This is a genomic window from Rhodococcus sp. NPDC057014, assembly GCF_042673295.1.
In the GTDB taxonomy this organism is placed as follows: Bacteria; Actinomycetota; Actinomycetes; order Mycobacteriales; family Mycobacteriaceae; genus Rhodococcus_F.
This window is the reverse complement of the sequence record NZ_JBHUSF010000036.1, coordinates 1-42,738: the sequence shown is the minus strand read 5'-3', so window position 1 is coordinate 42,738 and position 42,738 is coordinate 1. Positions and strand designations below refer to the sequence as shown.

Genomic DNA, 42,738 nt, shown 5'->3' with positions numbered 1-42,738 from the left:
CCGACCCGCTGACCGCCGATCTGTCCGGCGTGATCGGCGGTCCGGTCGGACGGCACGCGGTCGTCGGACGCAGTCGGTTCTTCACGCCGATGCGCGCCATCCTGTTGCTGGCGATCGTGTTTCTCGCGCTCGGCTGGTTCGCGAAGGCGCCGTGCATCCAGCAGGCTCCCGTCGGTGAGAACGGTGCGCTCGGGCTCGACTGGAGCGGCAGCAGGCAGTACGTCGCGATGTGTTACTCGGACACGGTGCCGCTGTACGGGGCGGAACGGTTGAACGAGGGCGCGTTCCCCTACAAGAAGTGGTGGGAAGAGACCGCAGGCAACGGCCAGATCCAGCGCCGCTACATGGAATACCCGGTGATCTCCGGGCTCTACCAGTACGGCGCGATGACGATCGCGAAGTCGTGGGATGCGGTGCACTGGCTGCCCGGTGCCTTGCAGGTCGCGATCTATTTCAACGTCGTCGCACTCGGTCTGGCGCTGGCCTGGCTGGTCACCGTCTGGGCGAGTGCGCTGCTGGCCGGACGCCGGATCTGGGACGCCGCGCTGATCGCCGCGTCCCCACTCGTGATCGTGCACGCGTTCACGAATTTCGATCCCCTCGCAACGGCTTTCGCCGCGGGCGGGCTGCTGGCGTGGTCACGGAAACGGCCGGTGCTCGCCGGGATCCTGCTCGGTCTCGGCGGTGCCGCCAAGCTGTATCCGCTGCTGCTCCTCGGACCCCTGCTGGTGCTGTGCCTGCGCACGGGCCGGGTGCGGGACTGGTCGGTGACGGCACTGACCGGGGTCGGAGCGTGGATCGCGGTGAATCTGCCGATCGCCGTGCTGTTCCCGCGCGGCTGGGCCGAGTTCTTCCGGCTCAATTCCGAACGCGGCGCCGACCCCGACTCCGTCTACAACGTCATCTCCTCGTTCACGGGCTGGACCGGATTCGACGGCATCCTGGCGGCCGGTCAGGCGCCCACCGTGCTCAATGCGGTGTCGTTCCTGCTGTTCGCGCTCGTGTGCGTCGGGATCGGGTACGTCGCGCTGACGGCGCCGAGACGGCCGCGGCTCACCCAACTGTGCTTCCTGCTGGTCGCGGGTTTCCTCCTCACCAACAAGGTGTGGAGCCCGCAGTATTCGCTGTGGCTCGTACCGCTGGCCGTGCTCGCGTTCCCGCACCGGCGGATCCTGCTGGCGTGGATGACGATCGACGCACTCGTGTGGGTGCCGCGCATGTTCTACTACCTCGGCGTGGCCGACAAGGGGCTCCCCGAGCAGTGGTTCACCGCCGCGGTGGTGGTCCGCGACGTCGCGGTCGTGATCATCTGCGCCCTGATCCTCCGCCAGATCTACCGGCCCGGCAAGGACCTCGTGCGGTACGGCTTCATCGACGATCCGGCGGGCGGGGTGCTCGACCAGGCGCCCGATGCGCAGCCGCGGTGGCTGCCTGCCTGGCTGTGCCCGCGGCCACCGGTAGAAGCGGCTCCCGCGCACGGTGTTTCGCCAGGCTAGGGCTTGGACAACACCACCGCCGCCCCGACCGCGAACACGGCGATCGAGGCGCCGAGGGCGATCGCGCGGATCGACCACTGGCGGGCGTCGGCGGCGGCGCGCACCGACAGGTCGTACTCGCCGCGCTCCCACAGCCGGTGGACGGTGAGCGCACGCAGAAGAGCGACGATGCCGAACGGCACGAAAACGACAATCGCAAGAACGGCGAGCGGCAGACTGCTGGCCGGCGGCGGTGCCAGCGGCCCGCGGTAGTCCGCCCCGGTGTCCTGCTGCTGCGACGTCATGCGTTGCCTCCCCGTGGTGGTGCCCACGCACCGTGGGCGACGACGTGGAGTATAGACCGTCGAGATCCCCGACTGTGCAGTACCTTTCGCGTGGCCGGCGGTTACGGTCCGGCTACCGGCCGGTCTCCACGGCGGGCGGATGTGCGCGGGCCGCGACCCACGCCGCCACCTGGGTGCGGGAGCTGACGGCCAGCTTGTCGAAGATGTGCTCGACGTGCCCGTCGACGGTGCGCCGCGAGATCACCAGCCCCTCGGCTATCTGCCGATTACTGAGCCCCTGCGCGAGCAGTTCGGCGATCTCCTGTTCCCGTTTCGTCAGCGGCGACGCCTCGGCGACGGGCGCCGCCGCGTCCTCGGTCCGGGTGCCGAGCGCGAGATCGACCGCCTGCTCGATGGTGAGCCGGACCGCGGGCGTTGCGAGTTGGGCGAATGCGCCGGGCCCCACCATGCGGGCGGCGTCCCGCTCGGACGACTGCGAGTCGTCGGTGATCTGCGGGCCGAACGCCGAGACGGACGTGCCGAGCCGATGCCACACCCCCTTCGCGGCGCCGCACAGTGTCGCCGCCGCGTTCGCGTCGCCGCTCGACGTCGCCACCCAGGACAGCACCTCGATCGACAGGGCCGTGCAGATCTTGTCCTTGAAGTCGCGTTGGATCCGCAGCGCCTGGCGGGCGGCGTCGACGGCGTCGTCGGCACGGCCCAGGTGGAAGTAGGCGACGCTCGAAACCCAGAGGGCGTACGCCTTGTTCCACTTCTCGCCGTGCCGGTCCGCCACCGCGATCACGTCGCGGCACGTCTCCAGCGCGTCGTCGAGGCGGCCGTCGTAGGTCTGCGCCATGCCCAGTTCGAATGACGCCGTCAGAGCCGAGGCCGTGTCGCCGACGGCGCGGTGCACGACGATCGCGTCGCGGAACAACACGATCGCGTCGGCGGGGCGGCCGGAGAACACCGCGTGGATCCCCGCCCAGTGATCGGCGTGCGCGCGCAGTCGCTCGTCGCCGAGCGCCGTCGCGATCGCGATGCATTCGTCGAGGTGTTCCCGCGCGGCGTCGCGGTCGCCCTGGATCAGCGCGGTCCACGCGGTCACCCACAGCACGTCGCCCCGCTCCCGGGTCGGTTCGGTGAGCCGCTGCAGGATCCGTTCGAGCCGGATCCGCCCGTCGGACAGGTTGCCGCCGGCGATCCAGTGATACCGCAGGGCGACGGCCAGTTCGGCGGCCGCGGCTCGCTGCGAGTCGTCCTGCAGGGCCCAATCCAGGGCGGCGACGAGGTTGGGGTGGTCGATCCGCAGTTCCGCGAGTGTCTCGGATTGTCCTGGCCCGCACCAGTCGAGCGACGACCGGCGGGCGCGTTCCGAATAGTGCTCGAGATGTCGCCGGTACAGCTCGTCGCGTTCCCCGCCGAGGTCGAGAAGCTCGTGCCCGTACTCGCGGACCGTCATCAGCTGCGAATAGCGGAGCCTCTCGGTCGAACGGTCCACGGTGACAAGGCATTTTCCGACCAGCCGGTCGAGGACGTCGATGACCGGCGAGTCCGACAGCTCACCGAACCCGGTGATCGCTTCCGCGGCTTCGAGATCGAAGCTGCCGGGGAACACGGCGAGGCGCGACCACAGTCGCCGCTCGGTGTCGGAGCACAGTTCGTAACTCCAGTCGATGAGGGCGCGCAGCGTCTGCTGGCGGGGCATCGCCGCACGGTCGCCCCCGGTGAGGAGCGCGAATCGCTGGTCGAGACGTTCGACGAGTTGCGATGCGGACAGCGACCGCAGCCGGGCGGCGGCGAGTTCGATGGCGAGCGGAATCCCGTCGAGCTGGTTGCACAACTGGGCGACGGCGGGCGCGTTCGCATCGGTGAGGCGGAAGTCGGCGACGACGCCCTGCGCCCGCTCGACGAGCAGCGACACCGATTCGAACGGGGCGATGTCCGCGGCGCGGCAGTCCTCGACGTCACCCGGGGTGCTCAGCGGCGGAAGCACGTACGTGAATTCACCGGCGATCCCGAGCGGTTCGCGACTCGTGGTGAGCACCCGGACCTCCGGCGCGGCGGCCAGGACGGTGCCGGCGAATTCGCCGGCGGCGGACAGCAGATGCTCGCAGTTGTCGAGGACGATCAGCAGGTGCCGCGACTGCAGGTGGTCGGTCACCTTGTCCATCACCGCGCGGCTGGACTGATCGGTGACGCCGAGAGCGGCCGCGGCGGCGGAAGGCAGCGCGCCGGGGTCGCGGACCGGGGCGAGGTCGATCCACCGGACGGAGTCGCGGAAGGCACGCGCGGAGCGGACCGCGAGTTCCTCGGCCAGTCGTGTCTTGCCCACACCGCCCGCACCGAGCAGCGACACGAGGCGGGACTGCTGCAGGCGGGCGCGGGCTTCCTCGATCTCGCGGCGCCGGCCGATGAAGCTGGTCATCGACCTGGTGAGTTCTCTCGAGCGAGTCAGTGGATGTCTCCCGTGTCCGGTCGGCCAGGTGTGGCACGAACCTACCTCCACCTGCTGTGACGGACAACACAGGTAATCAAGGGGGTGTTTCACCCCGCGTGGGGGTGATGTGACGTGGGTCATCGTCGTTGGCATACCCGGTTGCCTGCTCGACTCCAGCCGGAACCCACCGTTCACGAGGAGCTCACCGCCATGTCAAAGACCAATTCTTCCGCCGACGTCGATGTCGTCGTCGTGGGTGCCGGGTTCGCCGGCCTCTACGCGCTCCGCAAGCTGCGCGACACGATGAAGCTGTCGACGCGGGTGTTCGAGGCCGGCTCGGACGTGGGCGGCACCTGGTTCTGGAATCGGTACCCCGGCGCCCGCTGCGACATCGAGAGCGTCCACTACTCGTACTCGTTCGACGAGGACCTGCAGCAGGACTGGCAGTGGAGTGAGAAGTTCGCCGGGCAACCGGAGATCCTCCGCTACCTCGAACACGTCGCCGACCGCTTCGACCTGCGCAAGGACATCACGTTCGGCACCCGGGTGATCGGCGTGCACTGGGACGACGAGGACTCGGTGTGGACGGTCCGCACCGACGACGGCGCCGTCGTCCGCAGCCGGTACTTCATCTCCGGGGCGGGCAACCTGTCGGTGCCGAAGACGCCGGAGTTCGGCGGCATCGAGAACTTCCGCGGGGAGGTGCTGCTCACCGGCAACTGGCCGCGCGAAGGCGCCGACTTCACCGGCAAGCGGGTCGCCGTGATCGGGACCGGGGCCAGCGCGATCCAGGCCATCCCGTTCATCGCCGAGGACGCCGCCGAACTGGTCGTCTTCCAGCGCACCCCCAACTTCGCGACCCCCCTCGGCAACGGTCCGATCGACCCGGACGAGGTGGCCGAGATCAAGGGCAACTACGCCGAGGTGCGGACCGCCGCCCGCAACCACTTCCTCGGCGTCCCGTTCGATCAGGTGCAGCCGTCCGCGCTCGCCGTCGACGCCGACGAGCGTCGCCGCACGTTCGACGAACGCTGGAACGCCGGCGGGTTCCGGTTGTTCATCGACTCCTATCAGGACATCCTGTTCGACAAGGCGGCCAACGACACCATCGCCGACTACATCCGGGAGCGGATCCACGAGCGGGTCCAGGACCCGGCGAAAGCGGCGGCGCTGGCCCCGACGGGTTACGCGTACGGCACCAAGCGGCCACCGCTCGAGACCAACTACTACGAGGCGTTCAACCGCGACTCGGTGAGCGTCGTCGACGTGAAATCCACCCCGATCGACGAGATCACGGCGACGGGAGTCCGGGTCGGCGACCGCGTGTACGACGTCGACACCATCGTGCTCGCAACCGGATTCGACGCCATGACCGGACCGCTGATGGCGATGGACATCCGCGGTCGGGGCGGGCTGCCGCTGGCCGAGAAGTGGGAGCACGGACCCAGGACGTACCTCGGCATCATGGTCAACGAATTCCCGAACCTGTTCGTCATCACCGGGCCGCAGTCGCCGTCGGTGCTCTACAACATGCCACTCGCCATCGAGGACCACGTCGACTTCGCCACCGATGCGATCGACTACCTGGACCGCCGCGGCCTCGACGTCATCGAGCCCACGGCGCAGGCCGAAAGCGATTGGGGCGCACTGACCAACGACATCGCGAACCAGACCCTGCTGCCGGGGACGAACTCCTGGTACATGGGCGCGAACATCCCCGGCAAGCCCCGCGCCTGCATGGTCTATCTCGGCGGCGCCCCCACCTACCGGGCCACCTGCGAGGACGTCGTCGCGGGCGGTTACTCCGGCTTCGCGCTCACCCGGGCGGGGGCCCGTACCGCCTCCGCTGCCGGGCAGCGTGTCCGCCGGGCTTCCACAGTGTCCTGACAACCATCCCGACGACAGAGGAGACCGACATGGCACTCGATTCACACGCAGCCGACCTGATCGCCGGACTACAGGAGCAGGGGCTGAAGGCTTTCGAGCACAGCACCGTGGACGAGGTGCGGGCGGTGGTGGCGACGTTCACCGGACTGCAGGCGCCGCCCGAACCCGTCGCCCGCGCGGTGGACGCGCACTACGAGAGCGGCGGAGCGCAGATCCCGCTGCGGGTCTACGTGCCCGAGGGGCCGGCGCCGCACCCGGTGGTCCTGTACTTCCACGGCGGCGGATTCGTTGCGGGCGACCTCGACGTCGTCGACGAACCCGCACGCGCGGTCGCGAACGGCGCAGGCGCGATCGTCGTCGCCGCGACGTACCGCCGCGCCCCGGAACACCGGTTCCCGGCCGCCGCCGACGACGCGTCGGCCGCACTGCGGTGGGTGGCGGCCAACATCGCGACCTACGGTGGTGATCCGGGCAACGTCGTCGTCATGGGTGACAGCGCCGGCGGCAACCTGGCGGCGGTCACGGCGTTGCGGGCCCGTGACGAGGACGGACCCCGGCTGCGGGGACAGGTGCTGATCTATCCCGTGATCGATCCGAATGCGGAGTTCCCCTCCCGGCGGCAGTTCGCCGAGGGATACGTGATCGGCGCCGGCGACCTCGACTGGTTCTGGGGCAACTACCTGCGCTCGCCCGAGGACGCGACCCATCCGTACGCCGTCCCGAGCCGCGCCGCGAGCCTCGAAGGGCTTCCGCCCGCGCTCGTGCTCACCACCGAGAACGAGGTGGCCCGCGACGAGGCCGAGGCGTACGCCGGGGCGCTGCGGCAGGCGGGCGTCGACACGGAGGCGATCCGCTTCGACGGACTCCTCCACGGCGCGTTCTGGATGTCCGGTGCCATTCCGCGCAGCAGCGAAATGCGTTCGGCCGTCGTCGAGTTCGTGAAGCGGGTGACGGTCACCGCGCCCGTGCTGTGACGTGACCCGGCCGCGTCAGCCCTCGACTCGCGCCTCGAGTCGGGGGCAGATGCGCGGCCATTCCTCGTCGACCATCGAGAACAGGGCGGTGTTGCGCCACGATCCGTCGCGTCGGCGCCGGTGCTTGCGCAGGATGCCCTCGAACTCGGCCCCCAGCTTGGCGATGGCGCCGCGGGAGTGGGCGTTGCGCTCGTCGGTGTGCCATTCGACGCGGACCGCGCCGAGGTCCTCGAACGCCCGCCGCAGCAGCAGCAGTTTCGACTCCGGATTGATCAGCGTTCCTTGTGCGGAACGCGACAACCAGGTGTGCCCGATCGCGAGACTGCGGTTCCTCGGGTCGATCAGATACAGCGACGTCGAACCGACGACCCGCCCGGCGGCGACGTCGATCTGCGCGTACGCCAACCGGGTCGGATCCTCGTCGGCGTTGCGGACGAACGCCGCGGCGTCGTCCCGGTCGGCGATGGCGACGGACGTCCAGTGGAAGATGCGGGGGTTGTCGACCGCGTCCAGCAGTCCGTCGACGTGGTGCTCGCCCAGCGGCTCGAGGTGCACGTGCCGCCCGGTGAGAGTGGGATGCGCGTACCAGGATTCGCTCATCGAACCGGCTCGGGAGACTTCAGCATCGGCCGCCGGCCGGACCCCGGACCGGTGCGCCCGCGGACGGGCGGATGCCGGAGAGTCGCGCGCAGGAACACGAAGAACAGCACCACCAGCAGTCCCGCCCGGCCCCACACCCCGAACTTCACCAGCACCTCGAACGTCGACGCGTCCGTCTGGGCGGCGAGGGCGCCGAAGTACTTGAATACGCCGATCCCCATCGACAGGTCGGCCACGAGATATGCGGCGACGAGCCCCCACGGGACGCGCAGCAGCACGAAGAACGGGATCAGCCACAGCGTGTACTGCGGCGAATGCACCTTGTGCAGCAGCAGGAATCCGCACAGCATGGCGGCGCTGACGGCGATCCACGGGTACACGCCGTCGCGGTGGAACCGCAACCAGCCGAGCCGCAGGGCGATCGCGAACGCGGCGCACACGAGGAGCGGCGACAGCAGGCTCACCGTCTGGTCGTACGCGGGCAGCGGGACGTCGTCGGCGACCGGCCCGAACAGCGGGCGCAGCCCCCAGTACCAGATGGAGTTGGTGGTGAGATCGGCCTGACGGTTCTCCTGGAACGTGAACGACGCCCGCCATCCGCTGTAGGAGATGAGGGCGAACGGCAGGTTGACCGCCACCACGGTGGTGATCGCGGCAACCGCGACCAGCACCGCGCCGCGCACGTCGTAGCGGCGTTCCGCGGTGCCGTTCGTGAGGACGTACGCGATCAGCGGCAGCACGAACGCACCCGGATACAGCTTCAGGCAGAACCCGACGGCGAGGAGCACCGCCGCGAGGACAGCGCGGGTGCGGAGCGGGATGCGTTCGAGTGTCATGACGAAGATCGCGGCCACCGACGTCGCGACCACCGGCAGTTCCCAATTGTGGAACGCATACAGCACCAGCGGCGGCGTCGCCGACCACAACAGCGCCCACCAGCCCGCCAGCCGCCCCAGCATCCACGCCGTGAGCAGTCCGAACGGGGCGAGGATCAGCGCCGAGTGCAGCAGGAAGTCGGCGTCGGTGTGCGAACCGATGCCGCCGAGCCACATCAGCACACCACTCAGTACCGGGTACTCGACGGTGCCGCCGGTGAGGACGCCGTCGGCGTTGATCCCCCCGGTGACGTACGGGAAGACGTGCAGGTTGACGTCGCGTCCGAGCCACAGGAACTGGATGTCGGAATAGCAGACCTGCGTGTCCTTGAGGCGGTCGAAGATCAGGCTGCGCCCCACGCCGTCGAACGGCGCCCCGGCGCACCGCGCCTTCTGCAGGTAGCCGGCGAGCATGGCGAGGCCCGCCAACCCGACGACGACCGCCGTGATCGGCGACCGCTGCCGAGCTCCGATATGCATGAATCCACACTAGGGTGCGCGGGCCCCGGCGTGTGAAGCGGAAACGCCGCGCACCGGGGCGGTCAGTCGCTCGTGCGTCGCAGGACGTCGGGTTTGTGGACGGCGTCCTTCCCGCTCTCGTCGCTGACGACGCGGTACTGCGGGTCGTCCTCGGAGGCCCGCACGGTGCGGGCCTCCGCCTCGGTGTCCTCGGTGATCTTCTCCTCCACCTCACCGGACGTGGTGGTGCCGTGGGTCTTCCACTCCACCTTGTCGCCGCGGTGGAACTTCTCGTCTGCTGCCATCGTGTCGGCGTACCCATCCGTACCCCCGATCACACCGGCAGGGCTGATTTCGCTGGTCAGGGGCTCGTCGTGTACCCTGCAAAGGTTGCTGACGCAACGACCCTCCTGCCACGGACAGTCCGTGGCCGTTTTCACTAGTCCATAGGAGGTGATGAGGTCTTATGCGTCATTACGAATTGATGGTCATCCTTGACCCCAGCCTGGACGAGCGCACTGTTGCTCCTTCGCTGGATACGTTCCTCAATGTTGTTCGCCAGGACGGCGGCAAGATCGACAAGGTCGATGTCTGGGGTAAGCGTCGTCTCGCCTACGAGATCCTGAAGCACAGCGAAGGCATCTACGCGGTGATCGACATCAGCGCTACGCCCGCCACCGTCGCGGAGCTCGATCGTCAGCTCGGTCTGAACGAGTCGGTGCTGCGTACGAAGGTTCTGCGCCACAACAAGTGATTTCTGTCGGTCACCAGCCCTAGGCTCGTGCCCAACCGAACTCCACATTCTGCAGGAGGAACCATATGGCAGGCGACACCGTCATCACCGTCATCGGAAACTTGACGGCTGATCCGGAGCTTCGATTCACCCCCGCGGGTGCCGCGGTCGCGAACTTCACGGTCGCGTCCACGCCCCGCACCTTCGACCGTCAGACCAATGAATGGAAAGACGGCGAAGCACTGTTTCTGCGTTGCAACATCTGGCGCGAGGCAGCCGAGAACGTCGCGGAGAGTTTGACCCGTGGCTCGCGAGTGATCGTGAGCGGCCGGCTCAAGCAGCGCTCCTACGAAACTCGTGAAGGTGAAAAGCGCACTGTCGTCGAGCTCGAGGTCGACGAGATCGGCCCCTCGCTGAGGTACGCCACGGCCAAGGTCAACAAGGCCAACCGTGGTGGCGGCGGCGGTGGAGGCTTCGGTTCCTCCGGCGGATCGGGCGGCGGACGTCCGCAATCCAACACCGGCGGAGATGATCCGTGGGGCAGCGCGCCGCAGGCGTCCGGCTCCTTCGGAGGCTCTGGTGGTGGGAGCGACGAACCCCCGTTCTGATCCGTACCTGATCGGAACATCCAGAAAAGAGCAAACAAATGCCGAAGCCGCCCTTGCGCGACAAGGTAATGAAGAAGAAGATCTGCATCTTCTGCAAAGAGAAGAACACGCAGATCAACTACAAGGACACGACGCTGCTGCGTAAGTACGTCAGCGACCGCGGCAAGATCCGTGCGCGCCGTGTCACCGGCAACTGCGTCCAGCACCAGCGCGACGTTGCCATTGCCGTCAAGAACTCACGTGAGGTGGCGTTGCTGCCTTACGCCACCGTGGCTCGCTAAGGAAAGGGAGGAAAGACATGAAGCTCATCCTCACCGCTGACGTGGACAACCTCGGTGCGCCTGGCGACACCGTCGAGGTCAAGGACGGCTACGGCCGCAACTACCTGCTGCCCCGCGGCCTGGCCATCGTCGCCACCCGTGGCGCCGAGAAGCAGGTCGAGGGCATCCGTCGTGCGCAGGAAGCTCGCGCCGTGCGCGGACTCGACCACGCCAAGGAGCTCAAGGACGCCATCGAGGGCCTCGAGAACATCTCGCTGACGGTCAAGACCGCCGGTGACTCGGGCAAGCTCTTCGGTTCGGTTACCGCCGCCGACGTCGCCGCTGCCATCAAGGCTGCCGGCGGACCCGTCGTCGACAAGCGCAGCCTGGAGCTGCCGAAGGCTCACATCAAGGCGACCGGCAAGCACGCCATCGTCGTGAACCTGCACCCCGACGTGGTTGCGAAGTTCCACCTGAACGTCGTCGGCGCCTAGTCGACCCCGTTCACACACAGGCCCCCCGGACGCCTCGGCGTGCGGGGGGCTTGCGCTTGTCGATTCCGGCTCTCAGCCGCCCTCTCCGGTCCGTTTTCGCGGGTGTGAAGCATGCAGAGGGGCGGCTTCCAGGTGTGCCTGGAAGTTAGCCGCCCGCGCCGGAGATCTGTGAGGTGAATCATATTGCCACGGAGGGGCGATCAACTCAACACGCCCGAGTCGTCAACGCGAAAGACACGCCGAACGGGTTTTCATCCACAGTTGTGAGAATCCAAAAAACGGCTCTGAACTGGGTGCTTGGGATTGTGAGATGCACTTATCCTCAGGTTATCCCCATGGGGTTAACAAACGTACCCAGCGGTTTACACAATTTGTCCCCAACTGTGTACACAGGCTGGTTTGAACACCGGGTAGCTAATCCCTAACGTCGTCCCGGCGTGTCTCGCGATCACGACACCGGCCGCCGCGAAGAGCCTGCGAAGGTTGTCGGTGGGGGCGAGTACAAAGAGTCCGTAGCACCAACTCCGGGAAGCTTTTCCCGGGGCGGCGCAACAGTGATGGGGAAGGTCGGTCGAGTGGCTGTAGTAGACGATCGGGGCCATTCCGAATACCCGGGTCCGCCCGACGCGGAGCCCGGTGAGGAGTTCGGTCGGCAGCCCCCTCAGGACATGGCGGCGGAGCAGTCGGTGCTCGGCGGCATGCTCCTCAGCAAGGACGCCATCGCGGACGTGCTCGAGGTGCTCCGACCCGGCGACTTCTACCGTCCCGCGCATCAGTCGGTGTACGACGTGATCCTGGACCTCTACAGCCGCGGTGAGCCGGCCGACCCGGTGACGGTGTCCGCGGAACTCGATCGTCGCGGCGAACTCCGCCGCATCGGTGGCGCGCCCTACCTGGTGACGCTCACCCAGACGGTGCCCACCGCCGCCAACGCCGGCTACTACGCCGAGATCGTGGCGGAGAAGGCCATCCTGCGTCGCCTCGTCGACGCCGGCACCCGCATCGTGCAGTACGGCTACACCGGCGCCGACGGCCAGGACGTCGCCGAGGTCGTCGACCGCGCGCAGGCCGAGATCTTCGAGGTCACCGAACGCCGCACCACCGAAGACTTCGTCCCCCTCGAGGAGCTCCTGCAGCCCACGATGGACGAGATCGACTCCATCGCCAGCCGCGGCGGCATCTCCCTCGGCGTGCCCACCGGCTTCGTCGAACTCGACGAGATCACCAACGGCCTCCACCCCGGCCAGATGATCATCGTCGCGGCACGACCCGGTGTGGGTAAGGCGCTCGCCCTCGACACTCCCCTCGCCACGCCCACCGGCTGGACCACCATGGGCGACGTCCAGGTCGGCGACCACCTCATCGACGCCGACGGCAAACCCACCCGCGTCGTCGCCGCCACCGACGTCATGGTCGGCCGGCCCTGCTACGAGGTGGAGTTCTCCGACGGCACCGTACTCGTCGCCGACGAGCAGCATCAGTGGTTGACGGGCGTCGACGGACGGGGCACCGTGCGCACCACGGCTCAGATCGCCGGATCGATCGAGCTCGGGCACGAGGTCGCACATACCCGCGCACTGCAGTTGCCGACGTCGACCGTGCACGTCGACCCGTACGCTCTGGGGGCTTCGCTCACTGCCGGGAGCAAGCGAATCCCGGTTGAGCTACTGCGTGGTGCGGAATCGGAGCGTCGCGAGTTGCTGGCCGGCCTGCTCGATGCGGCAGGATCGGTCGCCGAGGACGGCGCGGTGCGGTTCCAGACCGGGAATCCCCCGCTGTCGGAGGATCTCGCCGAACTCGTCGTCAGTCTTGGATACGACTGCCGTCCGGTCGACGGCGGGGTCACGTTCCACGCCGACGACGAGGTGTTCCAGCTTCATCGGAAGGCCATCCGGCACAAGGAACTTCGCGGCGAGGTGAGTGGCTCGCGCCGCATCGTCGCGGTACGTCCGATCGACAGTGTCCCGGTGCGGTGCGTCGAGGTCGACAACGCCGACCACCTGTACCTTGCAGGTCGCTCGATGGTGCCCACCCACAACTCCACCCTCGGCATGGACTTCCTGCGTTCCTGCTCGGTGAAGCACGGCATGGCCAGCGTCATGTTCTCGCTCGAGATGAGCAAGACCGAGATCGTCATGCGTCTGCTGTCGGCGGAGGCGAAGATCAAACTCGGCGACATGCGCTCCGGCAAGATGACCGACGACGACTGGACGAAACTCGCTCGCCGTATGAGTGAGATCAGTGAGGCGCCGCTGTTCATCGACGACTCCCCCAACCTGACCATGATGGAGATCCGCGCCAAAGCGCGGCGGCTCAAGCAGAAGCACGACATCAAACTGATCGTCATCGACTACCTGCAGCTGATGAGCTCGGGTAAGAAGGTCGAGTCGCGTCAGCAGGAAGTCTCCGAATTCTCCCGTAGCCTCAAGCTCTTGGCGAAGGAACTCGAAGTTCCCGTGGTCGCGATCTGCCAGCTGAACCGTGGTCCAGAACAGCGGCAAGATAAGCGCCCGCAGGTCGCTGACCTGCGCGAATCGGGATCGCTGGAACAGGATGCCGACATGGTGATCCTGCTTTACCGCCCCGATGCGACCGAACGCGACGACCCCCGCGGCGGCGAGGCCGACCTCATCCTCGGCAAGCACCGTAACGGTCCGACAGCGACAATTACCGTGGCGCATCAGCTTCACCTGTCCAAGTTCGTGGACATGGCGAGAGGTTAGGCAGCAGCAGCGTCGGTTGTCGGACCTGCGAGATGGCCGGCTTCTCGTCCCACCGGACGTTTCGGCGACCGGCCTGTCGGCCCGACGACACGCTTCCATATGATGTGTGCGTCGGGCGCGCCGGTGTCCGCGAGTCGCGAAACCGGATCGAGTGATCCAGGTCACCGCTGGTGGGGCGGTTGCGCTTGCCGGCATCCGACGCAAGGACACACCACATGAGCCGGGAAGGCAGACAAGCGCAGTGAGCACAGTGGAACTGGCCCAGTGGAACTCCGAGGAAGCTCTCGCGGAGGCAATGATCCCGATCATCGGCGGCCTGCACCGCAGACACGCGGTGACCATTTTGCTTCACAGTCGCTCCCTGGTGAACAAGTCGGTCATCAGTATTCTGCGAACCCATCGTTTCGCCCGGCAGATCAGCGGCGACGAGCTGTCGGTCGAGGAGACGTTCCCCTTCCTCGAAGCGCTCACCCACCTCGATCTGCGGCCCTCGAAGATCGACCTCGGCTTGCTGGTGATGGCCTATCGCGCCAACGGTGACGGAGCATCCGTCCCGGAGTTCGTTGCGCGGAGCCTCGCCGACCTGGTCGGCGGCGCCGAGACGAGCCCCGCGCAGCCGCAGGACGTGGTCCTGTACGGATTCGGGCGTATCGGTCGCCTCGTCGCTCGACTGCTCATCGAGAAGGCCGGCTCGGGCAACGGGCTGAACCTGCGTGCCGTGGTGGTCCGCAAGGGTGGCAGCGACGATCTGACCAAGCGTGCATCGTTGCTGCGCCGTGACTCCGTCCACGGGCAGTTCAACGGCACGATCAAGGTCGACACCGACAACAACACGCTGATCGCCAACGGCAACGTCATCAAGTTCATTTACAGCAACGACCCGGAGAGCCTCGACTACACCGAGCACGGCATCGACAACGCCATCCTGATCGACAACACCGGGATCTGGCGCGACCGCGACGGACTGTCGAAGCACCTCCGCCCCGGTGTCGCGAAGGTGGTGCTCACCGCGCCCGGCAAGGGCGACGTCCCGAACATCGTGCACGGCGTCAATCACCGCGACCTCGATCCGAACGAGCAGATCGTGTCGTGCGCGTCCTGCACCACCAATGCCATCGTCCCGCCGCTGAAGACCATGGACGACGAGTTCGGTGTGTCGCGTGGCCACGTCGAGACCGTGCACTCGTTCACCAACGACCAGAACCTCTTGGACAACTACCACAAGGCCGACCGTCGTGGTCGTTCGGCGCCGTTCAACCTCGTGCTCACCGAGACCGGCGCCGCGTCGGCGGTGGCCAAGGCGCTCCCCGGGCTGAAGGCCAAGATCACCGGTAACTCGATCCGCGTTCCCACTCCGGACGTGTCCGTCGCCATCCTCCACCTTCAGTTGGGTCGTGAGACCACTCGGGAGGAGGTGCTCGAGCACCTCAGCCAGGAGTCGCTGACCGGAGCGCTGAGCCGGAACCTCGACTACACCGCTGCAACCGATGCAGTGTCCAGTGACTTCATCGGTTCGCGGGCCGCGTGCATCGTCGACGCGAATGCGACGATCGTCGACGGCGACACCGCCATCCTCTACGTCTGGTATGACAACGAGTTCGGATACTCGTGCCAGGTGGTGCGCACTGTCCAGTACCTGTCCGGTGTGGAGTACCCGATCTACCCCGCGGTCGACGCCGCTGATGCGATGCCCGTGGGCTGACCGGCGGCACCGTAGGTTCGCGACGCCCGGGAGAGCAGTGGCTGCTCCCCCGGGCGTCGTCGTGTATTCGGTGGATCTCGCCGCTGAAAGCTCATAGCGGAAGCGGTAGTTCGAGCGGCGGCACCATTCCTCTGGAGGTGGTGCCGCCGCGGTGATTGTGGCTGAGGGTGAGCACTTTGGCACGTGGCCGGTGACTCACGAAAGATATTGTAGCCATGGGTAATAGATGATTATCGATGTCGATCTACCGCTCGATCTACCAAAACACGTTGCGCCACAACAATTATAGATACACTTGCTCGGGGGGAGGAACCGGCAACAGGGGGAGTGGTCATGGGTGGGGAAACGGGATCGACTGCAGGCGGCGCATCCGAAGCCAATCTGGATTGTCTAACCTCTTCGAGGTTGGCTTCAGGCATACCTTCGTCAGCACGCGTATTGCGCGCAGACACTGGAGCGCCTGCCGAAATGGGTGAAATCGCGTGTTCGGCTGAACCGCGATGCGTGTGGTCACTGGGTGAAGATCTACGAATGATCGCCAGTCCCCTGGGCAAGGTTGTTCCTGTTGGAATGGTCGACGTTTTCCGGGTGTATCTCGCGTCGGGTCGTCAGATCGAATTGTCGCGCGATCAGGAGTTCAGAACTGTGACAGGCTGGATTCCGCTGAGAGAATTGGAGATCGGTCAACGACTTGCCATTCCGCGATACATCCCCGAGTCGATTCATGGGACACGACTTGCCGATGCTGAAATCATTCTGCTGGCGCACATGATCGGGGACGGATCCTGCGTTAAGCGCCAGCCGATCCGCTACGCGTCGATCGATGAAGAGAATCTCGCGGCTGTGGCAACGGCGGCCACCCATTTCGGTGTCACCGCGATTCGTGACGAGTACGCTGCTGCGCGCTGCATCACGCTCCGATTGCCGGCGCCCTACAGGCTCGGGCACGGCAAGCGCAATCCCATTGCGGCCTGGCTTGATGAACTTGGACTGTTCGGGTTGCGCAGCTATGAGAAGTTCGTTCCCAAAGTGATATTCGATGCTGGGAACGATCAGGTTGCTCTATTTCTGAGACACCTGTGGGCTACGGACGGCTCGGTTCGGTGGGACGAGAAGGGAAATCAGGGCCGCGTGTATTACGGCTCGACGAGCCGTCGCCTGGTCGACGATGTTGCGATACTCTTGCTGCGGATCGGCGTTCACGGCCGGATCAAACGGGTCCGTAAGAAGGGCTACCGGGATTGCTGGCATCTGACCATCGCCGGCTCCCAGAATCAGACGCAGTTTCTCTCCGTGGCGGGTGTGCATGGCGCGAGGGGGGAAGCTGCGCGAAGGGTGCTGGCTGAGCTTCTGTCGTTGGCTCCCAACGTGAACGTCGATACCATTCCGAAAGAGATCTGGGTCAGAGTTCGCGAGATCTTGGCGTCGGATGGCGTCTCGCATCGTGCCTTCGCGGCAGCGATGAATATCAAATTCTGCGGATCGACCCTGTGGAAGCATGCCGCGAGCCGCTCGCGCCTCGCGAAGGTAGCCGAGTTTCTCGACGACGACGGCATCAGGGTCCTCGCCACGAGCGACGTGTTCTGGGACAGGGTCGTGGACATCGTCAGCGCGGGTACCCGAGAGGTGTTCACCTGCCCAATGCTCGGCGCAAACAACCTGGTCGTTGACGGCGTAGTTGTGCGACAAGGTCGGCACCAGGGTGCCGTTCCACAGGCCCGAAACCGGGCCAAGTGTCCAGGCTGGCCGGAGTGATCCACTCATGACAGGACCATTGGCACGTATTTTCTGCTGGCGTTCGCTATCCCGGTAATCGTTTGGCTACGGTTTGTGGCCAGTGATGTGAGTCACTCCCATTGAACTTATCGTGGTCGGCGCACAGCCCAGCCGACGCGCAGGAGGCGAACGTGAAGATCAAAGACGCGGTGCACGGCGCGCAGTCGGCAGATGCGCGCCCGGTGCCCTCGGAACGAGCGAAGATACTGTCCATTCCCTGGCCTTGGTACCTCGTTCTGGTCACGGTAGGTCTGGGTGCCGTCTACACCGGAACACTCCCGGAGAACATCTTCGGTGGTCTGGCCATCGCCATGATCATCGGCTGCGGCCTGTTCTGGATCGGAGACCGCACACCGGCGCTGTCCGCGATCGGCGGCGGCCCGCTGCTGTGCGTGTTCGTGCCGGCTCTGTCGGTGTACTTCGGTCTGGTCCCGGACAGTTTCACCGCGATCGTCAAGGATTGGTTCACCGGATACGGTTTCGTCGAGATCCTCGTGGCGTCGATCATCGCCGGCAGCATCCTCGGCATGGATCGCCGGTTCCTGATCAAGGCCGGTGGCCGATTCTGTGCGGTGATCGTGGTCGCGTTCGCCGTGGTGGTCAGCATCATCGGCGCTCTCGCGGCGGTCACCGGTTTCGGATTCAGGAACGCCGTCCTCGATGTCACCATCCCGATCATGGCCGGTGGCATCTCCGGCGGCGCGATCCCGCTGTCGCAGATGTACGCCGACACCATCGGCGGCGACGCCCAGCAGTACATGTCCGGAATCGTGCCGCCGATCATCTGCGCGAACCTACTGTGCATCGTGCTGGCATCGGTGTACGCGAACCTCACACGCCGCCGCACCAAGTTGTTCGTCGGGTTCAACGGGCACGGTGAGATGCTCCGGATCAAGGCCACCCCTGAACAGGTCGCCGCGGTGACCGAGAAGCGGCCGCTGACGATCAGCGGCCTCGGTACCGGTCTGCTGATGACCGGGGCGATCTACCTCGTCGGGGCGATGCTGCAGGCCGCGGTTCCGCCGGTGCACCTGTACGCCTGGGTCATCCTGCTCACGGCCGCGATCAAGTTGTCGGGTGTGCTGCCGCAGGAGGTCGAGGAGTCGACCACCGAGTGGTACCAGTTCGTGGTCAAGCTGTGGGTGCCGGCCGCGCTGGTCGGTATCGGCGTGTCCCTCATCGACATCGAACAGATCGCCGAACTTGCCTCCCGGCCTGCGTATCTGGCATTCACGGTGGCCACGGTGCTGATCACCGCGCTGACCGCCGGATTCGTCGGGTGGCTGCTGAAGTTGTACTTCGTCGAGTCCTCGATCACGGCCGGGTTGTGTATGACCGACCTCGGCGGATCGGGTGACATCGCCACCCTCGGCACCACCCGGCGCATGCACCTGCTGCCGTTCGCGCAGATCACCTCGCGGCTCGGTGGCGGCCTGGTGCTGCTGTCGGCATCCGGTTTCCTGGCCTACTTCTACGGCTGATTTCGACGGTCGGCCGCCACTCGGCACACACGTATTCGACGAGGAGAAAGAAACACATGGGTAAGACACTGGCCGAAAAGGTTTGGGACGCGCACATAGTTCGCCGAGAGGAAGGTGAACCGGACCTGCTCTACATCGACATGCACCTGCTGCACGAGGTGAACACCCCGCAGGCATTCGACGGTCTCCGGGCCAGCGGTCGCACGGTGCGCCGACCCGACCTGACGCTGGGCACCGAGGACCACAACACCCCCACGGTGGCGGTGGACAAGGAGATCACCGACCCGGCGGCCCGCGAGCAGGTCTCGCTGATGCGCAAGAACTGCGCCGAGTTCGGAATCGAGCTGTTCCGCCTCGGCGAGGAACATCAGGGCATCGTGCACGTCATCGGTCCGGAGCTGGGCCTGTCGCACCCGGGTTCGACCATCGTGTGCTGCGACTCGCATACCGCCACCCAGGGGGCATTCGGGGCATTGGCGTTCGGGATCGGCACCAGTCAGGTCGAGCACGTACTGGCGACGCAGACGCTGCCGATGGGGCGGCTGAAGAACATGGCCGTCACCGTGAACGGATCCCTGCCAGCCGGGGTGACGGCGAAGGATCTGATCCTGGCGATCATCGCCCGCGTCGGGACCGCAGGTGGGCAGGGGCACGTCATCGAATACCGCGGCCGGGCAATCGAAGAGTTGTCCATGGAGGGCCGGATGACGGTGTGCAACATGTCCGTCGAAGCCGGCTCGCGCGCCGGAATGATCGCCCCGGACGAGAAGACATTCGAGTATCTGCGCGGCCGCCCGGCCGCCCCCACCGGGGACGTGTGGGATGCGGAGGTGGCGTACTGGCGCACGCTGTTCACCGATGACGACGCCGTCTTCGACAAGGAAGTCGTCATCGACGCCTCCACGCTGACCCCGTTCGTGTCCTGGGGCACCACACCCGCGCAGAGTGCGCCGTTGGGGGATCCGGTTCCGCACCCGGACCAGTTCACCGACCCGGTCGAGCGGGCCGCCGTCGAGCGCGCCCAGGCGTACATGGACATCACGCCCGGACGCCCGGTCCGCGGCCTCCCGGTCGATGTCGTCTTCATCGGATCGTGCACCAACAGCCGAATCGAGGATCTGCGGGAAGTGGCGCGTGTCCTCGACGGCCGCACGGTCGCCCCCGGTGTCGAGTTGATGATCGTGCCCGGGTCGATGAAGGTGCGTCAGCAGGCGATAGACGAAGGGCTGAACGAGGTGTTCGAGGCCGCAGGCGCGGGACTGCGGTTCGCCGGGTGCTCGATGTGCGCCGCGCTGAACGAGGACCGCCTCACACCCGGCCAACGTGCCGCGTCGACGAACAACCGCAACTTCGAGGGCCGCCAGGGCAAGGGCTCGCGCACCCACATCGTCTCCCCCGCCGTGGCAGCCGCGACCGCGGTGGCCGGCCACCTCGCCGCGCCCGCCGACCTGAACTGACTCCCCCACCGATCGCGAATCGAGGACCTCGTGCAACCGTTCACAGTGCACACCGGCGTCGCCGCCCCGCTGCGCCGCACCGACGTCGACACCGACCAGATCATCCCCGTCCGCTTCCTCACACACAGTTCCCGGACCGGGTTCTCCGACAAACTCTTTCACGACTGGCGTGAAGAACCCGACTTCGTCCTCAACGACCCCGCCTACGCCGGATCGACGATCCTGGTCGCCGGCCGGGATTTCGGTACAGGCTCGTCCAGGGAGTACGCGGTTTGGGCGCTGCAGAACTACGGCTTCCGGGCGGTGATCGCACCCCGGTTCGGGGACATCTTCCGCGGCAACGCCCTCACCAATGGTCTGCTCACCGTGACCCTGCCCACCGAGACCGTCGAACAGATCTGGTCGGTGCTCGAAGCCGAGCCCGGGCGGCAGATCACCATCGACCTGGTCGAACGGCAGGTGCGCGCCGGCGCGATCATCGCGCCGTTCGAACTCGACGACAACACCCGCTGGCGGCTGCTCGAAGGACTCGATCACATCGACCTGACCTTGACCCACGCGGAGACGATCGCCGGCTACGAACATCGGCGGCGCGCCGCGCTGCCGGCCACCACGCAACTCGTACTCTGACGATCACGCCGCGGGCCGAGACCGCCTCAGGGTGTCTCGGCCCGCTTCTTTTCCAGCAACGGCACGATGCGCGGGGCGATGCGGCGACTGAGCACCAGTTCGGACTTCGTGCGCAGCACCCCTTCGGTCGCGATCATCTCCTGCAACACGCGCTCGAAGTCCTCGTGATCGATGGCCACCACCCGGCACAGCAGGTCACCTTGACCGGCAACGGAATTGACCTCGAGGACCTCGGGGATGGTGGCGAGATGCTCACAGGTGACGTTCATCATCGCCTGGGCGATGTCGAGATGCACGAACGCCAGGATCGAGTATCCCAGGGCGGTCGGTTGCATCTGCGGGCGGTAGCTGGTGATGACTCCGTCTCGGGAGAACTTGTCGAGCCGCGACTGCACGGTGCCCCGGGCAACGTTGAGGCGCCGGGCGTACTCCCGGACCCCGGCCTTGGGTTCCTCGACGATCAACTTCAACAAATCGAGATCCAGCTTGTCCAAATTCGCCGACATCGGTGACCCTCTCCAGCGCTCGGGTGTGGCCACCAGATGCTAGCGATCGCTGACCACAACAGAAACATCCTCGCAAAAACCAATACCAAAGACCCTCGACACGGACGAGAAATGCATCCACCTCACCGAACGAACGGACATCACATGCACCATGCGGCACTACCCGGCCCATCCGTCGACGCCGATCGTCGAGCCCTGCTCGGCGCCCTGTCCGCGGTCGCGGACGTGTCCTCGGCGGTCGCCGACGCCCTCGACCACCTCGGCGGCGGTGCGGTCATCGGCGCCGACATTCTGCCCCCGCTGCGACGCGGGCAGCGGATCTGCGGACCGGCCGTGACCCTGCGCTACCGGCGCCTGCCCGGCGACGTGGCCGGAAACCGAGACGCGAACGTCGGCGCCCGCCTGGGGGACCGTGACCTGTACGCGACCGCGCAGGAGGGAGATGTGGCGGTGTTCGACTGCCCAGATCCCGCCGACGCCGCGGTGATGGGCGCCATCTCCGCCCGGTGGGCGCAACTCGCGGGCCTCGCCGGATGCATCGTGGGAGGGGCGGTGCGAGATTCGGTGTCCATCGCCGACAGCGGACTGCCCGTCTGGTCGAGCGCCCGGGTACCCCGGGCGGCACGCTTCCGGTTCGTCACCGAATCGATCGGCGAACCGGTTCGGCTCGCGGGGAATCTGGTGCACCCCGGTGACGTCGTCGTCGCCGACGACGACGGGATCTGCATCGTGCCGTCCGGCGCGTTTCTCGATGTGGTGAAGATCTGCGTGGAGGCAGATCGGATCGAACACGAATTGCTGGGCATCCTGACGGGCAGTGACTCGATCGACGACCTGATGGGCAAGCTGCGCCAGCGCCCCCTGACAGAGTTCGACCGCTGATCCGACGAGCCCCGTGTACCGGCAGACCCTCGTCAGTGCGCGGATCAAATCCGGTTATCACTGTGTTTCGTGGTGCTTCGGTCCTGTAAAACATCCACTCCCAGGGCGGATTGGGCTGGACAGGACTACCGGATCCACTGTATACAGTGAATATGTCGCCTACGTCACACGAGTTCGGGTCTCCGGAAGGGGACCTGACGTCCCGGCTCCGAACCTCCATCGTCGAGGGCATCTATCCCCCTGGCCACCGCTTGGTGCAGGAGGAACTCGCCGACCGGTTCGGGGTGTCGCGGATTCCGCTGCGCGAAGCCATGCGGACCCTCGCGGGGGAGGGCCTGCTGCGCACGGTCCCCGGCCGCGGCACGTTCGTCACCGCGCTCGACCTCGACGAGATCGACGAGATCTACGACCTGCGCCGCCTGGTCGAGCCGAGTTTCGCCGAGCACGTCACCGAGCGAGTCTCGCGGCGCGACATCAGCCGCTTCGAGGCGATGGCCGAGCAGATGGATCAGGTGGCCGACACCGGCGCCGGCGCGTGGTCGCGGACCAACCTGGCGTTCCATCTCGACATGTACCGGCTCTCGCGCCTGCCGATGCGCTACGAAATCATCGCCCAGATGTATCACCGGCTCGAGCCCTACTCCCGGTTCTACGTGCACGGGACATGTGCGTACGACCGGGTCCAGGACGAGCACAAGGCGATGGTTCAGGCGCTCGCCGACGGCAATTCCGAGGAGTTGGCCCGGCAGATCATCCTGCACATCGACGGTGGGCAGACCGGTCTGCACCGCGCCTGGGAGAACTCGGCCGAGGACATGCGCACGTACTGGGCCGAGCGCAGCTGATGGGCACTCGAACGGTCTCGATCAACACCGACATCGGTGAGGGGTTCGGCGTCTGGGGTGTCGGTGACGAGGCGCCACTGATGGATCAGGTCACCGCCGCGAACATCGCCTGCGGCTTCCACGCCGGTGATCCCGACATCCTGCGCCGCACCTGTGAGATGGCCGCCGCCCGTGGGGTTTCGGTGGGCGCGCAGGTGTCGTACCGCGACTTGGCCGGCTTCGGTCGCCGATTCATCGACGTGCCCACCCCGACGCTCGTCAACGACATCGTGTATCAGATCGGCGCCCTGCAGGCCTTCGCGCGGATCGCTGGGACGGTCGTGTCCTACGTCAAGGCGCACGGGGCGTTGTACAACACGGCCGCACGGCATCCGGGCCAGGCGCACGCCATCGCCGAAGCGATCGGGCTGGTCGACCCGGACCTGCCCGTGCTCTGCCAGTACGACACGGTGCTGTGGCACACGGCCCTCGCCGCCGGACTGACCCCTCAGGCGGAGGTGTTCATCGATCGGTCGTACACGGACGAGGGGCTGCTGGTGCCGCGTTCGCACCCGGACGCACTGGTCGTCGACCCGTCCGCGGCCGCGAAGCGGGCCGTCCACATGGTCGTGACCGGGTCGGTCGACGCGGTGGACGGCGGGACGGCCACGGTGCTGCCGGACGGCGCGGCGGCGATCGCGATGTGCGTGCACAGCGACACCCCCGGTGCGGTCGACATCGCCCGGCAGACCCGGGAACTGCTCGGGCGCAACGACGTAGACCTGGCCGGGATCGGGGGTGGACGTCATGACTGAATCCGGCAACCTCCTCCGCGCGGGCGATCGTGCCTGGATCCTCGACGTCGCACCCGATCGGATCGCCGGTGTCGTGGCCGCGGCGCGTGCCCAGAGCTGGTCGGCTCTGCTGGAAGACGTCGTCCCTGCCGCGCGTTCGATCATGTTCCGCGCCAACACCTCATCCGACATGCGGCTGCTCGCCGACCGTGTTCGTCACCTCGTGGACACTGCAGGCGCAGACGCGTCGGCGGCATTCCTCGAACGCGAACCGGTAGTCATCCCGGTGCGCTACGACGGCGAGGACCTCGAGGAGGTGGCACGGAGACTGGACCTGACCACGGCGGAGGTTGTCGCCGCACACACCTCCGCCGAGCATCGCGTGGGATTCTTCGGTTTCGCCCCCGGTTTCGCCTACATCGACGGCCTGCCCGACGCGCTCGAGTTGCCTCGCCGCACGTCGCCGCGCCGACGCGTCGGTGCCGGACTCGTCGCCATCGCCGGCACTCAGACCGTCGTCTATCCCGGCGGCACACCGGGTGGCTGGCACCTGATCGGCTCGACGTCGGAGGTCCTGTGGGACATCGACGCGGCGAATCCCAGCCGGCTGTCCGTGGGTGACCGCGTCGTCTTCGAGGCGGTGGAGTAGATGACCTCGATGCTGACCAGGCCCGTTCGACTACCTTCCGGCACCACGGTGCGCGCGCAGGTGTCGGTGATCGACGCCGGGCTGAGCACGACGCTCCAGGATCTCGGCCGGCCCGGGTTCGCGCACCTCGGGGTCACCACATCCGGTGCCGCCGACCGAGCCGGCCTGACGTTGGCGAACCGCCTCGTCGGCAACGCGGACGGCACCACCGCGCTCGAGAACACCTTCGGCGGGCTCGCGATCGCCGTGTCCGCCGATCGGTACGTGGCGATCACCGGTGCCACCGTCGAGATCCGTGTCGACGGCCGCGCGCCGGCGGAGGGCCGGCGAATCCTGCTGCGGGCCGGGCAGATTCTCTCGCTGGGCCGTCCCGTCACGGGACTGCGCACTTACGTCGCGGTCGAAGGGGGAATCGACACCGATCGGGTCTTCGGTTCCGCCGCCACCGATTGCCTGTCCGGGGTCGGTCCGGTGCAGGTCCGGTCCGGCACGACCTTCGCGCTCGGGGCGGGTCATCCGGTACCCCACGGCATTCCACTCGAGCTGACTGCGCCCCGGCTTCCGGCCGGGGCGGCAGAGGTGCGATTCCGGTGGGGTCCCCGGGACGGCCTGTTCGCGCCACAGGATCGGGCCGCGCTGACCGCCACGACGTGGACGGTGAGTGCGGACTGCGACCGCGTCGGCGCCCGGCTGACCGGACCGCCGCTGACCGTCGGTTCGGTGGATCTGCCGAGCGAAGGCATGGCTCTCGGGGCGATCCAGATCCCACCGTCCGGGGAACCGATCGTGTTCCTCGCCGACCATCCGGTGACCGGGGGCTACCCGGTGATCGGGGTGGTGATCGAACGGGACGTCGACCTCGTGGCGCAGGCAGCACCGGGCACCCGGATCCGACTCGCAGCGCTCCCGAGGGGAGACGACTGACCCGAACCCCGCACGTCCCGTCCATCTCCGATTGCACGAATCACAGAAGAGGAAAAGTATGACCGCCCAACTGACGAACCTCGTTCCTTTCCACCTCGCCATTCCCGTCGACGACATCGACGCCGCCCGCAACTTCTACGGCGGTGTACTCGGATTCACCGAAGGACGGTCCGACACCAAGTGGATCGACTGGAATTTCGGCGGACACCAGGTTGTCACCCATCAGGTCGGTGACGGTCCCAGCGCGACGCCCCGCGACGGAGTGGCCGGGACGAACCCGGTCGACGGACACAATGTTCCCGTTCCTCACTTCGGGCTGGTTCTGCCGGTCGACGAGTTCAAAGTTCTCGCAGAGAAACTCACGTCCATCGGGACGGAGTTCGTGATCGAACCCTACGTGCGATTCGAGGGCGAGCCGGGCGAACAGTGGACGATGTTCTTCCTCGACCCCGCCGGAAATGCAATGGAATTCAAGGCTTTCGCTGACCTGAACCAACTGTTCGCCGTCTGAGTCCGCGGACACAGGTCATCGGCAGGACTGCCATCCTGCCGATGACCACTCGGGCACCCCAGCGCCGCGGTGCCACGTTTTCCGACCCCGAGATCGGGATCTCCTCGCAGCACCTCCGCCACTTCTTCGTTGGAGTTCGCCATGACCACCGTACCTGCCTCAGTGCCCCACACGGGCGATCACCTGCCCGCCCCGCCTCCCATGCAACCCCGTCGCGCCGCCGTTGCGGCCGCGGCCGGTACCGCCGTCGAGTATTACGAGTTCGGCGTGTACGGCTACCTCGCCGTCATCATCGGCCCCCTCTTCTTCCCCAACGACAACCCGACCGCGTCGCTCCTGGCCACGTTGGCGGTCTTCGGCAGCGCCTTCGTCATGCGCCCCCTGGGCGGAATCGTCCTGGGCCGCCTCGGCGACCGGATCGGACGCAAGCCGGTGCTCATCACGACCATCGTGGGCATGGGAACGGCGACCGCCGCCGTCGGGCTGCTTCCCACCGCCGGATCGATCGGTATCGCCGCCCCCATCGCGCTGCTGCTCGTGCGGTTGGCCCAAGGCTTCTTCGCCGGCGGCGAGGTCACCGGATCGGCGACGTATCTGTCCGAATCCGCACCCGCCGGCCGCCGCGGATTCTTCGGCGCCTTCACCCCGGTCGGTGTCGCCCTCGGCGGTGGTACGGCCGCCGTCGTGGCCGGCATCACCACCACGGCACTGACCGACGATCAACTCCGCGACTTCGGTTGGCGCATACCATTTCTGCTGGCCCTGCCGCTGATCGCGATCACGTTGATCGCTCGCAGCAAACTCGAAGACTCGCACGCCTTCGTCGCCGAAACCCAGCAGCACGCACCCGCGAAGTCTCCGCTCATGGAGGTGCTCACCGAGCACACCGCGGCGGTCTTCAAGGTCATCTTCCTGTCGATCGGATCCAACACCGGATACTGGGTCGGCCTGATCTTCATGAACATCTACCTGACCACCTACCTCGGGTACCCGAAGTCGAACACCTTCTGGATCATGGGCGCCATCAGTTTCTTCGTCGCGATCCTGATGCCGTTCTTCGGGGGACTGTCCGACCGGGTCGGCCGCAAGAAGGTCATCACGATCGGTTTCCTCGGCTACGCGATCCTGGTCCTGCCGGCCATGGTCGTGATGGATCAGGGCAGCTTCGCCCTCGCCGTGGGTGCCATGGTGGTGCTCGCGCTGCCGATGCCGATCGTGCAGTCGGTGACCTACCCGACGTATGCCGAACAGTTCCCCACCCGCGTGCGGTACACCGGCCTGTCGATCGCCTTCAACATCGGCACCATCATCGGCGGTGGGCTCACGCCGTACCTGGCCACCTATCTCATCTCCCGCACCGACAACCTCCTGGCCCCCGGGTTCCTGCTGATGGGCGCGGTGGTGCTCGCCCTGATCACCCTGCACACCGTGCGCGAATCAGCCAAGGAGACACTGCAATGATGCTGCCGTCGCCGACGCACCCGGAGGATCTGCGCCGATTGGTCGCGGCGGGGCAGTGGACCGCACCGACCACCGGGATCCTCGACGACTACCAGCAGGCCAACCTCGTCGTCGTGCCGTCCGCCGCCGCCGACGACTTCGCGGAGTACTGCCGCCGCAACCCCGAGGTGTGTCCTCTGCTCGCCAGGACGAATCCCGGCGACCCGCGGATGACCTACGACCACTGCACGGTCGACGTGCGCACGATGCTCCCGCGCTACCGGGTCTGGGAACGCAACACCCTGGTGGCCGAACCCACCGACCTCACCGAACACTGGCGCGACGACGCGGTCGCCTTCGCTCTCGGATGCAGCCACACCTTCGACGCCCCGCTCCGCCGAGCCGGGATCCCCGTCAGCCATGCCGCACCCCCGGTGTACGTCACCGATCGCGGGACCGTGCCTGCCGGGATCTTCGCCGGACCCCTCGCCGTCAGCATGCGCCCCGTGCCCACGTCGCTGGTCGACACGGCAATCGAGGTCACCGGACGGTATCCGACCGGCCACGGCGTCCCCGTGCACGTCGGCGATCCCTCGGCACTGGGAATCGCCGACGTCTCTCGACCCGACTTCGGGGTCTACCCCGGCGTCGGCGAGCACACGGTCCCGGTGTTCTGGGCCTGCGGAGTGACACCGCAACTCGCCATACCCGAGGCGCACCTCGACTACGCGATCACCCATTTCGCCGGTCACATGCTCGTCTTCGACACACTGCTCGACGCATCCGAATCCCTCACCCGAGGTCGTTGAGGACGTCGCCGGACCGGCGGCGCCGGCGATGATCAGCCGCGGCACCCGGCCCGAACTATTCGGTGCGGAGACCGGTCCCCGGCAACACGGCTGAGATCGGCGGCTCGTCCGCGTGTCGCGCCGAAGTTAAGTATCTTGAGATACCTCAGTATGTTTAACCGAAGGGACACCATGACCCGCACCATCGCAGTGGTCAACCACAAGGGCGGCTCGACCAAGACCACGAGCGCGGTCAACCTCGCCCAGGCCCTCGTCGAAGCCGGCTACACCGTCCGGGTCGTCGACCTCGACCCGCAGTGCAACGCCACCACCTGGCTCGGTGCCACGCCGGAAGCGGTCGACAACGATGTCCTGTCGGTACTCATGCTGGTGGCGAGCATCGAGGAAGCGACCACCATCACCGCGTCCGGGATTCACCTCATTCCTGCCACCAAGGAACTCGATTCCGTCGGGCCCTACTTCCTCAAGAAGCCCGGTGCGCACGGCATCCTCCGCAAGGCCCTCGCGAACGCCCCCGATGTCGACTTCAATCTCCTCGACTGCCCTGGAGACTTCGACCACCTGACCATCAGCGCACTCGTCGCCTGCACCGAGGTGCTCGCCGCTGTCATGACCGGAGCGATGGAACTCGAAGCGCTCATGCGCATCGAGAACTACATCACCCAGCAGGTCGAGCTGCTCAATCCCACCGCGCGGCTCAATCACATTCTGTGTGGCCGCGTCGAACTCGGCCAGGTCATCGACCAGCAGGTCCTCGCCGCGCTCCGTGAGACCTACCCCGATCAGACGATGCGCACCATCATCCCGAAGTCCGTCCGTGTCAGTGAGAGCTACAGCGCCGAAGAACCCGTCGTCAGGTGGGCACCGTCCTCCTCCGCATCACGCGCCTACCGCGACGCCGCCCAGGAACTCGTCGAAAGGATGCCCTGATGACCGCGACACGTAAGCCCGGCCTCGCCAGCAACCCCCTCGAACGCCGCGAACAGGCCCGCGCAGGCGCGCACCCCGACGGGACGTACTCGAGAACTCGTCGAAAGGACCTCCTGGTGGGCGTGACACGTGAGCCCGCACCCGCGAGCAACCCCCTCGAACGCCGTAAGCGGCGGCTGCCGAACCTCGTCGAACAGTGCGTGGACGTCGCACAGGTGGGAGCCCTCGGCGAAGACAAGATGACCGCGAAACGGGCCCCCGCAGGCAAGAAGCAGGTATCCGTCTCGATCGAGACCGCGAGGGTCGAGCACGGCAAGGACGCCGTCGCCGCCCTCGGCCACATCGCCGGCGCCCCCCACAGTTGGTCCGCCCTCGTCGACGAAGCCGTCGCCCACTACCTCGCCGTTCTCGAACGCAGGTACAACAACTGCGAACCCTTCCCCCAGCGCAACGCCGAAGTCGTCCGGAGACCACGCCGCTGAGCCGTCCCGCCGGATCGCCCGGTCGCTGATGACGCCTGCGCCCGAAGCGCCGGTGTCGGAAGAATTCTTCGAAAAATTCCGGGGCCGCGGTGTCCGATCGGGGTGGTGGCGTTCGTGGACGAGGTGAGGCCGCCCACGAGGGGCGGCGCCGAGGTAAAGGAACCGCGACCATGAAGCTCACCACCATGACCCAGGTCACCCTCGACGGAGTGATGCAGGGCAACGGCGGCGCGTCGGACGAGGACCGCAGAAACGGATTCGAGCGCGGCGGATGGGCCAGGGGCAAGGGCGACAACGAGACCCACGCGTTCATCAACCAGACCTACCAGCGCGCCGACGCGTTCCTGCTCGGTCGCCGGACCTACGAGCTGTTCGCCGGCTCCTGGGGGTCCTTGACGGAGCAGGACGTCCCCGGCTGGGAGCCCGTCATGCGGGCATTGAACGCACAGCCCAAGTACGTGGCTTCGACCACGCTCGCCGATCCCGAGTGGTCGGGTACCACCGTCCTGTCCGACGACCTCGCCACCTCCATCGCGGACCTGAAGGCCACACCGGGCGGTGAGCTGCAGGTGCACGGCAGCGGCGCCCTGACCCGGTGGTTGCTGCAGAACGATCTGGTCGACGAGATGACGCTGATCGTCGTGCCCGTGGTCCTCGGCCAGGGCGCGCGGTTGTTCCCGCAGGCCGGACCGGACCTTGCACTCGAGCTGGTGGAGTCGCGAGTCGACTCGAAGGGCGTGACGATCCAGGTCTTCCGGCCCGCCGGGCGCCCCCGGTACGCGACGGCGTGACGTCCCGGGCTCGCAGACACCGCCACGGCCACGGTCATCGACAACCGGGGTGAGCAACCGGTATTCAGCGACGGGCCGTTCGTGGAGTCGAAGGAGTACCTTGCCGGCGTCTGGGTGTGGGAGGCCCCCGATCTGGATGTGGCGCTCGGGCTCGCCACCGAGGCGTCGAAGATCTGCGATCGCAAGATCGAGGTGCGGCCGTTTCACTGAGCGACGCCCGCGAGGCGATCACCCGGGCTCACCACGAGGAGTGGGCCCGGGTAGTAGCCGCCCTGACCAGGCGGTTCGGCGACCTCGACATCGCCGAGGACGCGGCCGCCGAGGCGTTCGCGATCGCCGTCGAGCGGTGGCCGGCCGACGGTGTACCCCCAACCCCGGCGCCTGGCTCACCACCACCGCCAACCACAAGGCCATCGACCGGATCCGGCGCGAGAACAAGCGCGACGACAAGCACAGGGAGGCTCAGGTGGTGCACGACGACGACCCGCCCGAGCCGCTCGGCGCCATCGACGACGACCGGCTCCGGCTGATCTTCACCTGCTGTCACCCGGCGCTGGCGATGGAAACCCGCGCGGCGCTGACGTTGCGGATGGTCGGCGGTCTGACCGTGCCCGAAATCGCCCGCGCGTTCCTGGTGACCGAGGGTGCGATGGGGCGGCGGATCACCCGCGCGAAGGACAAGATCAAGGCGGCGCGAATCCCCTATCGAGTGCCGTCCGCCGACGATCTCCCCGTGCGGGTGTCCGGCGTTCTCGCTGTGCCGTTCCTCGTGTTCAACGAGGGCTACCTGGCCACCGGCCCCGACGCCGATCCGATCCGTGACGACCTGACCGCCGAGGCGATCCGGCTCACCCGCCTGATCCGGGACATGCTCCCCGACGATGGGGAGGTGGCCGGGTTGCTGGCGCTGATGCTCCTCACCGAGGCCCGTCGCACCGCGCGGGTGTCGGCGAGCGGCGAACTGGTCGCTCTCGACGAGCAGGACCGCGGGGCCTGGGACGCGGCGCTGATCGCCGAGGGGCACCGGCTGGTGCGCGAGCGCCTGGCCGCTGCCGCCGCCGGGGTGGCTCCGGGTCGCTACCAGATCCTCGCCGCGATCAACGCCGTCCACACCTCGGCCCGCGACATGCGCGACACCGACTGGTCGCAGATCCTCGCCCTCTACGACCAACTGGTCCGCATCGACCCCTCGCCGATCATCGCCCTCAACCGGGCCGTCGCGGTCGCCGAACTCGACGGCCCGGAGGTGGCATTGGCAACCGTCGACCGTCTCGAGGACACGTTGGCCGGCTATCACGCCTACCACGCCACCCGCGCCGACCTGCTCCGCCGGCTGGGTCGTGGTGAGCAGTCACGCGCCGCCTACGACAAAGCCATCGTTCTGGCGGGCAACACCGCGGAGACTGCCTACCTGACCCGGCGCCGCGACCAACTGCGGTAGCGCCCACCGATCCTGGCGATCGTGTTCACGATTGCGCCAGCATGGGGAAGAGGGCGATCGCGGAGACGGTGATGCCCGCTGCCCCGGCGACGACGCCCAACAGGGCCCGCAACGATGCTGCCTCGTCGTCGGCATCCGCGGACCGCGACGTTGCGAAAGCGCCGCAGACGACCGCGGCTGTTCCCAGGACGAAGCCGAGTCCGACCACCCAGAACGACGCAACGGAGACGGCCCCCAGGGCGATCGAGACGGCGGCCAACCGTGAACCGTGCTGTTGCCCTGTCTCGTTGGTGTCGAGGGAGGACGGCATGTAGTTGTCGGCACGGGGGCAGTGAGGGACGGCGGCGGTCATGATCCTCCTTCGTACGGTTGGCGCATCGGGTCTGCGGGCTCGGTCTGTGACGTATACCCCACCAAGAAATTAGCACTCATGCCGCGTGAGTGCTAGCTCTTTTTGCTAAGTAACATGCCTCGGCTGTGTGTCGGTCTCATCAGTGGTGTGCGAGATCCGGTCCATCGACGAAGATGTCGACGGTCAGTGGGTGCTCACCGCCGTATTTCGCGAAGTCGGATACCCCGGCCTCGGCGAGGACCTCGACGTCGAGGAGGGTCCTGCCGTTGTCGGTGCCGGCGGGGCGGCTGAGGAGTTCGATGGCCGCGTCGGCCATGATCTCGGGTGAACGCGAGTGGTGCAGGCTCTGCCTGCCGCCGAGCAGATTGCCGACAGCCGCGGTGGCGATCGTGGTCTGCGGCCACAGGCAGTTACTGGACAGGTTCGTGTTCCGGTATTCGGCTGCGATGCCCAACGCTGCCAACGTCATTCCGTACTTCGCCAGCATGTAGCCCGGGTGCGCGCCCAGCCACTGCTGTGACAGGTTCAGGGGCGGTGACAACGTCATCACGTGCGGGTTGGCGGACTTCTGAAGATACGGCAGGCAGGCGCGAGTCAACGCGAAGGTCCCCCGAACGTTGACCTGCTGCATCAGATCGAAACGTTTGAGTGTGAGGTCTTCGGTCGGTGACAGGTCGAGCACGCTCGCGTTGTTGATCACGATGTCGATGCCGCCGAAGCGGTCGACGGCGAGATCGACGGCCCGCGCGATGTCGTCGTCATTGCGGACGTCTCCCACCGCGGGCAGGGCGTGTCCGCCGAGTTCGGTCAACTCGGCGACCGCGGTGTGGATGGTTCCCGGCAGTCGGGGATCGGGGGTGTCGGTCTTCGCCAGCAGGACGAGGTTCCCGCCCCGTTCGGCGAGTGCGCGCGCGATCGCGAGGCCGATGCCGCGGCTCCCTCCGGACATGACCGTGGTTGTTCCTCGGAAGCTGTTGGGGTCGTTCAAGGTTGAATTCCTTCGTCTGTGACGGTCTGTGAGGAGTGGGGGTGACCGAACGACTCCACGATAGGGAACTCCTGCACCTGTGACGACGTCCCGGAGGAATCAAGAATGCCCGCCTATTTGTCCGGAGGGGACAAATCGTGGCGAAGGCGGGCGTCGAGGAAAATCGGTCCCCGATTCGCAAATATCCAGGTAGGAAACGCCTGAGATGAGGGTTGGGGGATTCGTCGTCCATCGGTGCCGAAGATGGTTATTGTCTTCCTATGGCATCGAACGAGGAACGAGTGTCACTGCTCGTTGCCGGGATCGCGCGTTCGCTCAACCAGCGGCTGGTGTCTCTGACCGCCGACATCACCGGCGTGCTCTACGCGGAGATCCCGGATCTGCGGGCAGATCGACAGTTGTTCGATCTGCTGGGAGCGAGCGTGGAGGGCAACCTCGACACCATCTTCCACACCCTGCAGCACAACATCGCTCCCGAGGATCTGGACGCGCCGGCCGCGGCCGTGGAGTACGCGAGAAGGCTCGCCCAGCACGGTGTCCCCGTCAACGCGCTGGTTCGCGCATACCGGCTGGGGCAAACCAATCTGCTCGGACTGGTCTTCGAAGAGTTGCGTGCAGCGTCGGTGCAGCCGGAACTCAGCATGCCGGTGCTCGAACGCATCATCACGGTGATGTCGGTCTACATCGACAGAGTGTCACAGCAGGTCGTGGCCGTGTACGAGCGCGAAAGGGAACGGTGGCTCGCTCATCGGAGCAGCGTCCGGGCCGTGCGTGTTCAGGAGATTCTGGCGGGCAACGCACCTCCCGATGCAGGCGCCGCCCTGGGTTATGTGCTGCAGCAGAGTCACCTGGCCGCGATCTTCTGGAGCTCGGACTCTGACTCGGGCGACATGCTGTCCCGAATCGAATCTGCTGCACACGATTTCGCGAGCCAAGTGGGCGCGGTAGCCGACCCGCTGTTCGTGGCCGCTGACCGAGTGACCGGCTGGGTGTGGATTCCACTCGGCTCACGATCCCGCGTCGAGCGGGCGCGGGAGGACATGTGCGACTTCCTCGAGCGGCGGCATCCCGGGCTGGTCGTGGCGCTCGGTGCCGCGGCCGGAGGAATCGACGGTTTCCGGCAGTCCCACGGTCAAGCACAACGTGCGCGAGCCGTGGCCATTGCGGCGGGGCAGAGCGCACCGCTCGTGACCGCATACGACGAACCCGGAGTACCGACGGTTGCCCTGCTGATCGAGGATCTGGGCGCCACCCGCGCCTGGGTGCGCGGTGTTCTGCACGGACTCGCCGCCGACAACGAGAACTCGGCCAGGTTGCGCGAGACCCTGCGGGTCTATCTCGCCCACAACCTGAGCAACGTCGCTGCAGGGAAAGAGCTTGATCTGCACCACAACTCGGTGAAGTACCGCGTGAAGCGGGCAGCCGAAGTGCGGGGCAAGGACTTCTCCGGAGATCGCCTGGACGTCGAACTCGCACTGCTCGTGTGCCAATGGCTGGGACCCGCGGTCCTGATCCCGGACTGAGCCGCCCGGCACCGCGGCGGGTGACTCGCGTCTTGACACGGCGTCAGCCGCGACGTTTGACTGATCATGAGTTATCTCGCCGGATGGAGTTCTGGGAGGTTGACGTATGCGCGGCACAGGTTCGGCGGAACATCGACGCGGAGCAACCCCCCACCGCCGGATGTTCTCGGTACTGGCACTGGTGGGGGTGTGCCTTCTCTCCCTGGCAACGGCCCGGACGGCAGGCGGTGACCCGGCCGTGGACACCGGGTTCGCGGTTCCCTTTTCCGGGGCACCCGGCTACGAGCACCTGGCGCCGACGCAGGTGACCGGCGCGGGTCAGCTCAACGCGCCGCTCGGTCAGCAGGTGGCGGACGAGATCGCCGGTCGGATCGGGCTCGACCGGTCCGACGCGCTGTCCGAGCAGCAGTATCGCGACCTCATCACCGGCGGCGGAGTCGGCGGCAGCAGCGACGCCGCCGAGGTGATCGATGCGTGCGCCCGGATCCTCACCAACACGAACGACCGGCCCCTCTATTCCGACGTCGACGGCCGCACCACACCGTCGGTTCTGGCCAGCTACGGGCTCTACGTGAACCCCGGTGGACTGCTGGAAAGTCCGGCCAACGCGGACGCGCCTACGCGGCAGGTGAACTCGTTGATCGCTCCCGGCGGTTTCGTCGGCACCTGGCTGAGGAACAACGGTGCGACACACACTCTGATAGCGCTGTACGAGTCGGCGTACACCGTGCAAGTGGCCTATGGCTTTGCAGCGCAACAGATTTCAGGTGCGGCTCAACTGGTGACCAACACCAAGGGCGGTGTGAGCGCGGAGGTCGGCATGTCGATGGCGCCGCCGCTGTGGATAGTGAACTTCGCGCTGCTCTACATCTTGCAGCCTTCTCTGGCGGCCGCGATGCCCGCCTACTGGGCTCCCATTCCTGCGGCGGTTGCCGACGCCGTCCGGGCGAGCCCCACCGGTCAGGTTCCGTTCAGCGACTATGCGTCCTACTTTCAGTGATGTCGGCGGGCCGCGACCCATCGCGCCGCTGCGAAACCGGATTTTGTGGAGGTACCTTGGTCGGAGGCGCGCGTGAGATGAAAGTGACGGCTTCATGGCTCCCGGTGACAGGACGAATGCGGGAAACCTTCCGCACGAGCTGACGAGTTTCGTCGGCCGTCGCCGTGAGGTCGGCGAGGTTCGCCGTCTGCTGTCGGTGTCGAGGCTCGTGACGTTGACCGGCATCGGGGGTGTCGGGAAGACCAGGCTCGCGCTCCGCGTCGCCGCCGATTCTTCGCGCGCGTTCGAGGACGGTGTGTGGCTGGTCGAGTTGGGGGAGGTGTACGAACCGGGTGCGGTCGTCGACGCGGCGCTGTCGGCGTTGGGGCTGCGCGAGGGGGCGAGCGCCGCACCCGAGGCACTGCTCGCCGAGTACCTCGAACCGCGGAAGCTGCTGCTCGTGCTGGACAACTGTGAGCATCTCGTCGAACCGGCCGCCGACCTGGCCCGCCCACTCCTCCGCGCGTGCCCGGAACTTCGGGTGCTCGCGACCAGCCGGGAACCTCTCGGCATCGGGGGAGAAGCGGTGTTCCGGGTGCCACCCCTGACCATGCCGGACCCCCACCGCGAGGCCCGGGCCGGTGGCGATTTCGACCACTACGAGTCGATGAACCTGTTCGCCGAACGCGCGGCGATGGCGGTCCCGGGCTTCGCCATCACCGAGAGCAACGAGGATGTGGTGGCGAGGATCTGCCGTCGCCTGGACGGTCTGCCCCTCGCGATCGAACTGGCGGCGGTCCGGCTGCGAGCGATGTCGGAGGATCAGATCCTGCGCCGGCTGACGGACCGGTACGGTCTGCTGACCACGGGCAGTCGTGGCGCGCCGGTCCGGCAGCAGACCCTGGCCTGGTGTATCGACTGGAGTCACGAGTTGTGCTCGCCCGCCGAGCGGGAGTTGTGGGGCCGGCTGGCGGTCTTCTTCGGCAGTTTCGCGCTCGACGCCGTCGAAGGCATCTGCGCCCACACCTCGGCGGCGGACCAGGTGGTCGATGTGGTGGGGTCGTTGATCGACAAATCGATTCTTATTCGGGAAGAGGCCGGTGGAGCGGTGCGGTACCGGCTGCTCGAGACGTTGCGTGATTACGGTACGGAACGGTTGCAGGAGACCGGGGAGTTCGCATCGCTGCTGCGACGGCACCGGGACTGGTACGAACACCTGGTGCTGCGGGCGGAGGCCGAATGGATCAGCTCGCGGCAGGTGGGCTGGCTGGTGCGTCTGGACGCGGAACTGCCGAATGTCCGTGCGGCACTGCAGTTCTGCCTGACCGGACCGACCGAGGCGGGTGCGGGGCTGCGGATGGCGGCGGCGTTGTACCCGTATTGGCGGGTGCGGGGCCGGCTGCGGGAAGGCATGCGGTGGCTCGCGCAGCTTCTGGCGGTTCGGGGCGGCACGGCCGATGTGGAGCGGATCAAGGCGTTGTACGTGCTCAGCGCGCTGTCCGGGCTCAACGGCGATCCGGACGCGTCGGCGCTGTATGCCGAGCGTGGGGCCGCGATGGCGGAGGAGCTCGGTGATCGTCTCGGCGGGGCGCTGATGGCCGATGCCGCGGGTTGGCATGCTCTGTTCACCGGCCAGTCCGCGGCAGCGTGCGAGTATTTCGAATCCTCGCTCCCGGTGTTCCGGGAGGACGGCAACCCGCTGTATCTGATGTGGTCGCTGCTCGGGCTCGCGCTGGCCGGTGACGCCGCCGGAGACCGTGCTCGGAGTGAGGAGTGTCAGCGGGAGATCCTGGCGGTCACCGAGTCGCGGGGCGAATCCGTGTACCGGGGGTGGTCGCTGTGGGGTGCGGCGATGGGGGCGTGGCGGCGGGGCGAGGGGCCCCGTGCGAAGGATCTGGTGACGCGGGGGTTGCAGCTCGCGCGGCTGGTGGACGACCGCATCAGTGCGATGGGGTGCCTGGAACTTCTGTCGTGGATCGCGGTGGACGACGGGGCGCCGCGACGCGCGGCCAGGTTGATGGGAGCCACCGAGGCCCTTGCCCGCACGGTGGGGAGTCAGAGCACGATTTTCCCGAACGCACACCTCGAGCACGCCCGGTTCGAGCAGGAGGCGAGGAAAGCGATCGGTGACCGCGGGTTCGAGGCGGAGTTCCGCCAGGGCCTCGGAACGCGGTTCGACGATGCCGCGGCGTATGCGCTCGAGGAGGCGGGACCTTCCGACAGCTCGGCCGCGCCGGGGTCCACCAGTCTCACCCGCCGCGAGCACGAGGTCGCCGAACTCGTCGCCGAAGGCCTGACGAACAAGGCGATCGCGGCCAGGCTGGTCATCTCGCAACGCACCGCGCAGGGGCATGTGGAACACATCCTGTCCAAACTGGGCTTCAACTCCCGTGCGCAGATCGCGGCGTGGAGCATCGAGCAGAAGCGCGGCGAGTAACGCTGGTCGCACGCCTACACCCTGCCGAAGGGTCTGTCGGCACCCCCTACGATTCTCCGGGTGACCGATTACGACGATCTCGACATGTTCGGTGGCCTCGACGCCTCCACCCTGCCATCGCGCCAGCAGCTGATTCTGGCCACGATCCGGGACTGGGTGGCGGCACACGGCTGCTCGCCGAGCACCCGGCAGATCGGGGATGCGGTGGGCCTGCGGTCGACGTCGTCGGTGTCCAAGCACCTGAAGAGTCTCGAGGAGAAGGGTTTTCTCCAGCGGGGCGCGGCCATGGCTCGGCAATTGGACGTGCGCCCGTTCCTGTCCGATTCGAAGCAGGGACGCTCGTCCGACAACAACGTGACGGTGCCGGTGGTCGGCGATATCGCCGCCGGCGCGCCGATCCTCGCGGAGGAGCACGCCGACGAGATGCTGACGCTCCCTCGTGAACTCGTCGGCTCCGGCACGGTGTTCGGGCTACGGGTGCGCGGCGAGTCGATGATCGACGCCGCGATCTGCGACGGCGACGTCGTCGTGGTGCGCCGCCAGGACGAGGCCCATTCCGGTGAGATCGTCGCCGCGATGATCGAGGGCGAGGCCACGGTGAAGGTGCTCCGGCGCCGCGACGGCCACGTCTTCCTCGAGCCCCGCAACCCTGCCTACACCGTCATCGACGGCGACGAAGCAGTCGTCCTGGGCAAGGTGGTCTCCGTGATGCGGCGGATCTGAGAACGCTCTCAGCGGCGACGATCCGTCGGCCACGGCCCGCCCCGGAGCGGCCGGTCGGCGAGGACACGCGACTCGTTGTCACGAAACCGTGGTTCGTAGTGGTGGAAGAACACCGTGCCGACCAGGTCTCGTCGGCTGTGCACACCGGTCTTGTCGAAGATGCTCTTGAGGTGTTGCTGGACGGTGTGCGCGGACACGGAAAGTTCGGTCGAGATCTGCGACGTCGACGCCCCCTGCAGCACGAGGGTGGTGACCTCCTTCTCCCGCTCGGTCAGCCCGTACGCGGACATCAACAGGGGATGGAGCCGACTCGGATGCGCGGGTTCGACGATCACGGCGATCCGCCGTCGCCCCGTGGAGGAGAGGCACGCACCGTGAAGCACCACCCAGGATCCCGAGCGTGAGAGCACCCGGGAGAGCGCGACCTCGCCGAGGTGATCGCGGTCTTCTGCCGAGCGCAGCGCACGGGCGGCGAGGGTGATCACCGCGGGCGGCAGCTCGCCGCGGTCCCAGTTTCCGCCGGGGAGGTCCGCCATCCACCGGTCGACACCCGGGGTGGCCGATTCGACGTCCCACTGGTCGTCGAGCACGATCAGTCCCGGCGAATCGGAGTACTCCGGTTCCGCGGCCTGCCCGCACAGCAGTGCGCGGCGGGCGCCGCCGGCCAGAACCGGCGAAATCTCTGCGAGAAAGGACTTCTCGGATTCGGTGAACATCGGCATGCCTTCGGCGCGGTAGAGGGACAGCGCTCCCCAGGTCTCGCCCGAGCGGGTGCGGAGGCGGGCGATCAACTCCTGATCTCCGCCGAGCGTGCGGTTCCGGCGCCAGCGCGGGCTGTGCGACGGATCACCGCCGGCGGCATCGTGCAGGGTGGAAAGTCCAGTGGCCGAACGCATCACGCCGGGTACGGACTGGACGTCGTCCTCGTAGTACTCGGCGGCCAGCCATTCGCCGGGGAACTCGTCCATGCCGAGGTGGTAATGGCTGGTCATCAGCAACGACACCGGATCGAGTGTGAACCAGCAGGGGGTCCAGAAGTAGGGAACCACCCCGGCAACGACTTCGGACGCGTCCTGCCACAACGCGATCAGGCCGCGCGGTGCGGCGCACAACTGTGCGATCTTGTCCGCCGCGCACCGCACCGAATCCACGCTCACCCGTCAATGGTACGAGTCCGGATCGGTCGCCGGAAATACCACATTTGTGGAATGGTGCCCCTGCCGTGCCGCGCATAGCGTCGGTGACATGTCCACATCCGAAACCGCGACCGTCCGTCTGAGCCCGCCGCCGCCCGCACTGATGCGGCTCGTGAATCCGGTGGTGCGGCGTGTGCTCACGACCCGGTGGGCGGGCCGGCGAATCCGACGCCAGGGATTGATCGAGTTCACCGGGCGCCGCACCGGCCGCACCCTGCGTGTGCCGGTGTGCCTTCACGACGTCGACGGTGAGACGCTGATCTTCACCGAGCGGCCGTGGCGGTTCAACTTCGACGGTGGTGCAGCCGTGACGGTGACCCGACACGGCCGCGTCCGACGGGGCCGTGCCCTGCTGCTCGACGTCACGCCCGCCGAAGCCGGCGCAGCGTTCCGGGCGGCTCTCGACGACGGGGCCTCGCCGTTCGAACTGGGTCTGAAGGTTTCCCGTGGATACGTCCCCTCCGCAGCCGACCTGGCCGGGATCGCCAGGTCGTTGATCCGCGTCGACTACGATCAGTGAGGAGAAATCTCATGCGTATCAACAGAATACGGAACGACATCGCGGTTCTCGGCGATGCACTGGAAGTGCCCGGAATAGGGCATCTGCCGGTGAACGCCTACGTTCTGCTGGCCGCTGAGCCCGTCGTCATCGACACCGGACTGAGTCTGCCCGGCCGGGGGTTCATGGACGCACTCGGAACCGTGCTCGACCCTGCCGACGTCGAATGGGTGTGGTTGACCCACCCGGACCGCGATCACACCGGCGCACTGTTCGACTTGCTCGATCAGGCGCCGCACGCGCGCCTGATCACCACGTTCGCCGCGATGGGCATCATGTCGTGCGAACGGCCCGTCCCGTTGGACCGGGTGTACCTGCTCAACCCGGGACAATCCCTCGACGTCGGCGATCGCCGGCTGACCGCGCTGCGCCCGCCGCTGTTCGACAATCCGAGCACGGTCGGCTGCTACGACGACCGCAGCGGGTCCTACTTCTCGTCCGATTGCTTCGGGGCGCCGATGGAGACCGCCGAACTCGCCACCGCCGACGACGTCGGCTACTGCGTTCCGGGCGTGGTCCGCGCCGCCCAGCACCTGTGGGCCACCGTGGACAGTCCCTGGGTGCACTCGGTGGACGAAGCGAAATTCTCGGCCACCGTGGCGACGTTGCGGGATCTGAACCCCCGGCGAATACTCGGCACTCACCTGCCGCCCGCGGAGGGGCGCACCGCCGAATACCTCGAGATGCTCGCCGCGGCCCCGCAGGCCGATCCCTTCGTCGGGCCCGACCAGGCGGCACTCGAACAGATGCTGGCGGGCTTCGAACCCGCCCACTGACAATCCCGCCCACTGATAATGTTGCCGACCTCGTGTAAACAAAGGTCGACGGGACAGGTACATAATGGGAAGATGAGCGAATGGCACCGCCTATGACGACGCCACCGGCGGAGGACGTTCTGGTCGAGGCACTGCACGCCGCGGACTCCCGCACGGCCGGTGCGGCGCAGGCGGTGGTCGCTCGACTCATCCGCGAGGGCTCGCTGGTGTCGGGAACCCGGCTGCCGACGATCCGGGACCTGGCACAACGGTCGGGGCTGAGCACCCGCGCCGTGGTGGCCGCCTGGAGCGGCCTGCGCCGCGACGGCCTGATCGAGACCAACCGGCGCGGTGGCACCGTGGTCGCGCAGCTCGAGTCCCTGCGCGGTGGCGCAGTGTCTTGGTCGGATCGCGATCTGCTCACCAGCAGCCCCGACTACGCACTCCAGCCCGACCTGGCCACCGCGATGCTGGCGGGACTGCAGACCGATCAGATCAATCGGCCCGGGCGGGCATACATCACCGACCGTCTGCGTGAGGTGGTCGTCGAGGGGTGGCCCTTCGAGGCAGAGGCGTTCGTCGCGGCTGGCGGCGGCTCGGAGGGTCTGCTGCTCGCCGTGGAGGCGGCCGCGCCGGCGGGAGCGCTGATCGCCGTCGAGGAACCGGTGATGCCCGGTTTCCTCGACACCTTGACCGAGGTCGGGTTTTCGGTGGTCGGAGTCGAATCGGACGAGGACGGCGCCGTCGCCGCATCCCTGGCCGCGGCGCTCGCCCGCGAGCCCGCCGTCGTCGTGCTGCAACCGGAAGGGGCGTATTCGGCGGCCGGCACGCTGACATCCGAGCGCGCACACGAACTCGCCGGCACACTCGAAGCCGCTGCCTACGGCGGGTGGATCGTCGAGGACGACGCTGTCGGTCCCCTCGCCCGTGAGCAGGCTCCGTCGATGGGCAGCTACTTCCCCGAGCGGACGGTCCGGGTGCGCAGTTACTGCAAGGCATTCGGCATGGACATCAAGACGTGCGTGATCGGCGGCAGCGCCGAACTGGTCGACCGGGCGATCAATACCCGGGTGCACGGAATCTCGGCCAACAGCCGGATCCTGCAGGACGCATTGGCTCATCTGGTCACGGACCCGGACGCCGCGGCGCTCGTCGAGACTGCCCGCGCGTGCTACGAGTGGCGGCGCACCGGATTGGTCACGGCCCTGGCGGAGCGTGGCGCGGTGGCGCGTTCGGGCCCGAACAGCCTGGTCGTCTGGGTCGAGGTCAAGAACGAGACGGGAACGTTGATCGAGTTGGCCCGCAAGGGAATCGTCGTCGGCGCCGGCAGCAAATCCCATGTGGCGCCGAAGCGGAGCGGTCTGTTACCGGTCGCGGTCCCGCAG

At 67.1% G+C, this 42,738-nt stretch carries 41 protein-coding genes and 1 pseudogene; 33 read left to right on the top strand and 9 right to left on the bottom strand.

Features of this window, described 5'->3' with window-relative positions; translation table 11 throughout:
* A partial coding sequence (locus ACFTZB_RS10725) for a glycosyltransferase family 87 protein (RefSeq protein ID WP_378431509.1) occupies positions 1-1,496 on the top strand: 1,496 nt, incomplete at its 5' end.
* Here the strand turns inward: ACFTZB_RS10725 and ACFTZB_RS10720 are convergent.
* Both ACFTZB_RS10720 and ACFTZB_RS10715 read right to left on the bottom strand, forming a co-directional pair.
* Positions 1,493-1,780, bottom strand: coding sequence for a CD225/dispanin family protein (locus ACFTZB_RS10720; protein WP_378431507.1), 288 nt, complete (start codon positions 1,778-1,780; stop codon positions 1,493-1,495). The two genes, ACFTZB_RS10725 and ACFTZB_RS10720, sit on opposite strands and share 4 nt — an antisense overlap.
* 112 nt (positions 1,781-1,892) lie before the next feature.
* On the bottom strand, positions 1,893-4,187 hold the full coding sequence (locus ACFTZB_RS10715; RefSeq protein WP_378431505.1) for an ATP-binding protein: 2,295 nt from the start codon (positions 4,185-4,187) through the stop codon (positions 1,893-1,895).
* Positions 4,188-4,409: 222 nt separating this feature from the next.
* On the opposite strand from ACFTZB_RS10715, the gene ACFTZB_RS10710 reads away from it, so the two are divergent.
* Positions 4,410-6,086 carry a flavin-containing monooxygenase gene (locus tag ACFTZB_RS10710; RefSeq protein ID WP_378431503.1) on the top strand — a complete coding sequence of 559 codons (1,677 nt, stop codon included), beginning with the start codon at positions 4,410-4,412 and terminating at the stop codon, positions 6,084-6,086.
* Positions 6,087-6,115: 29 nt separating this feature from the next.
* Positions 6,116-7,060, top strand: a complete 945-nt coding sequence (locus ACFTZB_RS10705) for an alpha/beta hydrolase (RefSeq protein WP_378431501.1) — start codon at positions 6,116-6,118, stop codon at positions 7,058-7,060.
* Positions 7,061-7,075: 15 nt separating this feature from the next.
* Here the strand turns inward: ACFTZB_RS10705 and ACFTZB_RS10700 are convergent, their stop codons facing one another.
* The 3 genes from ACFTZB_RS10700 to ACFTZB_RS10690 all read right to left on the bottom strand — a co-directional run bounded on the left by ACFTZB_RS10700 (position 7,076) and on the right by ACFTZB_RS10690 (position 9,299).
* On the bottom strand, positions 7,076-7,660 hold the full coding sequence (locus tag ACFTZB_RS10700) for a GNAT family N-acetyltransferase (RefSeq protein WP_378431500.1): 585 nt from the start codon (positions 7,658-7,660) through the stop codon (positions 7,076-7,078).
* Positions 7,657-9,015, bottom strand: a complete 1,359-nt coding sequence (locus ACFTZB_RS10695) for a glycosyltransferase family 87 protein (protein WP_378431498.1) — start codon at positions 9,013-9,015, stop codon at positions 7,657-7,659. Before ACFTZB_RS10695 ends, ACFTZB_RS10700 begins: the two co-directional genes overlap by 4 nt.
* Positions 9,016-9,077: 62 nt before the next feature.
* On the bottom strand, positions 9,078-9,299 hold the full coding sequence (locus tag ACFTZB_RS10690; protein WP_378431496.1) for a DUF2945 domain-containing protein: 222 nt from the start codon (positions 9,297-9,299) through the stop codon (positions 9,078-9,080).
* Positions 9,300-9,460: 161 nt separating this feature from the next.
* Here ACFTZB_RS10690 and rpsF point away from each other — a divergent pair, with 161 nt between their 5' ends.
* From rpsF to leuD, 10 genes are all read left to right on the top strand, one after another.
* The gene (rpsF, locus tag ACFTZB_RS10685) at positions 9,461-9,748 is read left to right on the top strand and encodes a 30S ribosomal protein S6 (RefSeq protein ID WP_005249677.1); all 288 of its coding nucleotides are present in this window, start codon (positions 9,461-9,463) and stop codon (positions 9,746-9,748) included.
* Between the two features lie 65 nt (positions 9,749-9,813).
* Positions 9,814-10,335, top strand: coding sequence for a single-stranded DNA-binding protein (locus tag ACFTZB_RS10680; RefSeq protein ID WP_012690423.1), 522 nt, complete (start codon positions 9,814-9,816; stop codon positions 10,333-10,335).
* Between the two features lie 38 nt (positions 10,336-10,373).
* Positions 10,374-10,616, top strand: a complete 243-nt coding sequence (gene rpsR, locus ACFTZB_RS10675; protein WP_005249686.1) for a 30S ribosomal protein S18 — start codon at positions 10,374-10,376, stop codon at positions 10,614-10,616.
* Positions 10,617-10,633: 17 nt separating this feature from the next.
* A complete protein-coding gene (gene rplI / locus ACFTZB_RS10670; protein ID WP_378431493.1) occupies positions 10,634-11,089 on the top strand; it encodes a 50S ribosomal protein L9 in 456 nt (151 codons plus the stop codon).
* Positions 11,090-11,664: 575 nt separating this feature from the next.
* On the top strand, positions 11,665-13,812 hold the full coding sequence (dnaB, locus tag ACFTZB_RS10665) for a replicative DNA helicase (RefSeq protein ID WP_378431491.1): 2,148 nt from the start codon (positions 11,665-11,667) through the stop codon (positions 13,810-13,812).
* A gap of 241 nt (positions 13,813-14,053) precedes the next feature.
* Positions 14,054-15,514, top strand: a complete 1,461-nt coding sequence (locus ACFTZB_RS10660; protein ID WP_378431489.1) for a glyceraldehyde-3-phosphate dehydrogenase — start codon at positions 14,054-14,056, stop codon at positions 15,512-15,514.
* 531 nt (positions 15,515-16,045) lie between these two features.
* Positions 16,046-17,269: an LAGLIDADG family homing endonuclease gene (locus tag ACFTZB_RS10655; RefSeq protein ID WP_378431487.1), complete on the top strand. Its 1,224-nt coding sequence runs from the start codon at positions 16,046-16,048 to the stop codon at positions 17,267-17,269.
* 152 nt (positions 17,270-17,421) lie between these two features.
* On the top strand, positions 17,422-18,771 hold the full coding sequence (locus ACFTZB_RS10650; protein ID WP_378431486.1) for a 2-hydroxycarboxylate transporter family protein: 1,350 nt from the start codon (positions 17,422-17,424) through the stop codon (positions 18,769-18,771).
* 56 nt (positions 18,772-18,827) lie between these two features.
* Entirely contained in the window at positions 18,828-20,228 is a 1,401-nt protein-coding gene (leuC, locus tag ACFTZB_RS10645) for a 3-isopropylmalate dehydratase large subunit (protein ID WP_378431485.1), read from the top strand.
* A gap of 30 nt (positions 20,229-20,258) precedes the next feature.
* Positions 20,259-20,858 (top strand): 3-isopropylmalate dehydratase small subunit, encoded by a 600-nt coding sequence (gene leuD, locus ACFTZB_RS10640; protein WP_378431484.1) that lies wholly within the window; start codon positions 20,259-20,261, stop codon positions 20,856-20,858.
* Between the two features lie 26 nt (positions 20,859-20,884).
* Here the strand turns inward: leuD and ACFTZB_RS10635 are convergent, their stop codons facing one another.
* Positions 20,885-21,364 carry an Lrp/AsnC family transcriptional regulator gene (locus tag ACFTZB_RS10635; RefSeq protein ID WP_378431483.1) on the bottom strand — a complete coding sequence of 160 codons (480 nt, stop codon included), beginning with the start codon at positions 21,362-21,364 and terminating at the stop codon, positions 20,885-20,887.
* A gap of 144 nt (positions 21,365-21,508) precedes the next feature.
* On the opposite strand from ACFTZB_RS10635, the gene ACFTZB_RS10630 reads away from it, so the two are divergent.
* The 13 genes and pseudogenes from ACFTZB_RS10630 to ACFTZB_RS10570 all read left to right on the top strand — a co-directional run bounded on the left by ACFTZB_RS10630 (position 21,509) and on the right by ACFTZB_RS10570 (position 31,841).
* Positions 21,509-22,246, top strand: a complete 738-nt coding sequence (locus ACFTZB_RS10630) for an RraA family protein (protein ID WP_378431482.1) — start codon at positions 21,509-21,511, stop codon at positions 22,244-22,246.
* 152 nt (positions 22,247-22,398) lie between these two features.
* On the top strand, positions 22,399-23,091 hold the full coding sequence (locus tag ACFTZB_RS10625) for a GntR family transcriptional regulator (RefSeq protein WP_276136959.1): 693 nt from the start codon (positions 22,399-22,401) through the stop codon (positions 23,089-23,091).
* Positions 23,091-23,885, top strand: coding sequence for a LamB/YcsF family protein (locus ACFTZB_RS10620; RefSeq protein WP_378431481.1), 795 nt, complete (start codon positions 23,091-23,093; stop codon positions 23,883-23,885). Before ACFTZB_RS10625 ends, ACFTZB_RS10620 begins: the two co-directional genes overlap by 1 nt.
* On the top strand, positions 23,878-24,513 hold the full coding sequence (locus ACFTZB_RS10615; protein WP_378431479.1) for an allophanate hydrolase subunit 1: 636 nt from the start codon (positions 23,878-23,880) through the stop codon (positions 24,511-24,513). Before ACFTZB_RS10620 ends, ACFTZB_RS10615 begins: the two co-directional genes overlap by 8 nt.
* A complete protein-coding gene (locus tag ACFTZB_RS10610; protein WP_378431478.1) occupies positions 24,514-25,437 on the top strand; it encodes a biotin-dependent carboxyltransferase family protein in 924 nt (307 codons plus the stop codon).
* 58 nt (positions 25,438-25,495) lie between these two features.
* A complete protein-coding gene (locus tag ACFTZB_RS10605) occupies positions 25,496-25,948 on the top strand; it encodes a VOC family protein (RefSeq protein WP_276136963.1) in 453 nt (150 codons plus the stop codon).
* A 141-nt stretch (positions 25,949-26,089) separates the two neighbouring features.
* The gene (locus ACFTZB_RS10600) at positions 26,090-27,409 is read left to right on the top strand and encodes an MFS transporter (protein ID WP_378431477.1); all 1,320 of its coding nucleotides are present in this window, start codon (positions 26,090-26,092) and stop codon (positions 27,407-27,409) included.
* Positions 27,406-28,197 carry a D-glutamate cyclase family protein gene (locus ACFTZB_RS10595; RefSeq protein ID WP_378431476.1) on the top strand — a complete coding sequence of 264 codons (792 nt, stop codon included), beginning with the start codon at positions 27,406-27,408 and terminating at the stop codon, positions 28,195-28,197. Before ACFTZB_RS10600 ends, ACFTZB_RS10595 begins: the two co-directional genes overlap by 4 nt.
* Before the next feature lie 171 nt (positions 28,198-28,368).
* Positions 28,369-29,127: a ParA family protein gene (locus tag ACFTZB_RS10590; protein WP_378431475.1), complete on the top strand. Its 759-nt coding sequence runs from the start codon at positions 28,369-28,371 to the stop codon at positions 29,125-29,127.
* Positions 29,127-29,609: a hypothetical protein gene (locus tag ACFTZB_RS10585; protein ID WP_378431474.1), complete on the top strand. Its 483-nt coding sequence runs from the start codon at positions 29,127-29,129 to the stop codon at positions 29,607-29,609. The genes ACFTZB_RS10590 and ACFTZB_RS10585 overlap by 1 nt, the downstream gene beginning before the upstream one ends.
* Before the next feature lie 170 nt (positions 29,610-29,779).
* Positions 29,780-30,400: a dihydrofolate reductase family protein gene (locus tag ACFTZB_RS10580; RefSeq protein ID WP_378431473.1), complete on the top strand. Its 621-nt coding sequence runs from the start codon at positions 29,780-29,782 to the stop codon at positions 30,398-30,400.
* Between the two features lie 36 nt (positions 30,401-30,436).
* Positions 30,437-30,610 (top strand): YciI family protein, encoded by a 174-nt coding sequence (locus ACFTZB_RS10575; RefSeq protein ID WP_378431510.1) that lies wholly within the window; start codon positions 30,437-30,439, stop codon positions 30,608-30,610.
* Positions 30,607-31,841, top strand: a pseudogene (locus ACFTZB_RS10570) (RNA polymerase sigma factor). The gene ACFTZB_RS10575 and the pseudogene ACFTZB_RS10570 overlap by 4 nt, the downstream one beginning before the upstream one ends.
* A 25-nt stretch (positions 31,842-31,866) precedes the next feature.
* On the opposite strand, the gene ACFTZB_RS10565 reads toward ACFTZB_RS10570, so the two are convergent.
* Complete coding sequence (locus tag ACFTZB_RS10565; protein ID WP_378431472.1) at positions 31,867-32,193, bottom strand: hypothetical protein; 327 nt, start codon at positions 32,191-32,193, stop codon at positions 31,867-31,869.
* 139 nt (positions 32,194-32,332) lie between these two features.
* Positions 32,333-33,181, bottom strand: a complete 849-nt coding sequence (locus tag ACFTZB_RS10560) for an SDR family oxidoreductase (protein ID WP_378431471.1) — start codon at positions 33,179-33,181, stop codon at positions 32,333-32,335.
* 260 nt (positions 33,182-33,441) lie between these two features.
* Between ACFTZB_RS10560 and ACFTZB_RS10555 the strand changes: the two genes are divergently transcribed.
* From ACFTZB_RS10555 to lexA, 4 genes are all read left to right on the top strand, one after another.
* Entirely contained in the window at positions 33,442-34,704 is a 1,263-nt protein-coding gene (locus tag ACFTZB_RS10555; protein ID WP_378431470.1) for a PucR family transcriptional regulator, read from the top strand.
* A gap of 106 nt (positions 34,705-34,810) precedes the next feature.
* Entirely contained in the window at positions 34,811-35,704 is an 894-nt protein-coding gene (locus tag ACFTZB_RS10550) for a hypothetical protein (protein WP_378431469.1), read from the top strand.
* 94 nt (positions 35,705-35,798) lie between these two features.
* Positions 35,799-38,120 carry an ATP-binding protein gene (locus ACFTZB_RS10545; protein ID WP_378431468.1) on the top strand — a complete coding sequence of 774 codons (2,322 nt, stop codon included), beginning with the start codon at positions 35,799-35,801 and terminating at the stop codon, positions 38,118-38,120.
* Between the two features lie 60 nt (positions 38,121-38,180).
* Positions 38,181-38,843, top strand: coding sequence for a transcriptional repressor LexA (lexA, locus tag ACFTZB_RS10540; protein WP_378431467.1), 663 nt, complete (start codon positions 38,181-38,183; stop codon positions 38,841-38,843).
* A gap of 8 nt (positions 38,844-38,851) precedes the next feature.
* Here lexA and ACFTZB_RS10535 read toward each other — a convergent pair whose 3' ends face one another.
* On the bottom strand, positions 38,852-40,000 hold the full coding sequence (locus ACFTZB_RS10535; protein ID WP_378431466.1) for a LuxR C-terminal-related transcriptional regulator: 1,149 nt from the start codon (positions 39,998-40,000) through the stop codon (positions 38,852-38,854).
* A gap of 88 nt (positions 40,001-40,088) precedes the next feature.
* Between ACFTZB_RS10535 and ACFTZB_RS10530 the strand changes: the two genes are divergently transcribed.
* From ACFTZB_RS10530 to ACFTZB_RS10520, 3 genes are all read left to right on the top strand, one after another.
* Positions 40,089-40,559 (top strand): grhN, encoded by a 471-nt coding sequence (locus ACFTZB_RS10530; RefSeq protein ID WP_378431465.1) that lies wholly within the window; start codon positions 40,089-40,091, stop codon positions 40,557-40,559.
* A gap of 11 nt (positions 40,560-40,570) precedes the next feature.
* On the top strand, positions 40,571-41,374 hold the full coding sequence (locus ACFTZB_RS10525) for an MBL fold metallo-hydrolase (protein WP_378431463.1): 804 nt from the start codon (positions 40,571-40,573) through the stop codon (positions 41,372-41,374).
* Between the two features lie 92 nt (positions 41,375-41,466).
* Positions 41,467-42,738 (top strand): aminotransferase class I/II-fold pyridoxal phosphate-dependent enzyme (locus tag ACFTZB_RS10520; RefSeq protein WP_378431462.1); only part of this gene is annotated, 1,272 nt, incomplete at its 3' end.

Coding starts and splice junctions, on each gene's coding strand:
- ACFTZB_RS10720 (WP_378431507.1), bottom strand. CDS start 1,780: ATGACGTCGCAGCAGCAGGACACCGGGGCGGACTACCGCGGGCCGCTG.
- ACFTZB_RS10715 (WP_378431505.1), bottom strand. CDS start 4,187: ATGACCAGCTTCATCGGCCGGCGCCGCGAGATCGAGGAAGCCCGCGCC.
- ACFTZB_RS10710 (WP_378431503.1), top strand. CDS start 4,410: ATGTCAAAGACCAATTCTTCCGCCGACGTCGATGTCGTCGTCGTGGGT.
- ACFTZB_RS10705 (WP_378431501.1), top strand. CDS start 6,116: ATGGCACTCGATTCACACGCAGCCGACCTGATCGCCGGACTACAGGAG.
- ACFTZB_RS10700 (WP_378431500.1), bottom strand. CDS start 7,660: ATGAGCGAATCCTGGTACGCGCATCCCACTCTCACCGGGCGGCACGTG.
- ACFTZB_RS10695 (WP_378431498.1), bottom strand. CDS start 9,015: ATGCATATCGGAGCTCGGCAGCGGTCGCCGATCACGGCGGTCGTCGTC.
- ACFTZB_RS10690 (WP_378431496.1), bottom strand. CDS start 9,299: ATGGCAGCAGACGAGAAGTTCCACCGCGGCGACAAGGTGGAGTGGAAG.
- rpsF (WP_005249677.1), top strand. CDS start 9,461: ATGCGTCATTACGAATTGATGGTCATCCTTGACCCCAGCCTGGACGAG.
- ACFTZB_RS10680 (WP_012690423.1), top strand. CDS start 9,814: ATGGCAGGCGACACCGTCATCACCGTCATCGGAAACTTGACGGCTGAT.
- rpsR (WP_005249686.1), top strand. CDS start 10,374: ATGCCGAAGCCGCCCTTGCGCGACAAGGTAATGAAGAAGAAGATCTGC.
- rplI (WP_378431493.1), top strand. CDS start 10,634: ATGAAGCTCATCCTCACCGCTGACGTGGACAACCTCGGTGCGCCTGGC.
- ACFTZB_RS10655 (WP_378431487.1), top strand. CDS start 16,046: ATGATCGCCAGTCCCCTGGGCAAGGTTGTTCCTGTTGGAATGGTCGAC.
- leuC (WP_378431485.1), top strand. CDS start 18,828: ATGGGTAAGACACTGGCCGAAAAGGTTTGGGACGCGCACATAGTTCGC.
- ACFTZB_RS10635 (WP_378431483.1), bottom strand. CDS start 21,364: ATGTCGGCGAATTTGGACAAGCTGGATCTCGATTTGTTGAAGTTGATC.
- ACFTZB_RS10630 (WP_378431482.1), top strand. CDS start 21,509: ATGCACCATGCGGCACTACCCGGCCCATCCGTCGACGCCGATCGTCGA.
- ACFTZB_RS10625 (WP_276136959.1), top strand. CDS start 22,399: ATGTCGCCTACGTCACACGAGTTCGGGTCTCCGGAAGGGGACCTGACG.
- ACFTZB_RS10620 (WP_378431481.1), top strand. CDS start 23,091: ATGGGCACTCGAACGGTCTCGATCAACACCGACATCGGTGAGGGGTTC.
- ACFTZB_RS10615 (WP_378431479.1), top strand. CDS start 23,878: ATGACTGAATCCGGCAACCTCCTCCGCGCGGGCGATCGTGCCTGGATC.
- ACFTZB_RS10610 (WP_378431478.1), top strand. CDS start 24,514: ATGACCTCGATGCTGACCAGGCCCGTTCGACTACCTTCCGGCACCACG.
- ACFTZB_RS10605 (WP_276136963.1), top strand. CDS start 25,496: ATGACCGCCCAACTGACGAACCTCGTTCCTTTCCACCTCGCCATTCCC.
- ACFTZB_RS10600 (WP_378431477.1), top strand. CDS start 26,090: ATGACCACCGTACCTGCCTCAGTGCCCCACACGGGCGATCACCTGCCC.
- ACFTZB_RS10595 (WP_378431476.1), top strand. CDS start 27,406: ATGATGCTGCCGTCGCCGACGCACCCGGAGGATCTGCGCCGATTGGTC.
- ACFTZB_RS10590 (WP_378431475.1), top strand. CDS start 28,369: ATGACCCGCACCATCGCAGTGGTCAACCACAAGGGCGGCTCGACCAAG.
- ACFTZB_RS10585 (WP_378431474.1), top strand. CDS start 29,127: ATGACCGCGACACGTAAGCCCGGCCTCGCCAGCAACCCCCTCGAACGC.
- ACFTZB_RS10580 (WP_378431473.1), top strand. CDS start 29,780: ATGAAGCTCACCACCATGACCCAGGTCACCCTCGACGGAGTGATGCAG.
- ACFTZB_RS10565 (WP_378431472.1), bottom strand. CDS start 32,193: ATGACCGCCGCCGTCCCTCACTGCCCCCGTGCCGACAACTACATGCCG.
- ACFTZB_RS10555 (WP_378431470.1), top strand. CDS start 33,442: ATGGCATCGAACGAGGAACGAGTGTCACTGCTCGTTGCCGGGATCGCG.
- ACFTZB_RS10550 (WP_378431469.1), top strand. CDS start 34,811: ATGCGCGGCACAGGTTCGGCGGAACATCGACGCGGAGCAACCCCCCAC.
- ACFTZB_RS10545 (WP_378431468.1), top strand. CDS start 35,799: ATGGCTCCCGGTGACAGGACGAATGCGGGAAACCTTCCGCACGAGCTG.
- ACFTZB_RS10530 (WP_378431465.1), top strand. CDS start 40,089: ATGTCCACATCCGAAACCGCGACCGTCCGTCTGAGCCCGCCGCCGCCC.
- ACFTZB_RS10525 (WP_378431463.1), top strand. CDS start 40,571: ATGCGTATCAACAGAATACGGAACGACATCGCGGTTCTCGGCGATGCA.